Source organism: Variovorax sp. OK212 (assembly GCF_900112425.1).
GTDB lineage: Bacteria > Pseudomonadota > Gammaproteobacteria > Burkholderiales > Burkholderiaceae_C > Variovorax.
On sequence record NZ_FOLP01000021.1, the window covers coordinates 1 to 54,569 of the forward strand.

Consider the following 54,569-nt stretch of genomic DNA (forward strand, 5'->3'; position numbering starts at 1 on the left):
ACGGCCGCGAAGGTGTAGGCGTCGAGCACGCCTTCGACGATCTCCTCGCCGCTGCGCTGCGCCGTCTTCAGCACCGCGGGCGTGAGCCGCACGCGGGCCCGCGCCAGCCGCAGGTCGGCCAGGTTCGACAGGATGCGCAGGCGCACCGTGCCGCCGGTGAGTTTTTCGACCAGCGGCGAGACCGACTCGGCCATGGTGTTGACGGTGTTCGCGCCCATGGCGTCGCGCACGTCCACGATCAGGTGCATCACGATCATCGGGCCGCGCGGCGTGTCGGGGAACACGTGCACCTCGACGTCGCGGCAGCCGCCACCCAGGCCGATCAGCACCTTGTCGCGGCTGTTGGCCACTTCCAGGATCTGGTCGCGCGCGCGCAGCAGCGCTTGGCGCGCGCCGTACGGGTCGGTCACGCCGAGCACCTGCACCTGGGCCCGCATGATCGGGCCGGTGCTGGAGGCATCGAAGCCGCCGCCCTCGCGCGCCAGCTTGGCCATGAAGGAGGCGGCGGCCACCACCGACGGCTCTTCCACCACCATCGGCACGAGGTACTCGCGCCCGTTCACCAGGAAGTTGCCGGCCACGCCCAGCGGCAGCTCGAAGGTGCCGATGACGTTCTCGACCATGCCGTTGGCGCGCTCCACGCTCAGTGCGCCGGGCGCGGCGAGCAGCGCCACCTCGTCGGCGGTGAGCGAGGCGGCGCGCGCGATGTGTTCGAAGCGCTGGGCGGGTGTCAGCGCGCGGAAGTTGGGAATGCGGGAGTCGGCGACCATCGTTGCGTGTCTCTTCAGGAGGGTTCGGGGGCGGGAGGATCCGGGAGCAGGCAATTTAGGCCAGCTGTACCGCTGGCGGAAGGCACAGTTTGGCGGGACAGTGCGGACAGTCACCCGCATCGGGCGGGTGCTGTGTCACAGTCGAAACCCATGACGACCATCGCCGATTCGCTCGCCAGCACCCTCGAACGACAGATCGCCAGCGGCGCCTACAAGGCCGGCGACAAGCTGCCCTCGCTGCGCGAACTGGCCCAGCTGCACAACTACGCGAAGAACACCGTGGTGGCCGCCTTCGAGCTGCTGGTCTCGCGCGGGCTGGTCGAACCGCGGCGCGGCTCGGGCTACTTCGTGCTGGCGCAACACAAGGCCGCGAAGCCGGCCGAGGAAGACGCCGGCAGCCTCGGCCGCGCGATGGACATCGTGTGGCTCATGCGCGAGCAGCTCAAGACGCAGCCCGACGCGGTTGCGGTGGGCGACGGCTTTCCGCCGGTCGAATGGCTGGCCGACGTGCGGCTGGACAAGTACCACCCCAAGGTGGTCCGTACGGGGCTCGGCGCGCTGTTCCGCTACGGCAGCCGCTTCGGCTATGCGCCGCTGCGCGACCACCTGGTGCGCAAGCTGGCCGACTTCGGCATCGGCGCCGAGCCGCGGCAGATCGTGCTCACGCACGGCGCCAACGAGGCGATGGACATCGTCATCCGCTACTTCGTGCCGCCCGGCGGCAAGGTGCTGGTGGACGACCCGGGCTACTACCCGCTGTTCGGCAAGCTCAAGCTCGCGGGCGCGCAGATGCTGGCTGTGCCGCGGCTGGCCGACGGGCCCGACCTCGAGGCGCTGGAGCGCCTTCTCGTGGCCGAGCGCCCGCGCCTGTTCTTCACGCAGTCGATCGCGCACAACCCCACGGGCTCCGACATCTCGCCGGCCAAGGCCTTCCGTGTGCTGCAGCTCGCGCAGAAGCACGACCTGCTGATCGTCGAGAACGACCCGCTGGCCGACTTCAAGCCCACCTCATTGCCGCGCCTGGCCGCGCTCGACCAGCTGGAGCGCACCATCTACATCGGCAGCTTCTCCAAGTCGTTCTCGGCGGCGCTGCGCGTGGGCTTCATCGCCTGCGGCGCCGACCTGGCGAGCGACCTGGCCGACCTGAAGGCGCTGATCCACGTGAGCAGCTCGGAGTACTGCGAGCGCACGGTGGACGTCATCCTGAGCGAGGGCCACTACCAGCGGCACCTGAACCGCCTGCAGACGCGGCTGGGCGAAGCCACGCGCAACGCGATCAAGCTGTTCGAGTCGGTCGACGCCGAGGTGTTCGCGCGCACGCCGCAGTCGCTCTACGTGTGGGCGGCGCTGCCCGGCGTGGCCGATTCGCTGGCCTTCGCCAAGGAGCTGCTGCCGCGCAAGATCGTGATGGCGCCGGGGCGCATCTTCAACGCCGATTCGACGCAGGTCTCGCGCTGGTCGCGCTTCAACGTCGGCGCCATGGCCGACCCGCGTTTCGCGAAGGCGTTGCGCCTAGCGCTGCGCAAGCGCGTCAGCGACTGACCGTGAAGTCGCCGTGGCGTCCTGCGCCCGCGGCAAAGCGCGCCGCGCCGCGTTCGCCTTCGGCAAACACGATCGGCACGCCGTGCACGCCTTCGTTGCGCAGCGCCTCGGCCAGCGGCAGGTCCCACTGGGCGTAGGCCGACGCGCGGTCGGCCCGCATGCACTGCTGCGGAAACGCGGCGATCTCGCGCGCCAGCTGCTGCGCGGCCGCGAGCGCGCCACCGGGCGGCGTGGTGCGGTTCACCAGGCCCATGGCCAGTGCTTCCGCCGCGCCCACCGGCCGGCCCGTGAGGATCATGTCGAGCGCGCGCGCCATGCCGACGATGCGCGGCAGGCGCACCGTGCCGCCGTCGATCAGGGGCACGCCCCAGCGGCGGCAGAACACGCCGAGCACCGCGTCGTCGTCGGCCACGCGCAGGTCGGCCAGCAGCGCCAGCTCGAGCCCGCCGGCCACCGCATGGCCGGCGATGGCGGCAATCAGCGGCTTCGACAGCGCCATGCGCGTCGGCCCCATCGGCGCGTCGGCGCCGCCTTCGGGGTCGAGCGCGTTGCGCTGCGCGGGGTCGCTCACGGCGGCCAGGTCGGCGCCCGCGCAGAAGTGGCCGCCCGCGCCGGTGAGCACCGCCACGCGCAGCGCGTCGTCGGCCTCGAAGCGCTCGAAGGCTTCGCGCAGCGCGGCGGCCATCGGGCCATTGACGGCATTGCGTTTCTCCGCGCGGTTCAGCGTGATCGTGCAGACGGTGTCTTCGGCTTCGTAGTTCACGTGCTGCATGGTCATGCCTCCGGGGTTCTGGGTTCTGGGTTCTGGGTTCTGGGTTCTGGGTTCAGCGTTCGGTGTTCAGGGCCGCACCACCTGCGCGTCGGCGGGCGTGCGTGCGTGCAGCCGCGCCACTTCGGCCGCGCGCCGCGTGAGCACCGCGCGCTGGTTGATGTAGCCCTTGTCGGTGATCTCGCCCGCGTCGAGGTTCGGCGGCTCGGCCAGCACCAGCGCGCAGGCCGGGCACTGCGAGGAGCCCGCGCCTTCGTCGCGCAGCGCGCGCAGCACGCCGGCAATGCGCTCGCCCATGGCCTCGGGCGACAGCGCCGCCGCCTGCGGGCTGGGGAACACCAGCATGCCGATCTCGTCGCGGTCGTGGCCCGTGAGCACCACGTCCTGCGCATGCGGCGCCAGCAGCGACACCAGCTTCACGCGCAGCGTGCCCACCGACACCCAGGTGCCGGTGGAGAGCTTGAAATCTTCCGCCACGCGGCCGTTGAAGATCACGCCGTGCGCCGGCTCGCCCGGGTTCGCGAGGAAGCCCGCGTCGCCGATGCGGTAGTAGCCCTCTTCGTCGAAGGCCGCGGCCGTTTCGCGCGGCGCATCGCGGTAGCCCGGGAACACCGAGACGCCCTTCACGCGCATCTCCAGCTTCTCGCCGTTGGGCACGAACTTCAGCTCCAGCCCCGGCAGCGGCGCGCCGATGCAGCCGGCGCCGTCGAGCTTCCAGTGCGCGGAGGTGATGGCGGGCGAGGTCTCGGTCGCGCCCCACGAGGTGGTGAGCCACAGCGGGCGCGTGGGCCGCACGCGTTGGGCCACCGCTTCGAGCCGCTGCCACGTGGAGGGCGCCAGCGCCGCCGCCGCGTAGAAGGCCAGCCGCAGCCGCGAGAACACTTCGGCGGCCAGCGCGTCGTCGGCTTCCAGGAAGGGCAGCAGCATGTCGAAACCGCGCGGCACGTTGAACAGCAGCGTGGGCTTCACCTCGCGCAGGTTGCGCACCGTCTTCTCGATCAGGCCCGGCGCGGGCCGGCCCTCGTCGATGTACAGCGCGCCACCATGGCACAGCACCATGTGCAGGTTGTGGTTGGCGCCGAAGGTGTGGCTCCACGGCAGCCAGTCGACCAGCACCGGCTTCTCCTGCGCGAGGAAGCGCCAGGTCTGCGCCATCATCTGCTGGTTGGCGCACAGCATGCGGTGCGTGTTGATCACCACCTTGGGCTTGCCGGTGGAGCCCGAGGTCAGCAGGTACTTGGCGTGCGTGTCGGGCAGCACGCCGGCGAAGGCCTGCATGACGGCGGGTGTTTCCTCGGTGGCGAGCAGGCGGTCGAATGGCACCGCGCCCGGGTGCGCGTCGGCGTTGCGGCTGAACACCGCGACGGCTTGCACGCCGCAGCCCGCGAGCGAGGCGCCGTACACCTTGGCGTCCGACGCGTAGACCAGGCCCGGCTGCAGCGCCTGCAGCATGCCGTGCAGGCGCGACGGGTCCTTGGCCATGCGCGAGTAGGCGCTCGACAGCGAGCACGCGGTGCGGCCGATGTGCATGGTGGCCAGCATCAGCACCGCATGGTCGATGGCGTTGTCCGAGAGGATCACCACCGGCCGGCCCGCGGGCAGGTTCATGTCCAGCAGCGCCTGCGCCACCGCGCCGACCGCCCGGCGCAGCGCGCGGTAGTCGAGCTTGCGCCAGCCTTCGCCGGTCTCGTCGCGTTCGGCAAAAGCCAGCGCGTCGGGCGTTTCATGGGCCCAGCGCTCCAGCCATTCGCCGATGCAGCGGGCATAGGGCTTCAGCGCCATCGGCGAGCGCAGCGCGAAGGAGCCGTCGTCGAAGTCGATGCGCACCGTGCGGGGCGGGGCGATCAGGCTTTCATCGAGGAGGAAGTCGGTCATGTTTATGTTCCGTTTTTGTTCGGGGCGCGTGCACGGGACACCGGGTACTCCCCTCCGAGAATGTCCCCCGTCGGCGTGATCGCACCCCGAACAGGACACCCGATTCCCCACAGCCCTTTCAGTCGAGCTTGCCGCTATCGGCCTTCGCGCGAATCAGGTTTAACAGCAGGGTGTCGCGGGCGGCTTCGAGGTCGGCTGTGCGGCGTTGACCCAGCTCATCGTCGACGCCTTCCTTCACCTTCTGCTTGAGTTCAGCCGTCATCAGCGGCGCGCCCAGGTCCTTCCACCAGTCTTCTATCGGCCCGCCCAGGTGCGCGAGCACATGCTCGATGCCGCCCGCGCCACCCGACAGGTGCAGGTTCATGAAAGGCCCCATCACCGCCCAGCGCAGGCCGGGGCCGTGCGCGATGGCGGTGTCGATGTCTGCCACGCTCGCCACGCCTTCGTTCACCAGGTGAAAGGCCTCGCGCCACAGGGCCGCCTGCAGCCGGTTCGCGATGTGTCCCTTGACCTCGCGCTTCACATGGATCGGCCGTTTGCCGATGGCCGCGTAGAACGCCATGGCGCGCTCGATGGCGTCGGCCGAGGTCTGCTCGCCGCCGATCACTTCCACCAGCGGAATCAGGTGCGGCGGGTTGAACGGATGCCCCAGCACCACGCGCTGCGGGTGCGCGCAGCCCGACTGCACGCCGCTGATGGCCAGGCCCGACGAGCTCGACGCAAGAATGGTGTCCGGCGGCGCCGCCGCGTCCATGCGGCGGAACAGGTCGATCTTGAAGTCCATGCGCTCGGGGCCGTTCTCCTGCACGAAGTCGGCCACCGACACGGCGTCTTCCAGGCTGTCGTGAAAGCGCAGCCGGTCGAGCGAGGCGCCCTCGGCCAGCCCGAAGCGCTCCAGCGTCGGCCAGTGCTGCGCCACCGCGGCGCGCAGGCGTTCTTGCGCGCCGGGAGAAGGGTCGGTCGCGTTCACGTCCAGCCCATGCGCCAGGAAGTACGCGACCCAGCTCGCGCCGATCACGCCGGTGCCGACCACCGCCACGCGTTTCACGTTCGAAGAAGATGCACTGCTCATGCCGATTTCCACCGCGCGCAGCGGCTCTCCGCCTTGGTTGTCCATGCGGCCTCGCCGCGGATCGGCTCGACCACCTTGTAGTAGTCCCACGGCTCCTTCGACTCGGCCGGGGTCTTCACCTGCATCAGGTGCATGTCGTGCACCATCAGTCCGTCGTCGCGCAGCCAGCCGCCCTTGACGAACATGTCATTGAACTTGGTCTTGCGCAATTGCGCCATCACCTTGTCGGCGTCGTCGCTGCCCGCGGCCTTCACGGCCTGCAGGTACTGCAGCGCGGCCGAGTAGTCGCCGGCGTGGAAGGAGGAGGGCATGCGCTTGTGCTTGTCGAAGAAGCGGCGCGCCCACTCGCGCGACTCGGGGCTCTGGTTCCAGTACCAGCTGTCGGTGAGGTACATGCCCTGCGAGTTCTTCAGGCCCAGCGCATGCACGTCGTTGATGGTGATGATCATGCCGGCCAGCTTCATGTTCTTGCTGATGCCGAACTCCGCCGCCGACTTGATGGCGTTCACCGTGTCGCCGCCCGCGTTGGCCAGCGCCAGCACCTGCGCCTTGGAGCTTTGCGCCTGCAGCATGAACGACGAGAAATCGCTCGCGCCCAGCGGGTGCTTCACCGAGCCCGCCACCGTGCCGCCGTTGGCCTGCACGGTCTTGGTGGCGTCGTTCTGCAGCGCCGCGCCGAAGGCGTAGTCGGCCGCCACGAAGTACCAGCTCTTGCCGCCGGCCTTGACCACCGCGCTTGCCGTGCCGCGCGCCATGGCCACCGTGTCGTAGGCGTAGTGCACCGTGTAGGGCGAGCAGTACTCGTTGGTGAGGCTCGAGGCGCCCGAGCCCACCACGAAGTACGGCTTCTTCTTGTCGGCCGCCACGCCCGCCATGGCAATGGCCGCGCCGGAGTTGACGCCGCCGATCAGCATGTCGACCTTCTGCACGTCGAACCACTCGCGCGCCTTGGCGGCGGCGATGTCGGGCTTGTTCTGGTGGTCGGCCGTGACCAGCTCGATCTTCTTGCCGTTGATGGCGCCGCCCATGTCGGCGATGGCCATGCGGATGGCCTCGGCGCCGGCCGGGCCGTCGTAGTCGCGGTACAGGCCCGACATGTCGCTGATGAAGCCGATGCGGATCACGTCGTCGGACACCTGGGCCGAGGCGCCCTGGGCGAATGCGGTAAAGGCGGCACCCGATGCGAGGGCCAGGGCGGTGCGGGAAATGGTCATGGGGTTTGTCTGCGTTCGCTATGGTTCTTGTGTGGTTCTTGTGTCGTTCAGCCCAGCGCGAACTCGGGCCGCGGACCGCCCACGCGCGGCAGGCCCATGATCTGGCGCGCCTCGGCCGGCGTGGCCACTTCCATGTCGAGCTCGCGGATCACCCGCACGATGCGCTCGGTGAGCTGCACGTTGGTGGCCAGCTCGCCGTGGCGGAAGTACAGGTTGTCTTCCAGCCCCACGCGCGCATGGCCGCCCAGCAGCAGCGCCGCCACGTTGGCCTCGAGCTGCGACATGCCGATGCCGCTCACGCCGAAGATCGCGCCCTTGGGCAGCGTGTCGACCATCATCTGCAGGTTGCGCGGCGAATAGGGCATCGCGTTCTGGAAGTTGCGGTGCACGTTCATCACCAGGTTGATGAACCAAGGCTCGTCGTCGTGGCCTTCCTCGATCAGCGTGGTCGTGTCCTGCAGGATGTGCGTGGGACTGAACACCTCCCACTCGGGCTTGATCCCGCGCGCCTTCATGCCGGCGGCCAGTTCGCGCCCGCGGGTGATGGGCGTGTCCATCAGGATCTGCCTGCCCTCGAAGCTCAGGTTGAGCGTGGTGGCGTCCAGCGTGCACATCTCGGCGCCGGCGTCCATGCCCTTGATGCGCTCTTCCCACGCGATTTCCCAGCGGTCGCCGGCCAGCGGCTTGACCATGTCGCCGTGCACGCCGCCGCCGGTGGAGTTGTTGATGACGATGTCGCTGCCGCCCGCGCGGATGCGGCTGTTGATGTCGCGGTACACCTCGGCGTTGCAGGTGGCGCCGTCGTCCGCGCGCCGCGCGTGGATGGCCACCACGCTGGCGCCGGCGTTCCAGCAGCGCAGCGTGTCGGCGGCGATCTCGGCGGGCTGGGTGGGGAGGTGGGGGTTCTGCGACTTGTGCGCCATGCCGCCGGTGGGGGCGATGGTCACGATCACTTTGCGCTTCGACATGGTCGGGGGCTCCTGGTGGCTGGCTGGCTGGCTGGATGTTTGCCCGTGGGGGCGCACCATTATTTTTTGGGGCGCTGTCGCACTCAGTCATCGCGACGACATTTGGGGGCAGGGTTTACCTGCGCCAGAAGCTAAAGTTGCCCCTGCCTTTTCACTCTCGCGAAGTTGCGCAAAGGAGCACGCATGAAGTTATTGCCTCTCGTCCTGGTGGCCGCCGCCGCACTCACCTCCAACTGGGCCGCCGCGCAGCCCGGCCCCAGCGCCAGCTGCGCCGCCAAGCGCGACGCCATCGGGCGCGACATCGACGCGGCCAAGGCCGGCGGCCAGACCCAGCGCGTGCGCGGCCTGGAGCGGGCGCTGGCCGAAGTGCGCCGCAACTGCAGCGACGCCAGGCTGGCCGCCGAGCACCGCCAGCGCGTGCGCAGCCAGGAGCGCAAGGTGGCCGACCGCGAGCGCGAACTGCGCGACGCCCGGCGCAAGGGCGATGCCGACAAGGTCGCGCGGCGCGAGGACAAGCTGCGCGAAGCGCAGGCCGAGCTGCAGCGCGTCAAGGACCTGCCGTAATTCCTCCCTTGCCACGCGCGCCCGCCAGTTCATGCCCACGACCAAGCCACCCCTTCAACACGCCTCGCTGACCGTTGCGCAGTTGCTGCAGGGCTCGGCCTGGTTCCCGCTGCTCGACGTGGCGGCGGGCGAGCGCGTGCTCGACGAGATGCGCGAGGTCGAGGTGCCCGCCGGCGCCGCGCTGTGCCGGCGCGGCGACACGCCCGCGCACTGGTACGGCACGCTGGAGGGCTTGCTGAAATGGTCAATCACCTCCAGCGACGGGCGCGCGGTGACGCTGGGCGGGCTGTCGGTGGGCAGCTGGTTCGGCGAGGGCACGCTGCTGCGCGCGCTGCCGCGCTCGGCGGACATCATCGCGCTGCGCACGAGCCGCGTGGCGCAGCTGCCGCTGGAGACCTTCGAGTGGCTGCACCGCACGCAGCGCGGCTTCGACCACTTCCTGCTGCAGCAGATCAACGAGCGGCTGCACTGGTTCATGGGCAGCTACGCGGCGCACCGGCTGCTCGATGCCGACAGCCAGGTGGCGCGTGCGCTGGCGGGGCTGTTCCACCCGTGGCTGCATCCGGGCAGCGAGCCGCACCTGCAGACCTCGCAGGAGGAGATTGCGAACCTGTCGGGCGTGTCGCGCCAGCGGTGCAACGCGGCGCTGAACCGGTTGAAGGAGGCGGGGTTCCTGCGCATCGAGTACGGGGGGATCACCGTGATCGACCTGGAGGGGCTGCGCAGGTTCATCAGCGAGTGACTTGCGCCCTTCGGTCCGAGTCAGCGCGGCGACGCGGACTTGCTCCCTCTCCCCTTGGGGAGAGGGCGGGGGGTGAGGGCAGCGGCTTTCACTCCACCGCCGCGCCTCATCGAAGGCCCCCCTCACCCTGACCCTCTCCCGCAAGCGGGAGAGGGGACCACACGGGTCAGCGCGTGTGGTGCGACACCGCCCGCTCATACACCGGCGTATCGATCCCTTCCATGCGCGCCTTCAATTGCAGCGCCAGGAACTGCGAGTAGTGCCGCGACTGGTGCAGGTTGCCGCCGTGGATCCACAGGTTGTCGACCTGCGTGGGCTTCCACATGTTGCGCAGCTCGCCTTCCCACGGCCCCGGGTCCTTCGGCGTGTCGGAGCCCAGGCCCCAGCACTTGCCGACCTTGTCGGCGATCTCGGGCGAGATCAGGTCGGCGAGCCAGCCGTTCATCGAGCCGTAGCCCGTGGCGTACACCAGCAGGTCGGCCGGCAGCTCGGTGCCGTCGGTCAGCGTCACCGAGCGTTCGTTCACCCGCTCGATGTTCACGCCGCTCTTCAGGTGGATGCTGCCGTTGGCCACCAGCTCGGAGGCGCCCACGTCGATGTAGTAGCCCGAGCCGCGCCGCAGGTACTTCATGAAAAGCCCCGAGCCGTCCACCCCGAAGTCCAGCAGGAAGCCCGCCTTCTCCAGCCGCGCGTACAGGTCGGCGTCGCGCTTCTTCATCTCGTCGTACACCGGGATGTGGAAGGTGTGCATCACCTTGTAGGGCACCGACGCGAAGATCAGGTCGGCCTTGTGGTGGTCGATGCCGCCCTTCACCGCCTGCTCGGAGTAGAGCCCGCCCAGCGCCAGCTCCATCAGCGACTGCGAGGGCGCGATGTGGGTGGACGAGCGCTGCACCATGGTCACGTCCGCGCCGTGCTCCCACAGCGCCGCGCAGATGTCGTGCGCCGAGTTGTTCGAGCCCAGCACCACGCACTTCTTGCCTGCGTAGGCCTCGGGCCCGGGGTGCTGGCTGGAGTGGTGCTGGTCGCCCTTGAAGTTCTCCGCGCCCGCCACCTTCGGCACGTTCGGATAGCCCGACACGCCCAGCGCGAACACCAGCTGCCTCGGCCGCAGCACCACCGTCTGGCCTTCACGCTCGACCGTCACTTCCCAGCGCTGCGTGGCCTCGTCGAAGCGCGCGTTCTTCGCGTTCGTGGAACTCCAGTAGTTGAGCTCCATGATCTTCGTGTACATCTCCAGCCAGTCGCCGATCTTGTCCTTGGGTGCGAACACCGGCCAGTCGTCGGGGAAGGGCATGTAGGGCAGGTGGTCGTACCAGACCGGGTCGTGCAGGCACAGCGACTTGTAGCGCTTGCGCCAGGAATCGCCGGCCTTCGCATTGCGCTCCACGATGATGGTCGGCACGCCCAGCCGCCGCAGCCGCGCGCCCAGCGCAATGCCGCCCTGGCCGCCGCCGATGACCACCACCTCGGGCTGCTCTGTGTAGCCCAGCGCGGCTTGCTCGTCGAGGCGCTTCTCGAGCCAGTTCTTGCGGCCCTTGTGCACGCCGTGCTCCGCGCCCTTGGCGCGGTTGTCACCGGTCTTTTCCTCGAAGCCCTTCAGCTCGGTCATGGTGGTGAGCAGCGTCCAGGCCTTGCCATTGCGAAGGCGCAGGTGCCCGCGCCCGCGCGCCACGCGCGTCTCGAACGTGAACCACGCATCGACCACGCCGTCGGCCTCGGTCGCATCGCCTTCCACCGCGAAGGCCGTGGGCTGCGTGTCGGCCAGCCGCGCCTTCAGCATCGCGCGGATGGCCTCGGGGCCTTCCTGCGTGCGGATGTTCCAGGTGAACGCGACAAGGTCGCGCCAGAAGCCGTCGGGCTCGAACAGCGAGACGGCCGCGTCGATGTCGCTGCGCGCCAGCGCGGCGGCAAAGTCGGCGAGCCATTGGGCGGCGGCCCGGGTCGGGCCGGTGGTCGGGTCTGTCATTGAATGTCTCCGTAGCGTCGTTGATGAATGCGCGGCGAGGCGCGGCGTTCATTGCGCAGCTTTCGTGCCGTGGAGGGCGGCACGGGAAATCAATGACTTGGGCGGGGTTTTGTCGCAGCTTCCGGGGTTGTCGCATGTCGCATGCGACGGCGCCGAGACAACTGTCGCAGCGCGCTAGTCGCCGACCAGCGTCTGCCCCTCGCGCCAGAAGCCGTGCAGCCTCTTCCACCACCTTGCGCTCTCGGGCAGCAGGAACCGCTCGAACTGTTCTGGCAACGTGTCCTTGCGGTGCATGTTTGTGTTCTGCATGTCTTCGAGCAGGCCGACCGTGGCGGCTTCCTGTACGTACGAATCGCCTTCGATGTGCAGCCTTTCCACGACGGCGAACACGCGGCGAAGGGCGGCTTCGTCGCCCGGGGCGAGCAGGTCGCAGAGGTGCCGCGCGAAGCTGCCGAGCACGATGTAGTACGAAGGCTGCGAGTCGTCCGCGCAGTCGGCCTCGAACTCTTTCCAACTGCCTGCGAAGCCGGGGCTGGCTTCGACCAGCAGCGGGAGCATTTGTGATGCGTCGATCATCGGAGTGTTGTCTGCATTTCTTTCGGGGCGCTCATGATGACATCCGCCGCGGCGGCGCGATGCCGTGGCGCTTCATGTGGCGGTACACCGTGGCACGGCTCACGCCGAGTTCGTCGGCCGCGCGCGCCACGTGCCAGCGGTGGCGCTTGAGCAGGTCGATCAGGCCGGCGGCACTGGTGTCGTCGCCAACGTCGAACGGCACATCGGAAACGCGGGTCGAAGCAATGTGGCTTGCCCGCACCGGCAACTGAAGATCTTCCGCCCCCACCGCGCCATCGGTGCACAACGCCAGCGCCAGCCGCAGCACATTGCGCAGCTCCCGCAGGTTGCCCGGCCAGTCGTGCGCCAGCAGTTGCTGCATCGCCTCGGCCGACAGCCGCGCCGCCGACCCCATTGCCGCGGCTTCCTCGTTGAACATGCCTTCGATCAGGTAGCGCCTGTCGCTGCGCGCGCGCAATGGCGGCAGCTTCAGCACCGCGCCGCACAGCCGGTAGTACAGGTCTTCGCGAAAGTGCCCGGCTGCCACCAGCTCCGGCAGGTGCCGGTGCGTGGCCGCCACCACCGCGATGTCGACCCGCTGCGGCGACTCCGCCCCCAGCGGCAGCACCTCGCCTTCGGACAGCACGCGCAGCAGCCGCGTCTGCAGCGCCATCGGCATGTCTCCGATCTCGTCGAGGAACAGCGTGCCGCGGTCGGCCTGCGCGATCAGGCCCTTCATGCCCTTGGCGCGCCCGCCCGTGAAGCTGCCGGGCGTGTAGCCGAACAGCTCGCTCTCGATCAGCGAATCGGGAATGGCCGCGCAGTTCACCGCCACGAAGGGCATCGCGGCGCGGCTGCTGGCGCCGTGCAGCGCGCGCGCCAGCACTTCCTTGCCACTGCCGGTCTCGCCCTCGACCAGCACGTGGATGCCGCGGTCGACCAGGCGGCGCGCCTGCGCGAGCAGCTTCTGCATGGCCGGGTCGTCGCCGGCGATGCGCTCCAGCGGCGGCAGGCGGTCGGAAGGGCGTGCGCTTGCGGGCGCCGGTGAGGGTGCCGAAGCACGCCGCACGCGCGGCGCCAGCAGCGACGCGTGGTACTCGCCGCCACCGGGCAGCAGCACCGTGTGCGCAAAAGGCATCGCCGCCGCGCCGCCGCTGCCGATGCGCCAGACCGCATCCATCGGCATGTGCAGCAGCTCCGACACCGCGCCGCTCAGCGCCCGTCCGGCAAAGGCCAGCCTTGCGCCGCCGTTGGAACCCACCAGCGTGCCGCCGTCGTCGAAGGCCAGCATCACCTCGCCCGCCACGTCGACCAGGCCGTAGGCACTGCCCAGCCGCAGGATCCAGTGGCCGCGGAAGTTGCGCAGGAAATCGGCGTCCTCGATCATCCGCGCGTACATCGACACAAGGTGCCGCACGAGGTGCTGGCTCTCCTTGGCCTCGGGCGAGCGCAGCGCAGACACGTCGAGGATGGCCGTGAGCCTGCCGCTGTGGTCGAACAGCGGCGCGGTGGTGCAGGTCAGCGCGATGTGCGTGGCGTCGAAATGCTCGGTCTGGTGGCAGGTCATGGGCTGGCGCTCGACCAGGCAGGTGCCCACGCCGCAGGTGCCGGCATGCGCTTCGTTCCAGTCGGCGCCCAGGTACAGGCCCGCCTTGCGCAACTGGTCGTCCCATGCGGGGTTGCCGATGTAGTCGACCGTGATGCCCTCGGCATCGGTCAGCAGCACCATGTAGCCCAGGTCGGCCACGCGGCGGTAGATGTCTTCCATGCCCGCGCGCGCCGCGAGCAGGAAGTGCTCGAGCTGCTGCTGGTGCGCGCGCACCTCCTGCGCGGGCAGGATGCGCGCGGGGCTCGGCTTCGACGGGTCGAGCCCGTGGTCGCGCACGCAGCGCGCCCACGACTTGTGGACCAGGCTCTGCGCCGGATCGGCCAGCGCCGCGCCGGTGGCGATCGAATAGACGTTGTCGATGTGACGCGATTGCAGGGAAGTCATGCGCAACCTCGCGGAGTGACAGAGTGACAGAGTGACAGAGTGACAGAGTGATGGTGGGGCGCGGCCATCATTCGGCTGTCGCACTGTCGCAGGACAGAGGTGAAACCCGGTGGTCAAGGCCTTCGGTTACGCTTCCTGACGAATACTTTTCCAGCTACGAAGGGGGTTGCGCATGTCAGAGATCCTGCTCGAGGGCTACACCGTCGACGAAGTTCTTCAACTGCCGAATGAAGAGTTCCAGGCCCTCGTCCTGAGAGACGAGCCGCTGGTGTTCAAGGCGGGCAGTGCCGACATGCTCGGCCGGTTCAAGGTCGATGGCGATGCGCTGGTCATGGAGCTTGCCCACATCGACGGCGGCGGCGAAGGCGCATTGCCGAGCGTGGCGTCGCTGGCCAGCCGCTATGCCAGGCGCCAAGGCCTGGCCTTCGTCGAATGGCGAGTTCATGCGGTGCATTGCGCCAACCCGAATCTCAAGCTCCGGCGTGTCCTGGAACGACGCGGCTTCGTCGTGCGCAACGTTCCGGGAACGGGGGAGTGCTATTGGTTGCGAGCGCCGGCTGATGCGGCGTCGCAAGCGACGCATTGAACCGGCGGTCCCTATGGCATCGCCGGAATCCATTCACCGACTCCTCACCGTGGCCGCGAGGTTGCTCGACAGTGCCGCCTCCGAGATGCGGGACGCCCAGCTCGAACCCGTTCGCGAGAACATCCATCAGGTCGGCGAGATCCTTGCCGCGATTTTCGAGATCGAACAAAAGATCCACATGCTTCGACCGGAGCTGAAACCGGCCTACCTGAGCGAGCCTTCACCGTATCCGGAGTCCAACAAGCGGCTCACCCGCTTCATGTTCGAGGCGTGCCAGCTCGAAGATGTTGGCGAGCTCGCGCAAGCCGTCGAGAAGTACGAGGCGTACCTGCTGCTCGAAGACTCTGCACATCACCGCGAGATCGCCGAAGGCGAAATTCGAAGGCTCTTGAAAAGAGACGACGACTGATCTTCCGTCGTGCCGGGCGTCGGCCCTCAAACGCCCAGCAGCTCCTCCAGCGCCTGCGGCTGCGCCAGCAGATCCGCCGACGCCCCGTGCCGCACGATCTGCCCCTTCTCCATCACCACCGCCAGATCGGTGTGCGCCAGCACCTTGCGGTAGTCGCGGTCGACGATCAGCGTGGCGATGCCGGTGGCGCGGATTTCGCCGATCACGCGCCAGATCTCCGCCACGATCAGCGGCGCGAGGCCTTCGGTGGCTTCGTCCAAGATGAGCAGGCGCGGGTTGGTCATGAGCGCGCGGCCGATCGACAGCATCTGCTGCTCGCCGCCCGAAAGCTGCTGGCCGCCGTGCGACAGCCGCTCCGACAGGCGCGGGAAGGTGGCCATCACGCGGTCGAAGGTCCAGGCGCGGCGGCCGTCGATGCCGGCGCGTTCGCTCATCACGAGGTTCTCGCGCACCGACAGGTTCGGGAAGATGCCACGGCCCTCGGGCACGTAGCCGATGCCCAGGCGCGCCATCTTCTCGGGCGGCAGGCCGGTGACGGTGCGGCCGTCGACCTGCACTTCACCCGAAGCCGGGCGCACGTAGCCCATGACGGTGCGGATCAGCGTGGTCTTGCCCATGCCGTTGCGCCCGAGCAGGCCGACCGAGGTGGCCGCCGGAATGCCGGCGTGCACCCCGCGCAGGATGTGGCTGTTGCCGTAACAGGTGTTGAGGTCGCGAACGATCAGCATCAGTGTTGTTCCTCGCCCAGATAGGCCGTGCGCACTTCGGGGTTCTCGCGGATCTCCCGCGGGTTGCCCGTGGCGATCACGGTGCCGTTGACCATCACGGTGATTCGGTCGGCAATGCGGAACACGGCGTCCATGTCGTGCTCCACCAGCAGGATGGCGTGCGTGGCCTTCAGCCGCGCGAGCAGGGTGAGCATGCGGTCGGTTTCCTCGGCACCCATGCCGGCGAGCGGCTCGTCGAGCAGCAGCACGCGCGGGTTGGTGGCCAGGCACATGGCCACTTCGAGCTGGCGTTGCGCGCCGTGGCTCATGGTGCCGGCAATGCGCCTGGCCTCGTGCGCGAGGCCGGCCGCTTCGAGCGCGGCGTCGGCCGACGCGGTGCTGGTGGCGCAGGCCTGCGACGACTGCCAGAACGCCCAGGGCCTGGGCGTGGCGGCCTGCGCGGCGAGGCGGCAGTTCTCGTGCACCGTGAACTCCGGGAAGATGGTCGTGCGCTGGTAGCTGCGGCCCACGCCGTCGCGCGCGCGCTTCGACTGCGCGCGGCCGGTGATGTCGACGCCGTCGAGCGCGATGCGGCCTTCGGAGGCCTCGATCTCGCCCGAGAGCATGTTGATGAGCGTCGACTTGCCGGCGCCGTTGGTGCCGATGACGGCATGCACTTCGCCCACGTGCAGGTCGAGCGTGACGGCGTTGACGGCGGTGAGGCCGCCGAAGCGGCGCGTGAGCTTGTCGACGGAGAGGAGTGCGGTCATGGTGTGGCTCCTTCCCCTTCCGGGGGAAGGTGGGGATGGGGGCAAGCGGCCTTTGTCGCCGCGCGGCGTTGGAGGCCGCGCGCCCCCACCCCGGCCCTCCCCCGGGAGGGGAGGTAGAAAGTCAGAAGACCGACGCAGGTCATGCGGCCTCCTTCGGCGACAGCCGCTTCACCAGGCCGATCAGGCCCTTCGGCAGCAGCGCCACGAACAAGATGATGGTCAGGCCCAGCGTCAATTGCCAGTGGTCCGCCAGCGGCCCCATCACGGCATGCGTGGAGAAGATTTCCTTCAGCAGGGTGAAGGCGATGGCGCCGATCACCGCGCCGCGCAGGTGGCCCATGCCGCCGAGGATCACCATCAGCAGCACCTCGCCCGAGTTGTGCCAGGCCATCAGCTCGGGGTTGACCACGCCGTCGCGCGAGGCCAGCAGGAAGCCCGCGAGTCCGGCCAGCGCACCGGCCAGCACGAAGGCCGCGAGCTTGTAGCCGTACACGGAGAAGCCCGCCGCGCGCATGCGCTGCTCGTTCACGCGAATGCCGGCCAGCGCCGCGCCGAAACGCGAGCGGCGCACCAGCGCCAGCAGGGCGTAGGTGAACACCAGCGACGCCAGCACCACGTAGAACAGCACGGTGCGGTTCTCCAGGTCGAGCGCGCCGATGGCGGGGCGCACGTACATGTAGATGCCGTCGCTGCCGCCGCCGACCTTGGTGTCGTGGAACACGAAGAAGGCCATCTGCGCGAAGGCCAGCGTCACCATGATGAAGTACACGCCGCGCGTGCGCAGGCTCAGGGCGCCCACGAACAGCGCGTACAACGCCGCGGCGCCCATGGCCAGCGGCAGCAGCAGCGCGAAGTTGCCGCCGTCGCTGCCCGAGGCCAGCACGGTCACGTAGGCACCGATGCCGTAGAACGCCGCATGGCCCAGGCTCACCAGGCCGGTCATGCCGACCAGCAGTTCCAGGCTCAGCGCGAAGATCGACAGGATCATGATCTTCACGACGAAGTCCGACGCGTAGTTGCCCATCAACGGGCCGGCCACGCCGATGGCGATGGCGCACACCACGGGCACCAGGAAGGCACTCTTCTTCATGCCTGTCATGGCCTTCTCCCCATCAGCCCTTCAGGCTTCCAGATGAGCACGATGGCCATCAGCAGGTAGATGCCGATGCCGCTCAGGTCGGCGAAGAACACCTTGCCGAAGGTGTCGACGAAGCCCACCAGCAGCGAGGCCACCAGCGCGCCGGTGATCGAGCCGATGCCGCCGATCACCACCAGCACGAAGCAGATGATGAGCACGCTGGCGCCCATGTTGGGGTACACGGAGGACATGGGCGCGGCGATCATGCCGGCCAGTGCCGCCAGCGCCACGCCGGCCGCGAACACGATGCGGTAGAGCCGCTTCACGTCGATGCCCAGGCCGCGCACCATGTCGCGGTTGCTCGCGCCGGCGCGGATCATCATGCCCAGGCGCGTGCGGTTGACCACCCAGTACAGCGCCACGGCCAGCACGATGCAGGCGGCCGAGGCGAACAGGCGATACCACGGGTAGCTCATGACGTTGCCCAGCGCGAAGCTGCCGTCGAGCCAGGCGGGCACCTTCACGCCGTGCACGTCGTTGCCCACCAGGATGGAGCGCAGCTCCTCGAACACCAGGATGAGCCCGTAGGTCATCAGCACCTGCTGCAGGTGGTCGCGCTGGTAGAGGTAGCTGAAGAAGGCCCACTCCAGCAGGTAGCCGAAGATGGCGGCGAGCACCACGCCGGCCACCAGCATCAAGAGGAACTGGTCGCCGAACAGCGGCGCCAGCGCGAACGCCATGTACGCGCCGATCATGTAGAAGCTGCCGTGCGCGAGGTTGATGACGCCCATGATCCCGAAGATCAGCGTCAGCCCCGAGGCCACGAGGAAGAGCAGGAGTCCGTACTGAACGGAGTTCAGGCACTGGACGAGGAAGGTTCCGAAATCCACCGTGTGAGATCCCAGTTGAATGTGGTTGCCGCAAGGCGGCTCGCGGCCCGTGAACTCGGTCAGGGCCGCGAGGAAACGAGAGAGTCGATCGAAAAAGCAGGGCAGGCCTTGCGGCCCTGCTGCTTACATGCGGCAGCCGCGTGCCGGGTCGGCCAGGCCCTTGATGGCGGTGTTCACCAGCTTGTTCTCCTTGCCGTCGACCTTGCGCAGGTAGATGTCCTGCACCGGGTTGTGCGACTTGCTCACCGTGAAGGTGCCGCGCGGGCTGTCGATCTTCGCCTTCTCGACCGCGGCCGCGAAGTCGGCCTTCTTCGAGATGTCGCCCTTGGTGGCGTTCAGGCCCACGCCCAGCATCTGCGCGGCGTCGTAGCCTTGCACCGCATACACGTCGGGCTGCAGCTTGAACGCCTTGGCATAGGCGGTGCGGAAGGCGGTGTCGCGCGGCGTGTTCAGGCCGTCGGCGTAGTGCAGCGTGGTCAGCATGCCTTGCGCGGACTCGCCCTGTGCGTCGAGCGTGCCGTCGGTCAGGAAGCCGGGGCCGTACAGCGGAATGGTCTTGTTCAGGCCGGCGGCCTGGTAGTCCTTGACGAACTTGACCGCGCCGCCGCCCGCGAAGAAGGCGTACACCGCATCGGGCTTGGCCGCCGCGATCTCGGTCAGCAGCGCCTGGAACTCCACGTTGGGGAAGGGCAGCGTGAGTTGCTTGTCGACCTTGCCGCCGTTCTTCTCGAAGCCTTCCTTGAAGCCGTTGACCGACTCGTCGCCGGCCGCGTACTTCCAGGTGATGGTCATCGCCTTCTTCTTGCCTTCCTTCTTGGCCGCGACTTCGCCCATGGCGTAGGCCGGCTGCCAGTTGCTGAACGAGCTGCGGAAGATGTTGGGCGCGCACATCGGGCCGGTCACGGCGTCGGCGCCGGCGTTGGGCACGATCAGCACGGTGCCGCTTTCCTTCGCGGCCTTGGCCATGGCCATGGCCACGCCGGAGTGCACGGTGCCCACGATCACGTCGACGTTGTCGCGCTTGATGAGCTTGTTGACGTTGTCGGTGGCCTTGGCGGGGTCGGACTCGTCGTCGACCTTGAAGTATTCGATCTCGCGGCCGGCGAGCTTGCCGCCCTGTTCGTCCACGTAGAGCTTGAAGCCGTTCTCGATGGCCACGCCCAGCGCGGTGTAGGTGCCGCTGTAGGGCAGCATGAGGCCGACCTTGAGCTTGCCCGTGCCCTGGGCGCCGGCGGCGGAGGCCAGCGCGGCGAAGGCGATGGCGGTGAGGGCCAGGCGTGCGGTGCGAATGGTCATGGAATCTGTCTCCTGTTTTTGGTGATGAAAGAAGTGGCCGCGACGATGACACGATCCGGCTGATCGCGATGCGGGGAATGCCCGCATTCCGGGATTTCGAGCAGCTCGCAGCCGCCGACGCGCGCGGCGATGCCGCGGATCTGCGCGAGCGTGCCGTACTCGTCGTCGATGCCCTGCACCGCGAGCACGGGGCAGCGGAGGGTGTCGAGTTCCTGCTCGATGTTCCATTGCCGGAAGGGCGGGTGCAGCCAGATGCGGTTCCAGCCCCAGAAGGCGGAGTCGGCGCTGTCGTGGTAGCGGCCCAGCTTCTTCGGCAGGTCGGTGCCCAGGTAGGCGGTGCGCGCCTTCTCGATGTTCTCCACCGTCACGTCTTCCACGAAGATGTGCGGCGCGAGCACGACGAGGCCTTCGACCTTGTCGGGGAAGCGCGAGGCGTACAGCAGCGAGATCGAGCCGCCGTCGCTGTGGCCGAAGAGCCAGGGCTTCTCATCGCCGAGTTGCAGCGCGGCGAAGAGCGCGGGCAGCACCTCGTGCGCCTGGCGGTGCATGAAGTCGACGTCCCAGATCTCGTCGTCGGCGCGCGGGGTGGAGCGGCCATAGCCGGGGCGCGAGAACACCAGGCCGCGCGCGTGGGCGGCGTCGCACAGCTGCGCGGGAAAGTCCTTCCACATGGCGACGGAGCCGAGGCCTTCGTGGAGGAAGACGATGAGCGGGGCGCCGGTGCGCTCGGGAGCGATCCACTGGCACTCGATGCGCACGGGGCGGCCGTGCCAGTCGATGGTGGCGAAGTCGGGCGTGTTCATGGCGTTGCCTCTGGCTGTTGCTCCTTCCCCTTCCGGGGGAAGGTTGGGATGGGGGCAAGCGGCGTCGGCAAAGGCAATGCGTATGCAAAGGCCGCGCGCCCCCACCCCAGCCCTCCTCCGGGAGGGGAGGGAGCAAGGCAAGACCGGGCGCGCGTCATGCCTGCTTTTCCTTCTCACGCAACCGGAACCGCTGGATCTTCCCCGTCGCCGTCTTCGGCAGCTCGCTCACGAACTCCAGGAAGCGCGGGTACTTGTACGGCGCGAGGCGTTCCTTCACGAAGGCCTTCAGCTCTTCCTCGGTGGCCGCGCCGCCGTCCTTCAGCACCACGAAGGCCTTGGTCTTGGTCAGCCCCTCGGCGTCTTCCTTGCCGATGACGGCGGCCTCGAGCACGGCGGGGTGCTGCATCAGCGTCGACTCGACCTCGAACGGCGACACGTAGATGCCGCTGACCTTCAGCATGTCGTCGCTGCGGCCCGCATAGGTGTAGTAGCCGTCGGCGTCGCGCGTGTACTTGTCGCCGCTCTTGGTCCAGCCGCCCTGGAAGGTGTCGCGCGACTTCTCGCGGTTGGTCCAGTACATGAGCGCCGAGCTCGGCCCGCGGATGTAGAGGTCGCCCACTTCGCCGTCGCCCACGGGGCGGCCGTCCTCGCCGCGCAGCTCGATCTCGTAGCCGTCCACCGGCTTGCCGGTGGTGCCGTAGCGCACGTCGCCGGGGCGGTTGGAGATGAACACGTGCAGCATCTCGGTCGAGCCGATGCCGTCGATGATGTCGCAGCCGTAGTGCGACTTGAAGCGCTGCGCGATCTCGCCCGGCAGCGCCTCGCCGGCCGACGAGCACATGCGCAGCGCCACGGCTTCGCGCGCGGGCAGCCTGGGCGATGCGAGCATGCCGGCGAAGCCCGTGGGCGCGCCGAAGAACACGGTGGGCTGGTGCTCCACCCAGCGGCGGAAGGTGGCGTCGGGCGTGGGCCGCTCGGCCATCAGCACCACGGTGGCGCCCACCGACAGCGGGAAGGTCAGCGCGTTGCCCAGGCCGTACGCAAAGTAGAGCTTGGCGGCCGAGAAGCAGATGTCGGCTTCCGTGAGGCCGAGCACCGGCTTGCCGAACAGCTCGGCCGTCCACCACAGGTTGCCCTGCGTGTGCACCGTGCCCTTGGGCTTGCCGGTGGAGCCCGACGAGTAGAGCCAGAAGCCGGGGTCGTCCGATGCGGTGGTCACCGGCGCGGCCAGGGGCGCGGCGGCGGCCAGCGCGGCCTCGAATTCCTTCGCGCCCTCGGGCAACGGCAGCGCGCCCGTGGGCTGCGACACGATCAGCGTCTGCACCTCGTGGCCGCCGCGCGCCATCGCCTCCTGCAGCACCGGCAGCAAGGCCCCCGACACCAGCGCGGCCTGCGCGCGGCTGTGGTCGAGCATGTAGGCGTAGTCGTCGGGCGTGAGCAGCGTGTTGACGGCCACCGGCACGATGCCCGCATACAGGCAGCCCAGGAAGCTCACGGGCCAGTCGTGGCTGTCGAGCATGAGCAGCAGCACGCGCTCCTCGCGCCGGATGCCCGCTGCCTTCAGCGCGGCGGCCAGGCGGCGCGCGCGGTCTTCGAGCTGGCCGTAGCTCAGCGTGCCGCGGTCGTCGATGTAGGCGGTGCGCTCGGCGCGGCCGCGGTTGAGGGCGAACAGGTGCTCGGCGAAGTTGAATCGTGTGGGCAGGGTCATGTCTTGTCTCCTTCGGCCGGGTGTTTGTTCTAGAGGCCGAGCGCGGCGAGCACGCCGGGGCTCGCCTGCACCGCGCTGCGGCGGTGATAGAAGTCGAGCGCGCGCAGCCCGCCGAGCTCGGCTCCGCCGCCCGCGCGGCCGGGGCCGCCGTGCAGCGACATCGGCATCACGTTGCCGTGGCCGGTGTGGGCCTGCGCCACCTCGGGGGTGACGACGTGCACGCGGCCGTGGCTCGGGGCGACCGACAAAGCGACCTGCGCCAGCGCGGCGTCGTCGCTGCCGTACAGCGAGGTGACGAGCGAGCCCTGGCCGCGGTGCGCCAGCGCCATGCCGTGCGCCAGGTCGCGGTACGGCAGCAGCGTGGCCACGGGGCCGAACACTTCCACGTCGTGCACGCGCTGTGCCGCGTCGGCGTCGCGCGCGCCCAGCAGCACGGGGCCGATGCAGGCGGCCACCTTCGGGTCGGCATCGACCAGGGGCTTGTTGCGGCTGTCGTGCAGCACGGTGGTCTGCGAAGCCAGTGCGTCGAGGCCGTCGCGCACCGCATCGAGCTGCGCGCGGCTCACCAGCGAGCCCATGCGCACGCTCTCGTTGCGCGGGTTGCCCACGCTCACGCCGGCGAGCTTGGCGCCGATGGCTTCGGCCGCGGCGTCGTACACCTCGGCCGGCACCAGGATGCGGCGAATGGCGGTGCACTTCTGGCCCGACTTGACCGTCATCTCGCGCACCACTTCGCGCACGAGCAGGTTGAAGGCGTCGCTGCCGGGCGCGGCACCGGGCAGCAGCAGGGCGCTGTTCAGGCTGTCGGCCTCGATGTTCACGCGCACCGAGCGCTCGGCCACGGCGGGGTGCGAGCGGATGATGGCGGCCGTTTCGGCCGAGCCGGTGAACGAGGCCACGTCGAAGGGCTGCAGCGCGTCCATCAGGCCGGCCGAACTGCCGCAGACGACGGACAGCGCACCGGCGGGCAGCACGCCCGCGTCGACCACGTCACGCACCATGCGCTGCGTGAGCCAGGCGGTGGCCGTGGCGGGCTTCACGATCACGGGCACGCCGGACAGCAGCGCGGGCGCCGCCTTTTCCCACAGGCCCCACGAAGGGAAGTTGAAGGCGTTGATGAACAGCGCCACGCCGTGCGTGGGCACCTGCAGGTGCTGCGACTGGAACACCGGCTCCTTGCCGAGCTTCACGGCCTCGCCGTCGCGCAGCGCGCGCACGTCGCCGAGCGTGTCGCCCCACTTGGCGTACTGGCCCACGGTGAAGATCGCGCCGTCGATGTCGACGGCCGAGTCGTTCTTCACGGTGCCGGAGTTGGCGGTGGCGATCTCGTAGTACGCGTCGCGGTTGGCCTGCAGCACTTTCACGATGGCGCCGAGCAGCCCCGCGCGCTGGCGGTAGGTGAGGGCGCGCAGTGCGTTGCCGCCCTGTTCGCGGGCGAAGGCAAAGGCTTCGGGCAGGTCGAGGCCGGTGGCGTCGACACGCGCGAGTTCGGTGCCCAGCACCGGGTCGAACAGGGGCGTGCCGGCGCCCGATCCGGCCTGCCAGCGGCCGGCGACGTAGTTGGGGAGGAGTTCGGTCATCAGGAGAACTTGATCTGCCCTTCGGGCAGCAGGTAGAGAACGAGCGCGCGGCCTTGGGCCACGGTCGGGCGGTGTGCGGTGCCCGGGCCGTAGACGCACCAGCCCGCGGGCCGTCCGTCGAAGGTGGCGGGGTGGTCGTCCAGCGGCATGATCAGGTCGATCTCGCCGTGGGGGTGAGTGTGGTGCGGGCCGGCGATGTCCTGCATGTCGACCACGTCGACCGAGAAGCGGTGCAGGGCGTCCTCGGCCTTGAAGACGCGGCCGTACCTGATGCCGCCGCCCTCGCGCTCGCACAACCAGCCTTCGGCGACGCCGCCGATGCAGGCCTGGCGCAGCTGCTCGAAGCTGGCGCTGCCCGCGCCGTGGGTGGCGTTGAGCCACTGGTCGAGCGCGCTGTCGAGCGGCTTGCCGTCGATCTGGGCGGTCAGGCCGGCGATCAACTGGTGAAATGCTGCCTTGCCGGTGGCTGGGTTGCTGCTGTCGGACATCGTGGGGCCTCGAACTTTGGAACTACCTTGCGTGAATGCTGCGTGTGCAGTATCTTGCTTGTGGCCGAACAATAAGCATCGAGACAATGAGTGTCAAGCAATATAGTGCATATATGGTGTTTACCCTGAGCGCGCACAATCCCGGCGAAGAACGAGGAATGGCATGAACGAGCATGTAGACGCGGCGCTGGCCACCGCGCCGGAAGGCGCCGGCAATGGCGCCCAAGCCAACGCCACGGCAGGGGAGGCGAAGAACCCGCTGCTGGCGGCGTTGGGCGACCGCGTGCGCAACCTGCGCGCGCAGCGCGGCCTCACGCGCAAGGCGGTGGCCATCGCGGCCGACGTGTCGGAGCGCCACCTGGCCAACCTCGAGTACGGCATCGGCAACGCGTCGATCCTGGTGCTGCAGCAGGTGGCCGGCGCGCTGCACTGCTCGCTGGCCGAGCTGGTGGGCGACGTGACGACCAGCTCGCCCGAGTGGCTGCTGATCCGCGAGCTGCTCGAGCACCGCAGCGAAGCCGACCTGCGCCGCGTGCGCGTGGCGCTCGGCGAGCTGCTGGGCACGGCCTCGGTCGACCCGGCGCGGCACCGGCGCATTGCGCTGGTGGGGCTGCGCGGCGCGGGCAAGTCGACGCTGGGGCAGATGCTGGCCGAAGACCTGGAGATTCCGTTCATCGAGCTGAGCCGCGAGATCGAGAAGCTCGCGGGCTGCAGCGTGCGCGAGATCCACGACCTGTACGGCACCAACGCCTACCGCCGCTACGAGCGCCGGGCGCTGGAAGAAGCGGTGCAGATCTACAGCGAGGTGGTCATTGCCACGCCCGGCGGCATCGTGTCCGACCCGGCCACCTTCAACGAGCTGCTGGCGCACTGCACCACCGTGTGGCTGCAGGCCGCGCCCGAGGAGCACATGGGCCGCGTGGCCGCGCAGGGCGACACCCGCCCGATGGCGGCCAGCAAGGAAGCGATGGAAGACCTGCGCCGCATCCTGAACGGCCGCGCCGCCTTCTATTCGAAGGCCGACCTGTCGGTGGACACCAGCGGGCGCACCCTGTCGCAGAGCTTCCAGGCGCTGCGCGGCGTGGCACGCCAGTCCATGGGACTGGTCTAAAACCCTGAAATCTGAAAAAAAGCACAACAGGCATTGACTTGCCTGTTCGCATGCAGCATGATGCATGTCATCGGAGCAAGAAAGTGCATTATCTTTCCTGTTCACGGTTTCCGAACACAGCCCCCACAGGAGACTCCGCATGACCGACACCACCACGCTCCAGGCGCCCCCGCGCGTCGACTACCGCACAGCACCCGGCCAATACCGCCACTGGTCCCTGAGCTTCGACGGCGCCATTGCCCGCCTCGTGCTCGACATCGCGGAAGACGGCGGCATTCGCCCCGGCTACAAGCTCAAGCTCAACAGCTACGACCTGGGCGTGGACATCGAACTGAACGACGCGCTCAACCGCGTGCGCTTCGAGCACCCCGAAGTGCGCAGCGTGATCGTCACCAGCGGCAAGGACCGCATCTTCTGTTCGGGCGCCAACATCTTCATGCTCGGCGTCTCCAGCCACGCCTGGAAAGTGAACTTCTGCAAGTTCACCAACGAGACCCGCAACGGCATCGAAGACACCTCCAAGCATTCGGGCCTGAAGTTCCTCGCGGCCGTGAACGGCGCCTGCGCCGGCGGCGGCTACGAGCTGGCCCTGGCCTGCGACGAGATCCTGCTGGTGGACGACCGCTCCTCGGCCGTGTCGCTGCCGGAAGTACCGCTGCTCGGCGTGCTGCCCGGCACCGGCGGCCTGACGCGCGTGACCGACAAGCGCCGCGTGCGCCATGACCTCGCCGACATCTTCTGCACCAGCGTGGAAGGCGTGCGCGGCCAGCGCGCGGTCGACTGGCGCCTGGTGGATGCCGTGGCCAAGCCCGCGCAGTTCCCCGCCGCTGTGCAGGAGCGTGCCTCGCAACTGGCCGCCGGCAGCGACCGCCCGGCCAACGGCAAGGGCGTGGCGCTGACCCGCCTGGAGCGCACCGACAGCGCCGACGGCATTGCCTACGGCCACGTGAACGTGCAGATCGACCGCAGCAAGCGCACCGCCACCATCACCATCAAGGCCCCCACCGGCACGCAGCCGGCCGACGTGGCCGCCATCGAAGCCGCGGGCGCCGCCTGGTGGCCGCTGGCGATGTGCCGCGAACTCGACGACGCCATCCTCAACCTGCGCACCAACGAACTCGACACGGGCACCTGGCTGCTCAAGACCGAAGGCGACGCCGCCGCCGTGCTGGCGTCGGACGCCGTGATGTTCGCCAACAAGGACCACTGGCTGGTGCGCGAGACCATCGGCGCGCTGCGCCGCACGCTGGCGCGCCTCGACGTGTCCTCGCGCAGCCTGTTCGCGCTGGTGGAAGCCGGCTCGTGCTTTGCCGGCACGCTGGCCGAACTGGCCTTTGCCGCCGACCGCACCTACATGCTGGCGCTGCCCGACGATGCCGACCGCGCACCCAGGCTCACGCTGGGCGATGCCAACTTCGGCTACTTCCCGATGGTGAACGACCAGAGCCGCCTGCAACGCCGCTTCTACGAAGAAGCCGCGCCGCTGGAAGCCGCGCGCGCGGCCGCCGGCAACGCACTCGACGCCGACCAGGCCGTGAAGCTGGGTCTGGTGACCGCCGCGCCCGACGACATCGACTGGAACGACGAGATCCGCATCGCCATCGAGGAGCGTGCCGCCATGTCGCCCGACGCCCTCACCGGCCTGGAAGCCAACCTGCGCTTCGCGAGCAAGGAGAACATGAACACCCGCATCTTCGGCCGGCTCACCGCCTGGCAGAACTGGATCTTCAACCGCCCCAACGCCGTCGGCGAAAAGGGTGCGCTCAAGGTCTATGGCACCGGCGAGAAGGCCGGCTTCGATCTGAACCGCGTCTGAAGACAACCGCAGTCCGAACAACCCAAGGAACAACGATGAGCACGATCAACTACGGCGAGAAGATCCCCAACAACGTCAACCTCGGCGAAGACCGCACGCTGCAGCGCGCGCTCGAAGGCTGGCAGCCCAACTTCATCAACTGGTGGGACGACGTGGGCCCCGAAGGCTCCACCAACCACGACGTGTACCTGCGCACGGCCGTGAGCGTCGACCCGCAAGGCTGGGCCCAGTTCGGCCACGTGAAGATGCGCGACTACCGCTGGGGCATCTTCCTGAACCCGGGCGATGCCAACCGCGAAATTCATTTCGGCGACCACAAGGGCGAGAAGGCCTGGCAGGACGTGCCCGGCGAACACCGCGCTAACCTGCGCCGCATCATCGTGACGCAGGGCGACACCGAGCCCGCCTCGGTCGAGCAGCAGCGCCACCTGGGCCTGACCGCGCCCAGCATGTACGACCTGCGCAACCTGTTCCAGATCAACGTCGAAGAAGGCCGCCACCTGTGGGCCATGGTCTACCTGCTGCAGAAGCACTTCGGCCGCGACGGCCGCGAAGAAGCCGACGCGCTGCTGCAGCGCACCTCGGGCGACGCGAACAACCCGCGCATCCTGGGTGCCTTCAACGAGAAGACGCCCGACTGGCTGGCGTTCTTCATGTTCACGTACTTCACCGACCGCGACGGCAAGTTCCAGCTGGCCGCGCTGGCCGAGAGCGCGTTCGATCCGCTCGCGCGCACCACCAAGTTCATGCTGACCGAAGAGGCGCACCACATGTTCGTGGGCGAGAGCGGCGTGTCGCGCGTCATCGCCCGCACCGCGCAGGTGATGAACGAGCTGAAGACCGACGACGCGCAGAAGATCCGCGCGGCCGGCTGCATCGACCTGGGCACCATCCAGCGCTACCTGAACTTCCACTACAGCGTGACCATCGACCTGTTTGGCGCCGACCAGTCGAGCAACGCCGCCATCTTCTACAGCTCGGGCCTGAAGGGCCGCTACGAAGAAGGCAAGCGCGACGACGACCACGTGCTCAAGGGCCAGACCTACAAGGTGCTGGAAGTGCGCGACGGCCAGCTCGTCGAGAAGGACGTGCCGATGCTCAACGCGCTGAACGAAGTGCTGCGCGACGACTTCATCAAGGACTCGGTGGCCGGCGTGGGCCGCTGGAACAAGGTGCTGGAAAAGGCCGGCATCCCGACGCGCCTGACCGTGCCGCACAAGGCCTTCAACCGCCAGATCGGCGCGCTCGCCGGCATCAAGATGTCGCCGGACGGCCGCGTGGTGAACGAGATCGAATGGGCCGCCAAGCGCGACGAATGGCTGCCGAGTTCCGAAGACTTCGCTTTCGTGGCATCGTTGATGGGCCGCGTGGTGGAGCCGGGCAAGTTCGCCGGCTGGATTTCGCCGCCGGTGATGGGCATCAATCGCCAGCCGGTGGACTTCGAGTACGTGCGCTTCGGCTGATTGGTATTTGGGCATTGCTCCTTCCCCCTCCGGGGGAAGGCTGGGATGGGGGCAAGCGGCGTGACCACGACAAGCGCCGCATGCCCCCACCCAACCCTCCCCGAAAGGGGAGGGCTTCAGGAGAGAACGAAATGGACATGGCCGTTGAAGCCGGAGTCATCAAGCAGCACCTGATCGACCCCGAGATCTGCATCCGCTGCAACACCTGCGAGGCCATCTGCCCCGTGAACGCGATCACGCACGACGACAACAACTACGTCGTGCGCGCGGACACCTGCAACGGCTGCATGGCCTGCATCTCGCCGTGCCCCACGGGCTCGATCGACAACTGGCGCACGATGCCGCTGGTGCGCGCGTATTCCATCGAGGAACAGCTCACCTGGGAATCGCTGCCGGAAGAACTCTCGCCCGAGGAGCTCGAGGCCGCCGGCGTGTCCGCCAGCGCCGCCGATGCGGCCGAGGCACCCGCGCAAACCCAGGCCCAGGCCGCCGCCGAGGCGAGCGAGCCGGTCTTCAATTCCGCGCAGTACGGCGCCAGCGTGCCGCCCTGGTCGGCCGCCCACGCGTACACGAATCTGTTTCCGCCGAAGACCCCGACCACGGCCACCGTGGTGGGCAACTTCAACTGCACCGAGGCGGGTTTCGACAGCGAGACCCACCACATCGTGCTCGACTTCGGCGTGGTGCCGTTCCCGGTGCTGGAAGGCCAGTCGATCGGCATCGTGCCGCCGGGCGTGGACGCCATCGGCAAGCGCCACCATGCGCGCCAGTACTCGGTGGCCAGCCCGCGCAACGGCGAGCGGCCCGGCTACAACAACGTGTCGCTGACCGTGAAGCGCGTGACCGAAGACCACGAGGGCGACCCGGTGCGCGGCGTGTGCTCCAACTTCGTGTGCGACCTGAAGGTGGGCGACACGGTGCAGGTGGTGGGCCCCTTCGGCTCGTCGTTCCTGATGCCGAACCACCCCAAGTCGAACATCGTGATGATCTGCACCGGCACCGGCAGCGCCCCCATGCGCGCCATGACCGAGTGGCGCCGCCGGCTGCGCAAGAGCGGCAAGTTCGAAGGCGGCAAGCTGATGCTGTTCTTCGGCGCGCGCACGCAGCAGGAGCTGCCGTACTTCGGGCCGCTGCAGTCGCTGCCCAAGGACTTCATCGACATCAACCTCGCCTTCTCGCGCACGCCGGGCCAACCCAGGCGCTACGTGCAGGACATGATGCGCGAGCGCGCCGCCGACCTGGCCGCGCTGCTGAAGGACGGCAGCAGCCACTTCTACGTGTGCGGCCTGAAGAGCATGGAAGAGGGCGTGGTGCTGGCACTGCGCGACGTGGCCAAGGACGCGGGGCTCGACTGGGACACCGTCGGCGCCGCCCTGAAGCGCGAAGGCCGCCTGCACCTCGAAACGTACTAAGCTGCGGCGGATGCAGTTCGCCGACTTCCATGCGGGCCAGGTCATCGAGGCCGGGCCCTACGTGCTCACCGAGGCTGAACTCGTGCAATTCGCGCGGGCCTACGACCCGCAGTGGTTCCATACCGACGCGCAGGCCGCGGCGCAAAGCCCGTTCGGCGGGCTCATCGCCAGTGGGTGGCACACGTGTTCCATCGCGATGCGGCTGGTGGTCGATGCGGTGCTGGCCGGCTCCGAATCGTTCGCGTCGCCGGGGCTCGAACACGTGCGCTGGCCGAACCCGGTGCGGCCCGGCGATGCGCTGCGGCTGGTGGCCGACGTGATCGAGGTGCGCCGCTCCGAGAAGCGGCCCACGCTGGGCATCCTGCGCTGGCGCTGGCAGCTGTTCAACCAGCGCGAACTGCCGGTGCTCGACGTGGAAGTCACCAGCCTGTTCAAGCTCAAGCCGGCCTGCTGAGCTTGCCGCGCCAATGAAAAAAGGCCCGCAACGCGCAAGCGCTGCGGGCCTTTTCACGGGTGACGGGTGCCTGCTTACTTCTTCAGGTCGACCGCACCCGAGCCCTGCGCCTTGCCGTTGGCCTTCACGCCCGCGGCTGGTGCCTTCACCGCGCTGCCGGCCGAGCCGACCGCGCCGGTGGCGCCGTTGAGCGTGCCACCCACGGTGTTGGTCACGCCACCCACGGCATTGGTGGCACCGCCGACAGCGCCCGTGGCACCGCCCAGCACGCCGCCGACCGCATTGCCCGCGCCGCTGGTGGCACCGCCGGCTGCACTTCCTGTATTCGCATTGGCCCCGGCATTTGCGCCGGTCGCCGCACCCGCATTGCCGCGTGTGCCTGCGCCCGATGCGTTCACGTCGGCATTGACCCCGACGCCGACCCCGACGCCTTGCGCCTGGGCTGCTCCGCCGATGGCCAGCAGGCCTGCGAGCACGGCGCCGATGAGGATGCGGTTGTGTTGTTGTTGCTTCATGGGTGACTGTTCCTTTCGTAGCATGGTCACGATTCAAGGACCGACCGGGGTTCGATCGGTCCGGGTGCAACCATGGCCGGGCCGTCATCTGTCGCCATGTGCGCCACTGTCGCCCGCGCGTGTGGGACTCGGCTGTCGGCGAAACCGGGCGCTCGGACGTTAGGGGCGCGCATCCGCTTCGGCGGAAAAAGGCAGCAGATGGGTGCTGAAGAACACCGTTGTCTTGCGGTTCACTTCCGACATGACACCCGCGCGGTCGAAGCCCGGCGGGTCGTTGAGCATGTCGCCGATCAGCCCCGTGAGGCCTGGCGGCGGCGGCGACAGCAGCGCGCCGTGGCCGCCGGCCGGCATGTCGGCGACGCGTTCGCAGCGCGGCAGGCAGGCCGCCAGCACCCGGTCGCTGTGGAAGCGCGGCACCAGCCAGCGGTCTTGCTGCGCGGTGATGAGCCCGAGCGGCACGCGCGGCGCGGCCAGCGAGGCCATGTCGAAATCGGCCGACGAGGGCACGCCCGCCACGATGGCGGTAATGCGCGGGTCGGTGTGCGTGCGCCAGGCGGCGTCGTCGAAGCGGTGGCGAATGACGAGCAGCGCCGCCCATTTCTTGAGCCCGTCGAAGGGCCCGCCGGTCAGCCGCGTGATGAGCCCGACGCAGGACTGGAAATCGGCCACCAGGTTCGCCTCGCAATGCTGCTTGAAGCCGGCCGGCGACCAGCGCCCGCCCGCGAGGCTCAGCGCCGTGTGGCCGCCCGCCGACATGCCGTACATGCCGACCTTGTCGAGTTGCAGCAGCGGCGCGAAGCGCGCGTCGCGGGCCACCGCATCGATGGCGCGCGACACCTCGGCCGGGCGCATGGCCCAGCTGTCGGGGCCGGGGTTGCCGTCGTCCTTGTAGTTGTCGGCCTTGTGCTCTGGCATGGCCACGGTGAAGCCCGCGTCGACCAGGCTGCGCGCCAGGTCCGCATGCACCCACGGCGCACCGCCCGAACCGTGCGAGACCACGACCAGCCGGCCGTTGCCGCGCACCGGCGCACCCTGCACCGCCACGTCGAGCGTGAAACGGGCGCGCTGTGTGGGCCGGGCCGGGTCGCTGGACGCATAGAACACCGTGACCGGGCCGTCGCCCGGCGCGGCGGGAATTTCCGCCAGCCCCATAGCTGTCACGGCGGCCGTTGCAGCGTGCACCCAGCCGGACCACAGCGCCAGCAGGCAGATGATGAAATACAGACGTCTTGGCATCGGACTCCTTGTCATCGAGGGCCCATGCCCCCGGCGACTGGGACGATGCCGCGCGGTGCCGGCCGCGTCTGGCCGAAACCCGCCATCGCGGCTTTCGGCCAGCAATTTCAGGATTCGGCCAGCTTCTCTTTGCGGAATTCGGTGGGCGTGAGGCCCGTGGCGGCCTTGAAGGCGCGGTTGAACGGGCCGATCGACTGGAAGCCGGCGGTCAGCGCAACGGTCAGCACCGGCAGCTCGCGCTTCGACGGATCGGCCAGCGCCGCCATCGCCTCGGCCAGCCGGAAGCCGTTGACGAAGGCGTTGAAGTTGCGGTGGCCCAGGCGCTGGTTGATGACGCGGCGCAGCCGGTATTCGGGCACGCACAGCCGGGCGGCGAGGCTGGCGATGCTGAGGTCTTCGCTGCGGTAGACGCGCTCGACGGCCATGGCGTGCCGGAGGGATTCGGTGAGGCGGTCTTCGGCGGGGGCAGGGGCGGGGGCTTGCTCGGATTCCGGGCGCGGCGCGGGTTCGGGTTCGGGTTCGGGTTTGGGCTGGGGCTGGGGCTGGGGCTCGGGTGCGGGCTGCGGTGCTTCGGCGGGAGCCGGTGCGGCGGTGCTTTCTTCTTCCAGCTTTTCTTCTTCCAGTGGCGCGTCTGCCGCCACCACCGCCACCACCGCCATCGCCGGCATCGCTGGCATCGCGACCGGCGCCTGGGCGGCCGGAAACAGCTCCGACCCCGCCAGCCGCAGCATCCGCCAGGCCACCACCGCGACGATCAGCAGCAGCATCGCCGCGTCCGCCGTCGCCGACAGGTCCGACAGCTGCCCGTGCGGCGACGCCAGCCGAACGAGCAGCATGCCCACGCTGTAGCCGACGCCCGTCACCACGATGAACACGCGCAGCCGGCGCCGCCCCTCGACCAGGTCCGCGCGCCACTGCGACGCCGCCGCCATCGCGGCCAGCACCGCAAACACCAGCGGCACCGCGCGCTGCACGCCCAGCGTCACCGGCGCCAGCACCGAGGCGCTGCCCGCGACCACCGCGCAGTTGAGCGCCGCCACCACTGCCACCGCCACCCAGGCGGCGACATGCAGCGGCCGCAACATGAAGTCGTCGTCGAACAAGGCCTGCACGAACACCCAGAAAAGCACCGCATTGCCGACGGACACCGCGACGAACGGCGCCTGCCACCCGCGCGGCACGAGCGCCTCGAACAGCGGCGTCGCGCCGATGACCTGCACGCACAGGCCGAGCGCGAGCAGCGCACCCGCGCGCGCCGCCGCCAGGCGAGGGCGGTCGCGCCCGAGCACCAGCGCCAGCACGAGCAGCAAGGCCAGCAGCACGCCGCGCAGGGCGGCGTCGAGCAGGGTGGTCGGGGTGGGCGTCATGGCGGGACCGATTCTCTCGCCTGTGCCGTGACAAGCGGCGCGGAATTCGCAAGCCCTAAAGACCCTTCGGCGTGCCATGGAAAACTCATGCAACTAATAATGTTGCATGAAACGAGACAGCAAGCTTTCAGGCGTCCTCCACGTGCTGCTGCACATGGCCGAGATGGACGGCCCCGTCACCTCCGAGTCGCTCGCGGCCGCGATGCATACCAACCCGGTCGTCGTGCGCCGCGTCATGGCGGGCCTGCGGCAAGCGGGGTTCGTCACATCGGCCAAGGGCCATGGCGGCGGCTGGGTGCTGTCGTGCTCGCTGGCGGCGGTGACGCTGGGCGACATCCACAACGCCGTCGGCGCGCCCGCGCTGCTGGCCATGGGCAACCGCACCGAGAGCCCGGGCTGCATCGTCGAGCAGGCCGTGAACGCCGCGCTCGACGGCGTGTGCGAGGAGGCCCAGGCGTTGCTGCTGCGGCGTTTCAACAGCATCACGCTGGCCGATCTATCCAAAGACTTTCATCGCCGCATGACGGGCGGCGGTTTCACCTTGAAGGACATTGAACATGCGCTATGACGCTTTGGTCGTGGGCGGCAGCTTTGCCGGCCTTTCCGCTGCCATGCAGCTCGCCCGCGCGCGAAGGAAGGTGTGCGTGGTCGACGCGGGCGCGCCGCGCAACCGCTTCGCCGCCGCCTCGCACGGCTTCTTCGGGCAGGACGGCATGCCGCCGCTGAAGATGATTGCCGACGCGCGCGACAAGCTGCTCGCGTACCCGTCGGTCGAGTTCATCGAGGCCAGCGTGTCGGCGGTGAAGGCCGACGGCGGCGACGGGTTCACGGTCTCTCTCGGCAACGGCGAACAGCTGTCGGCGAGCAAGCTGCTCCTGGCCTTCGGCGTGCAGGACGGCCTGCCCGACATTGCGGGCATCGGCGAGCGCTGGGGCAAGAGCGTGCTGCACTGCCCGTACTGCCACGGCTACGAGTTCGGCGATCGCCCGTTGGGCGTGCTGTTCCACAGCGGGCATCCGCCGGACCACGCCATGTTGATCGCCGAGTGGGGCCCGACCACGCTGTTCCTGAACGGCGCCGAAGGCCCCGATGCCGAGGCGCGCGCCCGGCTGCAGGCGCGCGGCGTGGCTGTCGAGCCGGGGCGCATCGCCGGCTTGGAGGGGCAGGGTACGGACCTGGCCGGCGTGCGCATCGACGACGGCAGGCTTGTGCCGATCGAGGCACTGTTCGTGGCGCCGCACACGCGCCCAGCCAGCCCGCTGGGCGAGCAGCTCGGCTGCGCCTTCGACGACGGCCCGAGCGGCAAGCTGCTGCGCGTCGACGCCATGAAGATGACCACGGTGCCCGGCGTCTACGCGGCGGGTGATCTGGCGATGGCGTTCTCGAACGCCACGCTGGCCTCGGCGGACGGGCTGATGGCCGGCGTGTCGATGCACCGGTCGCTGGTGTTCGGCGTGTGATGAAAACTTTTTTTCCCGAATTCTGAAAAAGGGGAAAAATGCACCCTATAATCTGAGGCTCCGCGGGAGTAGCTCAGTTGGTAGAGCGCAACCTTGCCAAGGTTGAGGTCGAGAGTTCGAGACTCTTCTCCCGCTCCAGATAGTACGAAAAGGCCACCTCACAAGGGTGGCCTTTTTCGTTGGCGCTTCGGATGGCTTCAGCGGTCCGAGTGCTTCAGCAGGTAGCGGTTCGAGATCGCCTTGAACGACAGCCCGCCGTCCAGCCGCTTGAACACCACCCCCTCGCGTGAGGTCGCCGGGTTCAGCGACGGCCCTTCGGCGTACGCCAGCACCTCGTCCATCGACGCGCGGAAGCGTTCGAGCGTGGTCACTTCCAGCAGCGGCACGGTGCGCACCGTCGCGCCCAGCACGCGCAGCGCATCGACGACGGCGTTGCGCTCGTCCCTCCCGCAGTGGCTGCCGCGGTCGATGTCGAACACATCGAACACGTGGAACTGCTGCCCGCGCAGCTTCTCCGGGTTGCCCTGGATGCCCTCGCCGACGATCTCGCCCTGCAGCGCCACGTTGCGGCCCAGCGTCGCCAGCGCTTCCAGCAGGCGGTCTTCCCGCGCCACGCGCCACAGGCTGTTGCCCGGAGTTTCGCGCAGCTGCCAGTTGCGTCCGCACACGCCTGACGTGCCCGCGTTACCCGCGTTGTGGAACACGGTCATGCTCGATCCGTCGAGCTTCACCGTGACTTCGAACGCGAGTCCGTCGCTCGCGGCGAACACCGCCGGCAGGTTCTGGATGCGCTCCTGGTCGGTCTTGGCGATGAAGTCCGGAAACGCGCCTTCCACCTCGCCTGACAGGCAGGCCGGGATCACCGGCTCCCATTTGCCGATGCCGAACAGCTCAGCCCAGTCGTGCTGGCGCAGCGCCGGGTCGGCCAGCGCGAGCGCATCGATCTCGGTGAATTGCGACAGCGGCAGGATCAGCCCCTGCGAGATCTGCCCGCGCAGCTTCATCGTGCGAAGCCGCACGCCGCGCTGTTCGTTCCAGGTGATCGCGGACTTCTCGAGGAAGCCGAAGCGCGGATCGTCCAGCGGCAGGAACGCGTCGATCTCGAAGAAGACGCAGCGGTCGCCGGCGGCGAACTCTCCCTTCTTGATGACGACGCTCCAGCCTTCGACGATGGCGCATTCGATCGCGTCGGCCCCGGCGATGGGGCGGACGGCGTCGACGTTGCGGACGGTGGCCAGTTTGCGCATGGTTTGTTTTCTCCCTGTGATGAATGCGTGGATGCGTTGACGGTGACGAAAAGAAAAAAGGCCCGGAACCATTCGGTGTCCGGGCCTCTTTTGAAAGAGTGCGGGAGCGCTGCGCGCTATGCGCTGCCTCCGCCCGGTGCGGCGTGACGGGCCGTGTGCTGCTGCAGGCCGTTGGCATGGTCCATGCCGCATGCGACCTCGCCGCCCTCTGTAGGGAGGGCGATGCAGGGGAGGGCGATGACCGATGCGGGATTCACGATGAGGCGTCCGGTGGAGGTGCGGGTTTGTTTGCAGGCGCTCGAATGCGCGAAGGAAGCGGACTGTAAATAGTGTTTACGCCGTCGTCAACCCCTGGCCGGCAACACCGTGCCGCGGCTCTCGCCGAAGCCGATGCGCGCGTGCCCCGGTTTTTCGCACAAGCCGCGCAGCAGCACCGCGTCGCCGTCTTCCAGGAAGCCGCGCTGTTCGCCGTTGGCCAGCGTCACCGGGCTTTGCGCCGCGCGCGCCAGCTCGATGATGGCGCCGGCCTCGCCGGGGCCGGGCCCCGAGATCGTGCCGCTGCCGAACAGGTCGCCGGGGTTCAGGCTGCAGCCGCCCACCGTGTGGTGCGTCACCATCTGCGCGACGCTCCAGTACTGGTGCCTGAAGCTGGTGGACGACAGGCGCGACGGGCCCGTCTTCTCCTTGCGTGCCCTCTCGCTCTCGAGCCAGACCTCGAGCCGGATGTCGAGCGCGCCGCTCTCGCGGTTGCCCGCGTCCTCCAGGTAGGCCAGCGGCTGGGGCTCGTTGGCCGGCCGGGTCCAGGCCTGGCGGTAGGGCGCGAGCGCTTCCATCGTCACGATCCACGGCGAGATCGTGGTCGCGAAGTTCTTCGCCTGGAAGGGCCCGAGCGGCGCCATTTCCCAGAACTGGATGTCGCGCGCCGACCAGTCGTTGAGCAGGCAGATGCCGAAGATGTGATCGCCCGCGCGCTCCAGCGGAATCTGCTCGCCCTGCGCATTGCCGGTGCCGATCCACACGCCCAGCTCCAGCTCGTAGTCGAGCCGCGCGCAGGCCTGGTAGGTGGGCGCCTTCGCGCCGGGGGCCATGGCCTGGCCCATCGGCCGGTGAAAGCGCTGGCCGCTCACGCCGATGGTCGACACCCGCCCGTGGTACGCGGTCGGAATCCAGCGGAAGTTGGGCGTCACGTCGCCGTCGGGGTTCATCAGGCGGCTGATGTTCAGCGCGTGGTCGATCGAGGTGTAGAAGTCGGTGTAGTCGCCGATGCGCGCGGGCACGGCGTATTCGACCTCGGCCTGCGGCACCAGGCATTCGCGCACCGCCTGCACGGTGGCCACGGGGGCGTCGTTCTTCAGCAGGTCGAACAGCGCGTGGCGCAGCGCCTTCCATGCGCCGGCGCCGAGGGCGAAGAAGTCGTTCAATGCCGGCAGCGCCGCGGCCCGCGCCGCATCGAGCGCCGGGCCGTCCAGTTGCTGGCGCGTGGCCAGCGCCGCCAGGTCGAGCACCTGGTCGCCGATGGCCACGCCGCCGCGAAATGCCTCGCCGCCGCCCACGCGGCGGAACACCGCATGCGGCAGGTTCTGGACCGGAAAGTCGCTGCCCGCCGCGTTCGCCGATTCGACCCAGCTGCGTGCGTGAACGTCGTGCGTGTGGTTGAGGGTGATGCTCATGCGCCGGTCCTCACACGGAGGCCATCAATGCGTCGTCGAAGATCGCGACGGCGCGCGTCCACCCCGCCGACGCGCCGCGGATCTTGTGCGGAAAGCAGCTGATGAAGAAGCCCGTGGGCGGCAGCACCTCGAGGTTGTGCAGCTTCTCGATGTGGCAGTAGCCGATGTCGCGCCCGGCCTTGTGGCCTTCCCAGATGAGCGAGGCGTCCTGCGTCTCGCCGTACTTCTTCGCGGTGTGCACGAAGGGCGCGTCCCAGCTCCAGGCGTCGGTGCCCGTGAGGCGCACGCCGCGCTCCAGCAGGTACATCGTCGCTTCGTAGCCCATGCCCGCGCCGGCCGACACGTAGTCGGGGTTGCCGTAGCGCGAGCCGGCGCGCGTGTTGATCACCACGATCTCCAGCGGGCTCAGCGTGTGGCCGATGCGCTTGAGCTCGGCTTCGACGTCATCGGCCGTCACCACGTAGCCGTCGGCGAAGTGGCGAAAGTCGAGCTTCACGCCGGGCTGGAAGCACCATTCGAGCGGCACGTCGTGGATGGCGATGGCGGGCTTCTTCTCGCCCAGCGCCTTGTCCATGGTCGAGTGGAAGTGGTAGGGCGCGTCCAGGTGCGTGCCGTTGTGCGTCGACAGCTGCACCAGCTCCACCGCCCAGCCTTCGCCGTCGGGCAGGTCTTCTTTCTTCAGGCCCGGAAAGAAGGGCTCGATCTGCTCGTAGGTCTGCTCGTGCGTGAAGTACTGGATCTTCGGCGCGAAGGCCGGCGGGTCGGACATCACGTCGTTCTCCAGGAAGATCGACAGGTCGACGAATTGGCGTGGCATGGTGAGGCTCCTTGTGGGGTGTTCGTGTTGGAAGGGGAGGATTCGAGGCATGGGGCGATCAGGGCTGTTGCCAGCGCAGCAGCCGCTTCTCTGCAAAGGCCAGCAGCGCGTTGCTCACGAAGCCGATGAGCCCGAGCAGCACGATGCCGGCGAACAGGTCGCTGGCGCGGAAGGCGCGCGCGGCCAGCAGGATGGCCTGGCCCAGGCCGCTTTGCGAGGCGATCATTTCGCCCACCACCGCCACGATGAGCGCGATGGTCAGCGCGAGCCGCATGCCGGCCAGGATGTCGGGCATGGCGTTGGGCAGGCCCATCTTCCAGATGTACGCCGCGCGCGACATCTGCAGGCAGCGCGCCACTTCCGCCAGCCGCGGCTCCACGGCCGCGAAGCCGTGCACCGTGGCCAGCAGCACCGGCCACATCGCGCCGAAGGCCACCACGAACAGCACCATGCCGGGGTTCAGCCCGAAGATCGAGATGGCCAGCGGCAGCAGCGCCGAAGCGGGCAGCGGGCGAATGAACTCCAGCGTCGGCTGCACCCACGCGCGCACCGAAGGCGACACGCCGATGGCCGCGCCCAGCAGCACGCCGAACAGCGACGCCAGCAGCCAGCCCTCGACCATGCGCCCGACCGTGGCCTGCGTGAAGGCGAGCAGCTCGCCGTTGCCGGTGTTGGCGCTGCCGCCGGAAAGGTTGAGGCCTTCGAGCAGGCTCGCGAAGGTGGCCTGCGGCGTCGGCAGGAACACGCGGCTCACCCAGCCCGCGTTGCTCGCCACCCACCACAGCGCGACGAGCGCCAGCAGCACGCCCAGCGAGCCGAGCCGGTTCAGGCCCGCGCGTTCGTTGCCGCCGTTCATGGCTGCACCCCCATGCGCCGCGCCACCACGCGTTGCAGCAGCAGCATGCCCGCGTTGACCGCAAAGCCCACCACGCCGATCCACCCGAGCCACGCGAGCATCAGCGCGGGGTCGAAGCTCTGCTGCGCGATCATCATCGCGTAGCCCATGCCGTTCGGGTTGGCCGCGATCTCCACCGTCACGGCCACCACCAGCGCCACCGCCACGCCCAGCCGCAGCGCGACGAACAGGCGCGGCACGATGGCCGGCAGCACGATCTTGAAGGCCCGCTCGTGCGCCGACAGGCCCAGCACGCGGCTCACCTCGAGCAGCCGGGGCTCGATCTGCTGCACCGCCGACTGCACCAGCACCAGCAACGGCCAGAAGGTGGCGAAGGCGACGATGGCCAGCTCCATGCGCACGCCGAAGCCGAAGCCCAGCATCGCGAGCGGAATCAGCGCCACCGAAGGCACCGGGCGCAGCACCTCGATCGACATCGAGCCCAGCTGCGCCGCGCGGCGCGAGAGCCCGAGCACCAGCCCCAGCGCGATGCCGAGCACCGCGCCCAGCAGCAGCCCGAGCGCGGCCGTGCCCAGCGTGAAGCCGGTGGCCTGCCACAGCGAGCCGTCCATGGCCGCGCCCACGAAGGCCTTGGCCGCCGCGCTCGGTGGCGCCAGCGAGTCGCTGCCCAGGGCCGATGCGCGGCGCGCGTACCACTCGAACACGCCGACCAGCAGCACGGGAAGCACCCACGGGCGCACCCAGCGAAAGAGGCGGCTCTCAGTCATGGCCCTGCTCGATGAAAGCGAACAGCTCACGCCGCAACTGCAGGTACTCCGGATGCTCCTTGGTCGTGAGCTGGTCGCGCGGGCGCGGGATCTTCACGTCGATCATCCGCGCGAGGCTGGGCCGCCCCGGGCCGGGGTTGGCCTGCAGCGCGATCACGCGGTCGCCGAGGTAGATGGCCTCCTCGAGGTCGTGCGTGACGAACAGCACCGTGAGCCCGTCGTCGCGCACCAGCCGCGCCAGTTCGTCCTGCAGGCTCTGCCGCGTGAGCGCGTCCAGCGCGCCGAAGGGCTCGTCCATCATCATCAGCTCGGGCCGCTGCGCGAGGCAACGCGCAATCTGCGCGCGCTGCTGCATGCCGCCCGACAGCTGCACCGGAAACTTGTGCGCATGCTTCGCCAGCCCGACCTTGCCGAGCACGTCGGCGATGCGCGGCGCGCGCTCGCCGGCAGGCACGCCGGCCGCTTCGAGCGCGAGGCTCACATTGCCTTCCACCGTGCGCCACGGCAGCAGCGCGCGGCCGTAGTCCTGGAACACGAAGGCGACTTCGCGCGACGGCGCGCTCATCTTCACGCCGTTGCGCCTCACCTCGCCCGCGCTGGCCGCGACCAGGCCGCTGGCCGCGCGCAGCAGCGTGGTCTTGCCGCAGCCGCTGGGCCCGACGATGCAGACGAACTCGCCGCGCGCCACGTCGAACGAAGTGGGCGACAGGATCTCGCGCCCGCCCAGGCGGATGGTCACGCCGTCGAAGCGCAGGAAAGGGGTGGCTTGCATCGTGGGGCTGGCGGGCGGATGGAAGGCGCCGGCAGCAAGCGCGGCGCGCGCAGTGATGGGGGCGGGGGCGGGGACTGCGATCACTTCACCACCAGCTTCGCCACGTCGATGTTGGTCTTGAGCATGTCCTGCTCCTTCATCAGCCCGGTCCAGTAGGCGAGCTGTTTCTCGGTCACCACGGGGCCGGGCGGCGAGACCTGCACCTTGGCCAGCACCTCGGGCGGCAGCTTGATGTACTTGCCGATGGCCGCGCGCACCCTGGCGTCGTTCCTGGCCTGCTGCATGAACGCGCCCGACTCCACCAGCGCCTCGCGGAACGCGCGCGCCGCCGCCGGGTTCTTCGCCACCCATTCGCGCTTGGCCGCGTGCACGATGGTCTGGTTGTTCTCGGGCAGGAAGGTCGAGTAGTACGAGGCCACGTAGCCCGCGCCGCTCTCGGTGATGCGGCTCATGAACGGGTCGGCCGACACCACCGCGTCGACCGAGCCGCCGCGCAGCAGGTCGGCGTGCTGCGGGAACGCCGCCTCGACGAAGTTCACCTTGCGGTAGTCCACGCCGCTGTCCTTCAGCCAGGCGCGAAAGGTCACGTGCAGGAAGGCGCCCAGGCCCGGCACGCCGATCTTCTTGCCCACGCAGTCCTGCGGGCCCTTGATGCCCGAGCCCGCGCGCGCCACCAGGCCGAAGCCGGTGATGGTCTTCGAGGTGAGCCCGCCGCCGGCCACCAGCACCAGGTCGAGCCCGCCGTCCACCGCCTGCAGGAACACCGAGGGCGTGGGCCCGCCGATCTGCAGCGAGTCGGATTGCAGCGCCGCCGGAATCGTCGAGTTCAGCGGAATGAACTTGAGCTCGACGTCGAGGTTGCGCTTCTTGAAGTAGCCCTCTTCGGCCGCCACGAACACCGAGGCGAAGTCGGTCACGGCCGTGTAGCCGAACACGATCTTCGGGTTGGCTTGGGCGAAGGAGGGCAGCGCGGCGCCGGCCGACGCGGCGGCCAATGCCGACAGCAGGGTGCGCCGTTTCATCGTGGGGGTGTTCGTCATGTCTTTTGTCTCCGGGGGGTGGTTCTTGTGCGGGGGGGCTTTTCGGTCGTGGCGGTCGTGGCGGCCGTTGCGGTCCTTGCCGCTTTCACCGTCTTCGGCCGGGGCAGCGCCGCGCGCAGCCCGCCGACGATGAAGTTCACCAGCATCGGCGCCACGGCCGGGTCGGCGCGCGTGTTCTCGCCGCGCGACAGGCGCTCGATGCGGCTGTCGTTCAGGTGGTGCAGCAGCGAGCCCAGCGCGAACTGGTAGCCCCAGGCCGCCTGGCTGCGCGTGGCGTGCGGCAGGGCGACGTGCAATGCGTCGATGTAGGCCTCGGCCAGCGGGTCGAAGTACGAGCGCAGCACGCGGTCGGCTTCTTCGGTGGCGTGGTACAGCTCGCGCGCCACCAGCAGCGCGTAGTACTCGCCCTCGGCGCTCGCGCGCAGCGCCAGCACGGGCGCGGTGAAGGCGTCGATGATGCGCGGCAGCGTGCGCGGGTCGTCGGCGTCGTTGTCCACCGCGGCCAGGCCCGCGAGCCGCTCCTCGATGGTGTGGCCCCAGTGCTCGAAGATCGCGTGGAACAGCTCGTGCTTCGCGCCGTAGTAGTAGCCCACCAGCGCGAGCGGCACGCCGGCCTCCTCGGCGATCTGGCGGATCGTCACCGCGTGGTAGCCGTGCTGCGCAAAAAGCTTCTCGGCCGCCAGCAGGATGGCGAGCTTGCGGTCGGGGCGTGAAGTCTCTGGGGCGACTGCGGCCGGGGCGGGCGCCGCGGCGCGCGAGCCGCTGCGCCGGACGGGAGGTGTGCGGGTGCTCATCGGGGCGTATTGAACGCTTGTACAAAAACATTGAACACGCGTACAAACCCTGAGGTCAACCCTCATTGAGCACGGTCGTTCACGGCGCTACGCTCGAGCCATGCCCGTTCCGAACCTTGCTCCCGACACCCCTCCCAACATTCCCCAGATCCGCCTCTACCAGGACTGGCTGCGCGAGACGCGCGGCCTTTCGTTCGACGGCTACGACGCCCTGTGGCGCTGGTCCGTCACCGAGCTCGACGCCTTCTGGCAGAGCATCTGGGACTACGCCCGCATCGAATCGCCCACGCCGCACACCGCGGTGCTCGCCGAGCGGCGCATGCCCGGCGCGCGCTGGTTCCCCGGCGCCCAGGTCAACTACGCGCGCGAGGTGCTGCGCCACGTCGACGCGGCGCATGCGGCCGGCATGCCCGCCATGGTGAGCGACAACGAGCGCGGCGAGGTGCGCGAGATGTCGTGGCCCGAGATGCGCCGCCAGGTGGCCTCGGTGGCGCTCACGCTCAAGTCGCTCGGCGTGCAGCGCGGTGACCGCGTGGCGGCCTACATGCCCAACGTGCCCGAGACCATGGTGGCGTTTCTCGCGTGTTCCAGCATCGGCGCCGTGTGGAGCGTGTGCGCGCCCGACATGGGCACCGCCGCCGTGGCCGACCGCTTCCGCCAGATCGAGCCCAAGGTGCTGATCGCGGTGGACGGCGTGCACTACGGCGGCAAGCCGCTGGACCGCAGCGCCGTGCTGCAGGAGCTGCGCGGCCAGTTGCCCAGCGTGCAGAAGCTGATGCTGGTGAAGTCGCCCTACGCCGCCAGCCACGTGCCGCACGACGTCGAATGGGTGCACGCCACCGACCGCTACGACGACAAGGTCGCGGCCTTCGAGCCCGAGTGGCTGCCCTTCGACCACCCGATCTGGATCGTCTACTCGAGCGGCACCACCGGCCTGCCCAAGCCCATCGTGCACGGGCAGGGCGGCATCATCCTCACCATGCATGCCTGCGGCCTGCACAACGACGTGGGCGCGAGCTACGGCGCCAACAACTTCGGCGAGCGCTACCACTGGTACAGCTCCACCGGCTGGGTCATGTGGAACTCGCAGCTCTCGGGCATGGCCTTCGGCGCCACCATCTGCATCTACGACGGCAACCCGGCGGGCAGCAAGGACAAGCCCGACTGGGGCGTGCTGTGGCGCTTCGTGGCGCGCCACAAGGTCAGCTTCTTCGGCGCGGGCGCGGCCTACTTCACCAACTGCATGAAGTCCGGGCTGGTGGCCCGCGATTGCGGCGACCTGTCGCGCGTGCGCGCGCTCGGCAGCACCGGTTCGCCGCTGCCCGAAGAGGTGCAGCGCTGGGGCTCGCAGCAGATCCTGGGCGCGGGTTCCAAGGAGGTGTGGTGGTGCAACATCTCCGGCGGCACCGACTTCTGCGGCGCCTTCGTCGGCGGCAACCGCGACCTGCCCGAAGTGCCGGGCCAGATGCAGTGCCGCGAGCTCGGCCACGCGGTCGAGGCCTGGAACGAGAGCGGCCGGAGCGTCATCGGCGAAGTGGGCGAGCTGGTGTGCACGCAACCCATTCCGTCGATGCCGCTGTACCTGTGGGGCGACGAAGGCAACGCGCGCTACCTGTCGAGCTACTTCGACACCTACCCCGGCGTGTGGCGCCACGGCGACTGGATCAAGATCGGCGCGGACGGCGGCTGCATCATCTACGGCCGCAGCGACGCCACCATCAACCGCCAGGGCCTGCGCATGGGCACCAGCGAGATCTACAGCGCGGTCGAGGGCCTGCCCGAGGTGCTCGACTCGATGGTGGTCGACCTCGAGTACCTGGGCCGCGACAGCTACATGCCGCTGTTCGTGGTGCTGCGTCCCGGCGTGGCGCTCGACGACGCGATGCGCACGCGGCTGAACAACGCCATCAAGACCTCGCTGTCGCCGCGCTTCGTGCCCAACGACATCTTCCAGGTGGCCGAGATCCCGCGCACGCTGTCGGGCAAGAAGCAGGAGCTGCCGATCAAGAAGCTGCTGCTGGGCCAGCCGATCGAGAAGGTGGTCAACCGCGAGGCCATGGCCAACCCGGGAAGCCTTGACTGGTACGTGGCTTTTGCAGCCCGGCGCGCGGCCACCGCCTCCGCATAATGGGGCGGATGAAAAGACGCACCAGCCTCCTCATGTTTTCCGCCGCGGCAGGCGCCTCGTTGCTGAGTGCCTGCGCAATGCCTTCATCGCCATCTTCCGCAACCGGCGGTTCGGCCGCGCCGCTGCGCGTGAGCGGCAGCGTCACCTACCGCGAGCGCATGGCGCTCGACCCCGCGGCCGAAGTGCTGGTGCAACTGCTCGACGTGTCGCGCATGGACGCCGCCTCGACCGTGCTGGCCGAGCAGCGCATCAAGGCCAACGGCAAGCAGCCGCCCTTTGCCTATGAACTGAAGGTCGATGCCGCGCGCATCGACCCGCGCATGCGCTATGCCGTGTCCGCGCGCATCTCGCGCGGCGAGCAGCTGCTGTTCATCAACGACACGCAGCATTCGGTGCTCACGCAGGGCGCCGGCAGCACCGCCGACCTGGTGCTGGTGCGCGTGACCCAGGCCCCGCGCTGAAGAAGGCTCAGGCGGTCAGCAGCTCGTAGAGCACCATGCGCGTCTGCCGGCCGCGCAGCTCCACCAGTTCCTCGATGCGCCGCGTGTACAGCCGGCCCTGCAGGCCGGCATAGGTCACCTCCGACATCAGCATCTGCGTGCCCAGCTGCTTGTTGATGCCCTCGATGCGGCTCGCCACGTTGATGACGTCGCCGAACGCCGTGTAAGACAGCCGGTCGTTCGAGCCCAGCACCCCCGCGATCACCGTGCCCGTGTGGATGCCGATGCGCGTGCGGAACGCGGGCAGCCCTTCGTCCTGCCACTTGCGGTTGAGCTCGCTCATTTCCACGTGCAGTTCGAGCGCGGCCAGGCAGGCCCGGTACTCCGCGTCGGGCAGGTCGGCGGGCGCGCCCCACAGCACCATGATGCCGTCGCCGATGAACTTGTCGACCACGCCGCCGTGCCGCGCGAACACGCCCGTGGCCAGGTTGAAGTACTCGGTCAGCATGCCCACCAGCACGTCGGTGTCCAGCGACTCCGAGATCGAGGTGAAGCCCTCCACGTCGGTGAACATCACGGTGATGCGCCGCGGCGAGCCGTTGGGCGCAATCGCATGGCCCTGGTCGATGAGCTGGTTGATCACGTCCACCGGCACGAACTTGCTGAACGCCTTCAGGCTGCGCGCCGAGTCGTCCAGCGCCTGGTCGAGATGCTGGATCTCGAGCACGCGGCTGGGTTCGCGCGGCAGGTTGTCCAGCTCCAGCAGGCCGATGCGCCGCGCGATGTGCGAGAGGTTCTCCACCGGCGAGGTGACCAGCTTCGACAGCTTGAGCGACATGAACAGCGAGATCGCCAGGAAGGCCAGCGCCACCAGCAGCCCCCACAGCACGGCGCGGCGCAGGTCGCCCAGCAGCGCGTCCTCGGGCACCCAGCTCACCAGGTGCCAGCCGGTGGCCGGAATGAGCGAGGCCTGTACCAGGTAGCGGCGCCCATCGAAGGTGAACGCGAAATCGGTGTCGTTGCCGCTGCCCGCCGTGCCGTCGGCCACCATGTGCGCATGCAGCGCGCCCAGCACGCCGTTGGGCGGGGTCAGCGTGTGCAGCGCGCCGGACTGGTCGCTGCGCGCGAGCACGCGGAAGTCGGCGCTCAGCAGGGCGCTGTCGCCGTCGCCGCCGCTGTTGAACTGCCGCACGAACTCCGACAGCCGCCCCAGCGACACGTCGCCCGCCGCCACCAGCGCCTGCGCGCTGCTGTCCGCGTAGCGGCGCTTGCTGGGCAGCGCGTAGGTCACGCCCAGCTCCTGCGCCGCGGCGAACACGTAGGGCTGCGTCCAGATCGGGCCCTGCGCCTTGCGCGCCTGCAGGTACCAGCTGCGCTGCGTCGGGTCGTAGCTGCTGCGGTAGGACTCGATGCGCTGCGTGGCGTAGCGCTGCTGCACGTCGGCCTCGGCGTCCAGCGGCAGCTTGTACTGCCAGGTCTCGGTGGTGAAGTCTTTCGCGCGCTCGATGTGGCGCATGGCCGGCACCGGGTAGCGCAGGGCCATCAGCATCTGGCCCTTCTCGTTGCTCACGTAGATGCTGTCGAGTTCGGGCGACTGCTGCAGCAGCGTCCACAGCAGCTCGGCCGTGCGCTCCGACTGGTCGCCCTCGGGCCGCAGGCTCGGGGCCGTGCCCACCGCGTTGATGACCGACTCGGCCTTCTGCAGGAAGGCCAGCACCTTGTCCTCGGTGCGGTCGTGGTTGGCCTTGTGCGCGGACACGCCGATGCGCGACACCAGCCGCTGCGAGCCCCAGTAGCCCAGCGACACCAGCAGCAGCGACTGGGCCAGCGCCACGGCGCTCACGATGGTGCCCACGTCCACCCGGAACCGGCGCGAGCGCCCGGGGGGAGGTGCCGCGGCCGTGGGGGCGGCGGATTCGATAGGCGGCGTCTGCGCCGCAGCCGGATCTCCGGACGGGTTCTTGTTCATACAGCTCCCTGACAACCACTCGAGCGCGCCCGCTGCGCCGAGGCTGCAGACCGGCCCCGGGGGACTCACGGCCCCGATCTTTGATGTCGGGGATCCTGGTGGGTGGCCGGAAGCGGCGTGATTTTCGCTCGACTTCGGTTTTTGGGGGATGCGGCGGCGCAACGCGCCTGCCGCAGGGGCTGTACGAGGCCTTCTTGCCTCTTCTCTTGCCGCAGCCTATTGCGCGTCGTGGAAGATCAGGCCCAGCGTGTGCCGGTGCCCCGACCGCACGCGGCTCACGCCGTGGCGCATCGTCACGCGGTAGGTGCCGCGCGTGCCCGTCACGGGCCGCTGGTTGACCGCGAAGATCACCGCCTCGCCCTGCGCGAGCGACACCACCTCGGCGCGCGACTGCATGCGCGGGCGCTGCTCGGTCAGCACGAATTCGCCGCCCGTGAAGTCGCGGCCCGGCTCGCTCAGCAGCACCGTGAGCTGCAGCGGAAACTGCAGCTCGCCGTACAGGTCCTGGTGCAGGCAGTTGTAGTCGCCCTCGCCGTAGCGCAGCAGCAGCGGGGTCGGGCGCAGTTGGCCCGCGGCATGGCAGCGCGCCAGGTAGGCCGCGTGGTCCGGCGGGTGGTCGGCCGGCTGGCCCATGGCCGCGGCCCAGGCATTGGCCAGCGGCGCCAGGCGCGCGTACAGCGCGCTGCGCCAGGCCGCGAGCTTCTTCGGCAGCGGGTTCGCAAAGTACTGGTACTCGCCCTGGCCGAAGCCGTGGCGCTGCATCACGACGCGGCTGCGGAAGCGGTGGCCCTCGTCGTACATGGCGACGAGCGCGGCGCATTCCTCGGGCGTGAAGACCGGGCCAGCGACGGCGCAGCCGCGCAGGGCGAGGTCGTCTTCGATGCGGGGCCAGTCGAGGGCGTCGACCTGGGAGGCGGGACATGTCATGGACACAGTGTCCGGTTTTCGAGGCCGGGAAACTCGCCGTTTCCGGACACATCTTTCAATGCCCGCGAGGTAGATTCCGTGCATGAGCACACCGAACATTCCCAACGACCCGGCCACCGGCGACTGGCAACTCCCCTGGGAGGGCGGCTGCCGCTGCGGCCAGGTGCGCCTGCGCATCAGCGCGCCGCCGCTGCTGGCCATGGCCTGCCACTGCACCGGCTGCCAGCGCATGACGGCCAGCGCCTTCTCGCTGTCGCTCGCCATTCCCACGCCGGGCTTCGAGGTGACGGCCGGCGAGCCGGTCATCGGCGGCCTGCACGGCGACTCGCACCATTGCTTCTGCCCGCACTGCAAGAGCTGGCTGTTCACCCGCACCGAAGGCCTGGACTACTTCGTCAACATCCGCGCCGGCGCGCTCGACCACCATGAGTGGTTCGTGCCCTTCGTCGAGACCTGGACCGACGAGAAGCTGCCCTGGGCCTCGACGCCCGCGAAGCACAGCTTCGGCGCCTTGCCCGCGATGGATGCGTTCCCGGCGCTGATCGAGGCGTATGCGAAAGAGGGCGCCCGGCCCGCCAAGCGCTGAAACCTTGCCCGCAGCCGCAGCCGTTCGCGCGGCTGGCGTTCAGCCCGCCTGGCTCAACCCTGCTGCGCCTGCGCCTGTGCCTGCGCCTGCGCAAGCAGCCAGTCGCTGAAGAACTTCAACAGCGGCCGCTGGTCGGCCCGCTCCGGTGTCACCAGGTAGTAGTTGCGCTCGCCCGACAGCGGCCGTGCGCAGGCCACCACCAGCTCGCCGCGCGCCAGTTCGTCGGCCACCAGCATGGTCGGCATCAACGCCACGCCGAGCCCGTGCGAGGCCGCCGCCGCGAGGATGGAGAACAGCTCGTAGCGCGGGCCGCCGCGCGCGTTGGGCGCGTCGATCTGCTGCGCGTCGAACCACTGGCGCCAGCCGTCGGGGCGCGTGCTCTGCTGCAGCAGCGGCATCTTCGCGATGACGGCGGGCGTCACGGCCTTGCCGCGCGCAAGCAGGGCGGGGCTGCACACCGGCACCACGTCCTCGTGCATCAGCAGCAGCGCGTGCGTGCCGGCCCAGTTCTCGACCTGCGCGGGCGTGCCGGCGTACAGCGCCGCGTCGAACTCGGCGTCGGCGAACAGAAAGGGCCGCGTGCGCGTCTCGATGTGCACCACCACGTCGGGCTGCAGCGCCGCGAAGCCCTTCAGGCGCGGCATCAGCCAGCGCGTGGCGAAGGTGGGCACGGCCGCCAGCGAGAGCGAGCCGCCTTCGCCCTGGTGCGCCATGGCGTCGAGCGCGTCGCGCTCCATCGCCTGCAGCCGCATGGCCGTCTGCCGCGCATAGGCCGCGCCGCTGGCGGTGAGCGCCACGCCGTGGCGCGTGCGGCGGAACAATGCCACGCCCAGGAAGGCCTCGAGCGTGCCGATCTGGCGCGACACCGCGCTCTGCGTGAGGGCGAGTTCCTGCGCGGCGCGCGTGTAGCTCTCGTGGCGCGCGGCGGCGTCGAAGCACACGAGGGTCTGCAGCGGCGGGATCTTGCGGCGCATGTATGCCTGGAAAGTAGGAATGGAGCGGGGCGCTTCTCAATGAAGATGTGGCCCGAACATCTTGCAAGACATTCTATAAACGCATATCTGGGTGCGCAATCCTCGTTTGCGTCATGGTGCCTGCGTGGCTAGGATCGACCGATTCCCCTCTTTTTTCTCTTTTCCCCTCTTCCGGAGACAGCACATGGCCGCCAAAGCGCAATTCCACTGGGACGATCCCCTTCTTCTCGACCAGCAACTGACCGACGAAGAACGCATGATCCGCGACGCGGCCAACGCCTACTGCCAGGAGCGCCTGGCGCCCCGCGTCATCGAGGGCTTCCGCACCGGTGAAACCGACCCCGCCATCTTTCGCGAAATGGGCGCGCTCGGCCTGCTGGGCCCGACGATTCCCGAGCAGTACGGCGGCCCCGGCCTGAACTACGTGGCCTACGGCCTGATCGCGCGCGAAGTCGAACGCGTCGACTCGGGCTACCGCTCGATGGCCAGCGTGCAGAGCTCGCTGGTGATGGTGCCGATCTTCGAATTCGGCACCGAAGGCCAGAAGCAGAAGTTCCTGCCCAAGCTCGCCACCGGCGAATGGATCGGCTGCTTCGGCCTGACCGAACCCGACCACGGCTCCGACCCCGGCAGCATGGCCACGCGCGCCAAGAAGGTGCCGGGCGGCTACTCGCTCAGCGGCTCGAAGATGTGGATCAGCAACTCCCCCATCGCCGACGTGTTCGTGGTGTGGGCCAAGGAAGTCAGCGAAAGCGGCACCGTGGGCCCGATCCGCGGCTTCGTGCTCGAAAAGGGCATGAAGGGCCTGAGCGCCCCCGCCATCCACGGCAAGGTCGGCCTGCGCGCCAGCATCACCGGTGAAATCGTGATGGACGGCGTGTTCTGCCCCGAGGAAAACGCCTTCCCCGAAGTGCAAGGCCTGAAGGGCCCGTTCACCTGCCTGAACAGCGCCCGCTACGGCATCTCGTGGGGCGCCCTGGGTGCCGCCGAAGACTGCTGGCACCGCGCCCGCCAGTACACGCTGGACCGCAAGCAGTTCGGCCGCCCGCTCGCGGCCAACCAGCTGATCCAGAAGAAGCTGGCCGACATGCAGACCGAGATCACGCTGGGCCTGCAAGGCAGCCTGCGCCTGGGCCGCATGAAGGACGAAGGCACGGCCGCGGTGGAAATCACCTCGATCATGAAGCGCAACAACTGCGGCAAGTCGCTGGACATCGCCCGCATGGCGCGCGACATGATGGGCGGCAACGGCATCAGCGACGAGTTCGGCGTGGCACGCCACCTGGTGAACCTGGAAGTCGTGAACACCTACGAAGGCACGCACGACATCCACGCGCTCATCCTGGGCCGCGCCATCACCGGCATCGCAGCTTTCGCCAACTAAGAACGCATGACAACGAAGCCCGCAGCACTCGACGGCATCAAGGTCCTCGATCTGTCCCGCGTGCTCGCGGGCCCGTGGTGCACGCAGATCCTGGCGGACCTGGGCGCCGACGTCGTCAAGATCGAACGCCCCGGCGTCGGCGACGACACGCGCACCTGGGGCCCGCCCTTCATCAAGGACGCGGACGGCAACGACAGCGACCAGGCCAGCTACTTCACCGCCTGCAACCGCAACAAGCGCTCGGTCACCATCGACATGGCCACGCCCGACGGGCAGGCGCTGCTCAAGCAGATGGCGGCGCAGGCCGACATCGTGGTGGAGAACTTCAAGACCGGCGGCCTGAAGCAGTACGGCCTCGACCAGGAAAGCCTGCGCGCGGCCAACCCGCGCCTCATCTACTGCAGCGTGACCGGCTTCGGCCACGACGGCCCCTACGCCGAGCGCGCGGGCTACGACCTGATGATCCAGGCCATGACCGGCATGATGAGCATCACCGGCCGTCCCGACGACGTGCCCGGCGGCGGCCCGCTGCGCGTGGGCGTGGCGCTCACCGACCTGTTCACCGGCGTCTACGCCAGCACCGCCATCCTCGCGGCGCTGCAGGTGCGCGACCGCACCGGCGAAGGCCAGCACATCGACATGGCGCTGCTCGACGTGGGCATGGCCATCCTCGCGAACCAGGCCAGCGCCTTCCTCAACACCGGCAAGGCGCCCGGCCGCCAGGGCAACACGCACCCGAGCCTGGCGCCGTACCAGGACTTCCCGACGCAGGACGGCTCGATGCTGCTGGCCGTCGGCAACAACGGCCAGTTCGCGCGCTTCTGCGAAGCGGCCGGCCACTCCGAGTGGGCGAGCGACGCACGCTTTGCCACCAACACGCTGCGCGTGAAGCACCGCCTGGTGCTGATCCCGATGATGGAAGAGCTCACGCGCACCCGCACCACGGCCGCGTGGGTCACGCTGCTTGAAGACAAGGCCGTGCCCTGCGGCCCGATCAACGACATCGCGCAGGCCTTCGACGACGCGCAGGTCCAGGCGCGCGGCCTGAAGGTCACGATGCCGCGCGACGCGGGCGACGGCATTGCCAGCATCACCGGCGTGGCGAGCCCGCTGCGCCTGTCGGCCACGCCGCCGGTGCTGCGCCATGCGCCACCGGCACTCGGCCAGCACACGCAGGAAGTGCTGGCGGAAATGGGCATCGACGCCGCCCGCTTCGATGCCCTGCGCTCGGCCGGCGTGGTCTGACGCCGCTGCCATGACAAGGCCGGCATGACGAGCCCGATGCGCCCACCGTTCGCGGTGCTGCGCATCGACCACGTCGTGCTGCGCGTGAAGGACATGGCGCGCGCCGTCGCGTTCTATGCCGACGTGCTCGGCTGCACCGTCGAGAAGCGCCGCGACGACCTGGGCCTGGTGCACCTGCGCGCCGGCGCCAGCCTCATCGACCTCGTCACGCCCGACGGCCCGCTGGGCCGCCAGGGCGGTGCGCTGCCCGGCGCCGAGGGCCGCAACGTCGACCATCTCTGCCTGCGCGTCGAGCCCTTCGACGAGGCGGGCATCCGCGCGCTGATGGCGCGCCACGGCGTGGCCCTTCACGGCGGCGTGCAGAACAACTTCGGCGCCGAGGGCAACGGCCCGTCGATCTACCTGAGCGACCCCGACGGCAACACCGTCGAGCTCAAGGGCCCGGCCGCCTAGCTGCGGCCCGGCCGGTCGGCTGCCCCCTGCGCGGCCGCCTTTCCCCGTCTTTCATTTCCGATTTGTACGCCACTGTGTCCGGCCGGCGCGGCGTACACACGCGCATGCAAATCTGCCGGTGGCTCGACACATCGCGGATACAGCCCGCCGATGTAATTCATGCATCGCCACCGACGACACACACACAGAGGAGGCGATGGTGTTCAACCGACCCCTTCACCCTTCATCTTCGAAAGACATTGCCATGAAAACCACCAAGCTCCTGATCGCCGCCGCCGCTCTTTCCGCTTTCGCCATGGGCGCCAGCGCGGAGAACTACCAGGGCGTGCTGCAATTCCAGTCGTCCGCCAGCCGCACCGCCGTGCAGGCCGCGGGTGTGGCCGCCGCCCACGTTGCAGACCCGTACGCCGACGGTGCCACCGCGGGCGTGCCCGCCGTCGTGGCCGGCCTGAGCGACCGTGCCCAGGCCCGTGCCGGCGCCATCGCCGCGGCCCGCGCCGGCAACATCTACGCAGACGGTGCAGGCGCCGGCCCCAACGAGCGCTTCGCCAGCACGCTGGACCGCGCCGCGGTGCGCGCCCAGGCCGTTGCCACGGCCCACGGCATCGATCGCCTGGCGCTCTGAGCCCGGCCCGCGCGACACCACTTTCACCACGACCCCCTCTCATCCAAGGAAGCACCATGACCGACAAGCAAGTCCTCTACACCGGCAAGACCCACACCACCGGCGGCCGCCAGGGCGCATCGCGCAGCAGCGACGGCAACCTCGACATCCAGCTGTCGCCTCCCGGCGGCAACGGCACGGGCACCAACCCCGAGCAGCTGTTCGCGGCCGGCTGGTCGGCCTGCTTCATCGGCGCCATGGGCAAGGCCGCGGGCGGCCTGAAGGTCAAGCTGCCGGCCGACCTGGCGGTGGATGCCGAGGTCGACCTGGTGCTGCAGGAAGGCCAGTACCTGCTGCAGGCGCGCCTGAACGTGAGCCTGCCGGGCCTGGACCGCGAGACCGCGCGCGCCGTGGTCGACATCGCGCACCAGACCTGCCCGTACTCCAAGCTCACGCGCGGCAACATCGACGTCGAGCTGAACCTGGTCTGAGCCTCCTGTCGGCACGCGCGTTCGCCCCTGCCTGCCTGTTTGCCTGTTTTCAACGGGCGGGCTCGCGCATAGACTCCGCCTTCTCTGCAACCCAGGCCGGCTTCGCCGCCGGAACGCGACGTATGAGCAGCAGCAAGGTCTTCTTCGACGTGGGCATCTCGCTCGACGGCTACATGGCGGGCCCGAACGCCAGCCCCGGCAACCCGATGGGCGACGGCGCGCG

At 69.1% G+C, this 54,569-nt stretch carries 52 protein-coding genes, 1 tRNA gene and 1 pseudogene (1 of these 54 running past the window's edge); 22 read left to right on the forward strand and 32 right to left on the reverse strand.

The features are described from left to right. Positions 1-770, reverse strand: a pseudogene (locus BM004_RS33755) (3-hydroxy-3-methylglutaryl-CoA reductase); the annotation flags it as partial. A gap of 150 nt (positions 771-920) precedes the next feature. Between BM004_RS33755 and BM004_RS33760 the strand changes: the two are divergent. After that, positions 921-2,312, forward strand: a complete 1,392-nt coding sequence (locus BM004_RS33760) for an aminotransferase-like domain-containing protein (protein ID WP_093134485.1) — start codon at positions 921-923, stop codon at positions 2,310-2,312. On the opposite strand, the gene BM004_RS33765 is transcribed toward BM004_RS33760, so the two are convergent. From BM004_RS33765 to BM004_RS33785, 5 genes are all read right to left on the reverse strand, one after another. Further along, positions 2,302-3,084 (reverse strand): crotonase/enoyl-CoA hydratase family protein, encoded by a 783-nt coding sequence (locus BM004_RS33765; RefSeq protein ID WP_093134719.1) that lies wholly within the window; start codon positions 3,082-3,084, stop codon positions 2,302-2,304. The genes BM004_RS33760 and BM004_RS33765 overlap by 11 nt on opposite strands. A gap of 66 nt (positions 3,085-3,150) precedes the next feature. Next, positions 3,151-4,956, reverse strand: a complete 1,806-nt coding sequence (locus BM004_RS33770; RefSeq protein ID WP_177206696.1) for a feruloyl-CoA synthase — start codon at positions 4,954-4,956, stop codon at positions 3,151-3,153. Positions 4,957-5,074: 118 nt separating this feature from the next. After that, positions 5,075-6,028 (reverse strand): 3-hydroxyacyl-CoA dehydrogenase NAD-binding domain-containing protein, encoded by a 954-nt coding sequence (locus BM004_RS33775; protein WP_093220223.1) that lies wholly within the window; start codon positions 6,026-6,028, stop codon positions 5,075-5,077. Next, positions 6,025-7,242, reverse strand: coding sequence for an ABC transporter substrate-binding protein (locus BM004_RS33780; protein ID WP_093220064.1), 1,218 nt, complete (start codon positions 7,240-7,242; stop codon positions 6,025-6,027). The genes BM004_RS33775 and BM004_RS33780 overlap by 4 nt, the downstream gene beginning before the upstream one ends. Before the next feature lie 47 nt (positions 7,243-7,289). Beyond that, positions 7,290-8,210, reverse strand: coding sequence for a beta-keto acid cleavage family enzyme (locus BM004_RS33785; protein WP_093134491.1), 921 nt, complete (start codon positions 8,208-8,210; stop codon positions 7,290-7,292). 183 nt (positions 8,211-8,393) lie between these two features. Here BM004_RS33785 and BM004_RS33790 point away from each other — a divergent pair, with 183 nt between their 5' ends. Together BM004_RS33790 and BM004_RS33795 are read left to right on the forward strand one after the other, a co-directional pair. Further along, complete coding sequence (locus BM004_RS33790; RefSeq protein ID WP_093220067.1) at positions 8,394-8,774, forward strand: DUF1090 domain-containing protein; 381 nt, start codon at positions 8,394-8,396, stop codon at positions 8,772-8,774. Positions 8,775-8,805: 31 nt separating this feature from the next. Further along, complete coding sequence (locus BM004_RS33795) at positions 8,806-9,516, forward strand: Crp/Fnr family transcriptional regulator (protein WP_093134496.1); 711 nt, start codon at positions 8,806-8,808, stop codon at positions 9,514-9,516. A gap of 166 nt (positions 9,517-9,682) precedes the next feature. Here the strand turns inward: BM004_RS33795 and BM004_RS33800 are convergent, their stop codons facing one another. The 3 genes from BM004_RS33800 to BM004_RS33810 all read right to left on the reverse strand — a co-directional run bounded on the left by BM004_RS33800 (position 9,683) and on the right by BM004_RS33810 (position 14,033). Beyond that, the gene (locus tag BM004_RS33800) at positions 9,683-11,485 is read right to left on the reverse strand and encodes an NAD(P)/FAD-dependent oxidoreductase (RefSeq protein WP_093220070.1); all 1,803 of its coding nucleotides are present in this window, start codon (positions 11,483-11,485) and stop codon (positions 9,683-9,685) included. A gap of 174 nt (positions 11,486-11,659) precedes the next feature. Continuing rightward, entirely contained in the window at positions 11,660-12,061 is a 402-nt protein-coding gene (locus tag BM004_RS33805) for a DUF7674 family protein (protein ID WP_093220072.1), read from the reverse strand. Between the two features lie 31 nt (positions 12,062-12,092). Next, entirely contained in the window at positions 12,093-14,033 is a 1,941-nt protein-coding gene (locus BM004_RS33810; RefSeq protein ID WP_093220075.1) for a sigma-54-dependent Fis family transcriptional regulator, read from the reverse strand. Positions 14,034-14,205: 172 nt separating this feature from the next. Here BM004_RS33810 and BM004_RS33815 point away from each other — a divergent pair, with 172 nt between their 5' ends. Together BM004_RS33815 and BM004_RS33820 are read left to right on the forward strand one after the other, a co-directional pair. Further along, positions 14,206-14,619 (forward strand): hypothetical protein, encoded by a 414-nt coding sequence (locus tag BM004_RS33815; protein WP_093220077.1) that lies wholly within the window; start codon positions 14,206-14,208, stop codon positions 14,617-14,619. A 13-nt stretch (positions 14,620-14,632) separates the two neighbouring features. Beyond that, positions 14,633-15,028 carry a hypothetical protein gene (locus BM004_RS33820; RefSeq protein ID WP_093334572.1) on the forward strand — a complete coding sequence of 132 codons (396 nt, stop codon included), beginning with the start codon at positions 14,633-14,635 and terminating at the stop codon, positions 15,026-15,028. A 26-nt stretch (positions 15,029-15,054) separates the two neighbouring features. Here the strand turns inward: BM004_RS33820 and BM004_RS33825 are convergent, their stop codons facing one another. The 9 genes from BM004_RS33825 to BM004_RS33865 all read right to left on the reverse strand — a co-directional run bounded on the left by BM004_RS33825 (position 15,055) and on the right by BM004_RS33865 (position 24,348). Further along, on the reverse strand, positions 15,055-15,756 hold the full coding sequence (locus tag BM004_RS33825; protein WP_093220082.1) for an ABC transporter ATP-binding protein: 702 nt from the start codon (positions 15,754-15,756) through the stop codon (positions 15,055-15,057). Further along, positions 15,756-16,505 (reverse strand): ABC transporter ATP-binding protein, encoded by a 750-nt coding sequence (locus BM004_RS33830; protein WP_093220084.1) that lies wholly within the window; start codon positions 16,503-16,505, stop codon positions 15,756-15,758. The genes BM004_RS33825 and BM004_RS33830 overlap by 1 nt, the downstream gene beginning before the upstream one ends. A 139-nt stretch (positions 16,506-16,644) precedes the next feature. Then, a complete protein-coding gene (locus tag BM004_RS33835; protein WP_093134512.1) occupies positions 16,645-17,604 on the reverse strand; it encodes a branched-chain amino acid ABC transporter permease in 960 nt (319 codons plus the stop codon). Continuing rightward, on the reverse strand, positions 17,601-18,473 hold the full coding sequence (locus BM004_RS33840) for a branched-chain amino acid ABC transporter permease (protein ID WP_021004792.1): 873 nt from the start codon (positions 18,471-18,473) through the stop codon (positions 17,601-17,603). Before BM004_RS33840 ends, BM004_RS33835 begins: the two co-directional genes overlap by 4 nt. A 123-nt stretch (positions 18,474-18,596) precedes the next feature. Next, positions 18,597-19,769: an ABC transporter substrate-binding protein gene (locus BM004_RS33845; RefSeq protein ID WP_093134514.1), complete on the reverse strand. Its 1,173-nt coding sequence runs from the start codon at positions 19,767-19,769 to the stop codon at positions 18,597-18,599. Then, positions 19,766-20,572: an alpha/beta fold hydrolase gene (locus BM004_RS33850; RefSeq protein ID WP_093220087.1), complete on the reverse strand. Its 807-nt coding sequence runs from the start codon at positions 20,570-20,572 to the stop codon at positions 19,766-19,768. The genes BM004_RS33845 and BM004_RS33850 overlap by 4 nt, the downstream gene beginning before the upstream one ends. A 154-nt stretch (positions 20,573-20,726) precedes the next feature. Further along, complete coding sequence (locus tag BM004_RS33855; RefSeq protein WP_093220089.1) at positions 20,727-22,280, reverse strand: benzoate-CoA ligase family protein; 1,554 nt, start codon at positions 22,278-22,280, stop codon at positions 20,727-20,729. Between the two features lie 29 nt (positions 22,281-22,309). Beyond that, positions 22,310-23,860: a 3,4-dehydroadipyl-CoA semialdehyde dehydrogenase gene (locus tag BM004_RS33860; RefSeq protein WP_093220092.1), complete on the reverse strand. Its 1,551-nt coding sequence runs from the start codon at positions 23,858-23,860 to the stop codon at positions 22,310-22,312. Beyond that, positions 23,860-24,348: a 4-hydroxylaminobenzoate lyase gene (locus BM004_RS33865; protein WP_093134525.1), complete on the reverse strand. Its 489-nt coding sequence runs from the start codon at positions 24,346-24,348 to the stop codon at positions 23,860-23,862. Before BM004_RS33865 ends, BM004_RS33860 begins: the two co-directional genes overlap by 1 nt. A gap of 163 nt (positions 24,349-24,511) precedes the next feature. Here BM004_RS33865 and BM004_RS33870 point away from each other — a divergent pair, with 163 nt between their 5' ends. The 5 genes from BM004_RS33870 to BM004_RS33890 all read left to right on the forward strand — a co-directional run bounded on the left by BM004_RS33870 (position 24,512) and on the right by BM004_RS33890 (position 30,604). Beyond that, complete coding sequence (locus BM004_RS33870; protein ID WP_093220095.1) at positions 24,512-25,459, forward strand: helix-turn-helix transcriptional regulator; 948 nt, start codon at positions 24,512-24,514, stop codon at positions 25,457-25,459. A 139-nt stretch (positions 25,460-25,598) separates the two neighbouring features. Continuing rightward, positions 25,599-27,275 carry a 2,3-epoxybenzoyl-CoA dihydrolase gene (gene boxC, locus BM004_RS33875; RefSeq protein ID WP_093220098.1) on the forward strand — a complete coding sequence of 559 codons (1,677 nt, stop codon included), beginning with the start codon at positions 25,599-25,601 and terminating at the stop codon, positions 27,273-27,275. A gap of 35 nt (positions 27,276-27,310) precedes the next feature. Further along, the gene (gene boxB / locus BM004_RS33880) at positions 27,311-28,738 is read left to right on the forward strand and encodes a benzoyl-CoA 2,3-epoxidase subunit BoxB (RefSeq protein WP_093134532.1); all 1,428 of its coding nucleotides are present in this window, start codon (positions 27,311-27,313) and stop codon (positions 28,736-28,738) included. Between the two features lie 131 nt (positions 28,739-28,869). Continuing rightward, positions 28,870-30,150, forward strand: a complete 1,281-nt coding sequence (gene boxA, locus BM004_RS33885) for a benzoyl-CoA 2,3-epoxidase subunit BoxA (RefSeq protein WP_093220100.1) — start codon at positions 28,870-28,872, stop codon at positions 30,148-30,150. Between the two features lie 10 nt (positions 30,151-30,160). Beyond that, complete coding sequence (locus BM004_RS33890; protein ID WP_093134538.1) at positions 30,161-30,604, forward strand: MaoC family dehydratase; 444 nt, start codon at positions 30,161-30,163, stop codon at positions 30,602-30,604. 74 nt (positions 30,605-30,678) lie between these two features. On the opposite strand, the gene BM004_RS33895 is transcribed toward BM004_RS33890, so the two are convergent. The 3 genes from BM004_RS33895 to BM004_RS33905 all read right to left on the reverse strand — a co-directional run bounded on the left by BM004_RS33895 (position 30,679) and on the right by BM004_RS33905 (position 33,722). After that, the gene (locus BM004_RS33895; RefSeq protein ID WP_093220103.1) at positions 30,679-31,119 is read right to left on the reverse strand and encodes an adhesin; all 441 of its coding nucleotides are present in this window, start codon (positions 31,117-31,119) and stop codon (positions 30,679-30,681) included. 159 nt (positions 31,120-31,278) lie between these two features. Further along, on the reverse strand, positions 31,279-32,355 hold the full coding sequence (locus tag BM004_RS33900; protein ID WP_371271179.1) for an alpha/beta hydrolase family protein: 1,077 nt from the start codon (positions 32,353-32,355) through the stop codon (positions 31,279-31,281). Positions 32,356-32,462: 107 nt separating this feature from the next. Then, positions 32,463-33,722, reverse strand: a complete 1,260-nt coding sequence (locus BM004_RS33905) for a helix-turn-helix domain-containing protein (RefSeq protein WP_093220106.1) — start codon at positions 33,720-33,722, stop codon at positions 32,463-32,465. Positions 33,723-33,828: 106 nt separating this feature from the next. Between BM004_RS33905 and BM004_RS33910 the strand changes: the two genes are divergently transcribed. The 3 genes from BM004_RS33910 (at position 33,829) to BM004_RS33920 (ending at position 35,320) form a co-directional block, all read left to right on the forward strand. Beyond that, on the forward strand, positions 33,829-34,290 hold the full coding sequence (locus BM004_RS33910; protein WP_093220108.1) for an RrF2 family transcriptional regulator: 462 nt from the start codon (positions 33,829-33,831) through the stop codon (positions 34,288-34,290). Continuing rightward, on the forward strand, positions 34,280-35,182 hold the full coding sequence (locus BM004_RS33915; RefSeq protein ID WP_093220111.1) for an NAD(P)/FAD-dependent oxidoreductase: 903 nt from the start codon (positions 34,280-34,282) through the stop codon (positions 35,180-35,182). The genes BM004_RS33910 and BM004_RS33915 overlap by 11 nt, the downstream gene beginning before the upstream one ends. Before the next feature lie 62 nt (positions 35,183-35,244). Then, positions 35,245-35,320: transfer RNA gene (locus BM004_RS33920), tRNA-Gly, on the forward strand. A 59-nt stretch (positions 35,321-35,379) separates the two neighbouring features. On the opposite strand, the gene BM004_RS33925 is transcribed toward BM004_RS33920, so the two are convergent. The 8 genes from BM004_RS33925 to BM004_RS33960 all read right to left on the reverse strand — a co-directional run bounded on the left by BM004_RS33925 (position 35,380) and on the right by BM004_RS33960 (position 43,145). Next, complete coding sequence (locus BM004_RS33925) at positions 35,380-36,429, reverse strand: RNA ligase (ATP) (protein ID WP_177206697.1); 1,050 nt, start codon at positions 36,427-36,429, stop codon at positions 35,380-35,382. A 344-nt stretch (positions 36,430-36,773) separates the two neighbouring features. Continuing rightward, positions 36,774-38,099 (reverse strand): fumarylacetoacetase, encoded by a 1,326-nt coding sequence (gene fahA / locus BM004_RS33930; protein WP_093220118.1) that lies wholly within the window; start codon positions 38,097-38,099, stop codon positions 36,774-36,776. Positions 38,100-38,109: 10 nt separating this feature from the next. Beyond that, positions 38,110-38,916, reverse strand: a complete 807-nt coding sequence (locus tag BM004_RS33935; RefSeq protein ID WP_093134557.1) for a cyclase family protein — start codon at positions 38,914-38,916, stop codon at positions 38,110-38,112. A 58-nt stretch (positions 38,917-38,974) separates the two neighbouring features. Beyond that, positions 38,975-39,772 (reverse strand): ABC transporter permease, encoded by a 798-nt coding sequence (locus BM004_RS33940; protein ID WP_093220120.1) that lies wholly within the window; start codon positions 39,770-39,772, stop codon positions 38,975-38,977. Further along, entirely contained in the window at positions 39,769-40,539 is a 771-nt protein-coding gene (locus tag BM004_RS33945) for an ABC transporter permease (protein WP_093220123.1), read from the reverse strand. The genes BM004_RS33940 and BM004_RS33945 overlap by 4 nt, the downstream gene beginning before the upstream one ends. Continuing rightward, positions 40,532-41,311, reverse strand: coding sequence for an ABC transporter ATP-binding protein (locus BM004_RS33950; RefSeq protein ID WP_177206699.1), 780 nt, complete (start codon positions 41,309-41,311; stop codon positions 40,532-40,534). Before BM004_RS33950 ends, BM004_RS33945 begins: the two co-directional genes overlap by 8 nt. Before the next feature lie 80 nt (positions 41,312-41,391). After that, positions 41,392-42,351, reverse strand: coding sequence for an ABC transporter substrate-binding protein (locus BM004_RS33955; protein ID WP_256220172.1), 960 nt, complete (start codon positions 42,349-42,351; stop codon positions 41,392-41,394). Next, positions 42,348-43,145 carry a TetR/AcrR family transcriptional regulator gene (locus BM004_RS33960; RefSeq protein WP_093220125.1) on the reverse strand — a complete coding sequence of 266 codons (798 nt, stop codon included), beginning with the start codon at positions 43,143-43,145 and terminating at the stop codon, positions 42,348-42,350. Before BM004_RS33960 ends, BM004_RS33955 begins: the two co-directional genes overlap by 4 nt. Before the next feature lie 100 nt (positions 43,146-43,245). Between BM004_RS33960 and BM004_RS33965 the strand changes: the two genes are divergently transcribed. Next, positions 43,246-45,273, forward strand: coding sequence for an acetoacetate--CoA ligase (locus BM004_RS33965; protein ID WP_093220128.1), 2,028 nt, complete (start codon positions 43,246-43,248; stop codon positions 45,271-45,273). A 77-nt stretch (positions 45,274-45,350) separates the two neighbouring features. Then, positions 45,351-45,734 carry a YbaY family lipoprotein gene (locus BM004_RS33970; protein WP_256220173.1) on the forward strand — a complete coding sequence of 128 codons (384 nt, stop codon included), beginning with the start codon at positions 45,351-45,353 and terminating at the stop codon, positions 45,732-45,734. 7 nt (positions 45,735-45,741) lie between these two features. Here the strand turns inward: BM004_RS33970 and BM004_RS33975 are convergent, their stop codons facing one another. Continuing rightward, complete coding sequence (locus tag BM004_RS33975; RefSeq protein WP_093220134.1) at positions 45,742-47,682, reverse strand: adenylate/guanylate cyclase domain-containing protein; 1,941 nt, start codon at positions 47,680-47,682, stop codon at positions 45,742-45,744. Between the two features lie 216 nt (positions 47,683-47,898). Further along, positions 47,899-48,609 carry a 2OG-Fe(II) oxygenase gene (locus BM004_RS33980; protein WP_093220137.1) on the reverse strand — a complete coding sequence of 237 codons (711 nt, stop codon included), beginning with the start codon at positions 48,607-48,609 and terminating at the stop codon, positions 47,899-47,901. Positions 48,610-48,691: 82 nt separating this feature from the next. Here BM004_RS33980 and BM004_RS33985 point away from each other — a divergent pair, with 82 nt between their 5' ends. Continuing rightward, a complete protein-coding gene (locus BM004_RS33985) occupies positions 48,692-49,195 on the forward strand; it encodes a GFA family protein (RefSeq protein ID WP_093220139.1) in 504 nt (167 codons plus the stop codon). 53 nt (positions 49,196-49,248) lie between these two features. Here BM004_RS33985 and BM004_RS33990 read toward each other — a convergent pair whose 3' ends face one another. Then, a complete protein-coding gene (locus tag BM004_RS33990; RefSeq protein ID WP_093220142.1) occupies positions 49,249-50,169 on the reverse strand; it encodes a LysR substrate-binding domain-containing protein in 921 nt (306 codons plus the stop codon). Positions 50,170-50,353: 184 nt separating this feature from the next. On the opposite strand from BM004_RS33990, the gene BM004_RS33995 reads away from it, so the two are divergent. The 6 genes from BM004_RS33995 to BM004_RS34020 all read left to right on the forward strand — a co-directional run. Further along, positions 50,354-51,553, forward strand: a complete 1,200-nt coding sequence (locus BM004_RS33995; protein WP_093134585.1) for an acyl-CoA dehydrogenase — start codon at positions 50,354-50,356, stop codon at positions 51,551-51,553. A gap of 6 nt (positions 51,554-51,559) precedes the next feature. Continuing rightward, entirely contained in the window at positions 51,560-52,798 is a 1,239-nt protein-coding gene (locus tag BM004_RS34000; protein WP_093220145.1) for a CaiB/BaiF CoA transferase family protein, read from the forward strand. Between the two features lie 24 nt (positions 52,799-52,822). Next, positions 52,823-53,251, forward strand: a complete 429-nt coding sequence (locus BM004_RS34005; RefSeq protein WP_093220148.1) for a VOC family protein — start codon at positions 52,823-52,825, stop codon at positions 53,249-53,251. A 244-nt stretch (positions 53,252-53,495) separates the two neighbouring features. Continuing rightward, positions 53,496-53,876, forward strand: coding sequence for a helicase SNF2 (locus BM004_RS34010; RefSeq protein ID WP_256220174.1), 381 nt, complete (start codon positions 53,496-53,498; stop codon positions 53,874-53,876). Positions 53,877-53,932: 56 nt separating this feature from the next. Beyond that, positions 53,933-54,346: an organic hydroperoxide resistance protein gene (locus tag BM004_RS34015; RefSeq protein WP_093220153.1), complete on the forward strand. Its 414-nt coding sequence runs from the start codon at positions 53,933-53,935 to the stop codon at positions 54,344-54,346. A 122-nt stretch (positions 54,347-54,468) separates the two neighbouring features. Then, positions 54,469-54,569, forward strand: partial view of a dihydrofolate reductase family protein gene (locus tag BM004_RS34020; RefSeq protein ID WP_093134597.1) — the beginning only. Its footprint extends 523 nt past the window's final position; 101 of the gene's 624 nt are visible here — the first part of the coding sequence; its start codon is at positions 54,469-54,471; its stop codon lies beyond the right edge, outside the window.

Excerpts from the sequence above, each read along its gene's own strand:
- BM004_RS33760 (WP_093134485.1), top strand. The coding sequence starts at position 921 with ATGACGACCATCGCCGATTCGCTCGCCAGCACCCTCGAACGACAGATC.
- BM004_RS33765 (WP_093134719.1), bottom strand. The coding sequence starts at position 3,084 with ATGCAGCACGTGAACTACGAAGCCGAAGACACCGTCTGCACGATCACG.
- BM004_RS33770 (WP_177206696.1), bottom strand. The coding sequence starts at position 4,956 with ATGACCGACTTCCTCCTCGATGAAAGCCTGATCGCCCCGCCCCGCACG.
- BM004_RS33775 (WP_093220223.1), bottom strand. The coding sequence starts at position 6,028 with ATGAGCAGTGCATCTTCTTCGAACGTGAAACGCGTGGCGGTGGTCGGC.
- BM004_RS33780 (WP_093220064.1), bottom strand. The coding sequence starts at position 7,242 with ATGACCATTTCCCGCACCGCCCTGGCCCTCGCATCGGGTGCCGCCTTT.
- BM004_RS33785 (WP_093134491.1), bottom strand. The coding sequence starts at position 8,210 with ATGTCGAAGCGCAAAGTGATCGTGACCATCGCCCCCACCGGCGGCATG.
- BM004_RS33790 (WP_093220067.1), top strand. The coding sequence starts at position 8,394 with ATGAAGTTATTGCCTCTCGTCCTGGTGGCCGCCGCCGCACTCACCTCC.
- BM004_RS33795 (WP_093134496.1), top strand. The coding sequence starts at position 8,806 with ATGCCCACGACCAAGCCACCCCTTCAACACGCCTCGCTGACCGTTGCG.
- BM004_RS33800 (WP_093220070.1), bottom strand. The coding sequence starts at position 11,485 with ATGACAGACCCGACCACCGGCCCGACCCGGGCCGCCGCCCAATGGCTC.
- BM004_RS33805 (WP_093220072.1), bottom strand. The coding sequence starts at position 12,061 with ATGATCGACGCATCACAAATGCTCCCGCTGCTGGTCGAAGCCAGCCCC.
- BM004_RS33810 (WP_093220075.1), bottom strand. The coding sequence starts at position 14,033 with ATGACTTCCCTGCAATCGCGTCACATCGACAACGTCTATTCGATCGCC.
- BM004_RS33815 (WP_093220077.1), top strand. The coding sequence starts at position 14,206 with ATGTCAGAGATCCTGCTCGAGGGCTACACCGTCGACGAAGTTCTTCAA.
- BM004_RS33820 (WP_093334572.1), top strand. The coding sequence starts at position 14,633 with ATGGCATCGCCGGAATCCATTCACCGACTCCTCACCGTGGCCGCGAGG.
- BM004_RS33825 (WP_093220082.1), bottom strand. The coding sequence starts at position 15,756 with ATGCTGATCGTTCGCGACCTCAACACCTGTTACGGCAACAGCCACATC.
- BM004_RS33830 (WP_093220084.1), bottom strand. The coding sequence starts at position 16,505 with ATGACCGCACTCCTCTCCGTCGACAAGCTCACGCGCCGCTTCGGCGGC.
- BM004_RS33835 (WP_093134512.1), bottom strand. The coding sequence starts at position 17,604 with ATGACAGGCATGAAGAAGAGTGCCTTCCTGGTGCCCGTGGTGTGCGCC.
- BM004_RS33845 (WP_093134514.1), bottom strand. The coding sequence starts at position 19,769 with ATGACCATTCGCACCGCACGCCTGGCCCTCACCGCCATCGCCTTCGCC.
- BM004_RS33850 (WP_093220087.1), bottom strand. The coding sequence starts at position 20,572 with ATGAACACGCCCGACTTCGCCACCATCGACTGGCACGGCCGCCCCGTG.
- BM004_RS33855 (WP_093220089.1), bottom strand. The coding sequence starts at position 22,280 with ATGACCCTGCCCACACGATTCAACTTCGCCGAGCACCTGTTCGCCCTC.
- BM004_RS33860 (WP_093220092.1), bottom strand. The coding sequence starts at position 23,860 with ATGACCGAACTCCTCCCCAACTACGTCGCCGGCCGCTGGCAGGCCGGA.
- BM004_RS33865 (WP_093134525.1), bottom strand. The coding sequence starts at position 24,348 with ATGTCCGACAGCAGCAACCCAGCCACCGGCAAGGCAGCATTTCACCAG.
- BM004_RS33870 (WP_093220095.1), top strand. The coding sequence starts at position 24,512 with ATGAACGAGCATGTAGACGCGGCGCTGGCCACCGCGCCGGAAGGCGCC.
- boxC (WP_093220098.1), top strand. The coding sequence starts at position 25,599 with ATGACCGACACCACCACGCTCCAGGCGCCCCCGCGCGTCGACTACCGC.
- boxB (WP_093134532.1), top strand. The coding sequence starts at position 27,311 with ATGAGCACGATCAACTACGGCGAGAAGATCCCCAACAACGTCAACCTC.
- boxA (WP_093220100.1), top strand. The coding sequence starts at position 28,870 with ATGGACATGGCCGTTGAAGCCGGAGTCATCAAGCAGCACCTGATCGAC.
- BM004_RS33890 (WP_093134538.1), top strand. The coding sequence starts at position 30,161 with ATGCAGTTCGCCGACTTCCATGCGGGCCAGGTCATCGAGGCCGGGCCC.
- BM004_RS33895 (WP_093220103.1), bottom strand. The coding sequence starts at position 31,119 with ATGAAGCAACAACAACACAACCGCATCCTCATCGGCGCCGTGCTCGCA.
- BM004_RS33900 (WP_371271179.1), bottom strand. The coding sequence starts at position 32,355 with ATGCCAAGACGTCTGTATTTCATCATCTGCCTGCTGGCGCTGTGGTCC.
- BM004_RS33905 (WP_093220106.1), bottom strand. The coding sequence starts at position 33,722 with ATGACGCCCACCCCGACCACCCTGCTCGACGCCGCCCTGCGCGGCGTG.
- BM004_RS33910 (WP_093220108.1), top strand. The coding sequence starts at position 33,829 with ATGAAACGAGACAGCAAGCTTTCAGGCGTCCTCCACGTGCTGCTGCAC.
- BM004_RS33915 (WP_093220111.1), top strand. The coding sequence starts at position 34,280 with ATGCGCTATGACGCTTTGGTCGTGGGCGGCAGCTTTGCCGGCCTTTCC.
- BM004_RS33925 (WP_177206697.1), bottom strand. The coding sequence starts at position 36,429 with ATGCGCAAACTGGCCACCGTCCGCAACGTCGACGCCGTCCGCCCCATC.
- fahA (WP_093220118.1), bottom strand. The coding sequence starts at position 38,099 with ATGAGCATCACCCTCAACCACACGCACGACGTTCACGCACGCAGCTGG.
- BM004_RS33935 (WP_093134557.1), bottom strand. The coding sequence starts at position 38,916 with ATGCCACGCCAATTCGTCGACCTGTCGATCTTCCTGGAGAACGACGTG.
- BM004_RS33940 (WP_093220120.1), bottom strand. The coding sequence starts at position 39,772 with ATGAACGGCGGCAACGAACGCGCGGGCCTGAACCGGCTCGGCTCGCTG.
- BM004_RS33945 (WP_093220123.1), bottom strand. The coding sequence starts at position 40,539 with ATGACTGAGAGCCGCCTCTTTCGCTGGGTGCGCCCGTGGGTGCTTCCC.
- BM004_RS33950 (WP_177206699.1), bottom strand. The coding sequence starts at position 41,311 with ATGCAAGCCACCCCTTTCCTGCGCTTCGACGGCGTGACCATCCGCCTG.
- BM004_RS33955 (WP_256220172.1), bottom strand. The coding sequence starts at position 42,351 with ATGACGAACACCCCCACGATGAAACGGCGCACCCTGCTGTCGGCATTG.
- BM004_RS33960 (WP_093220125.1), bottom strand. The coding sequence starts at position 43,145 with ATGAGCACCCGCACACCTCCCGTCCGGCGCAGCGGCTCGCGCGCCGCG.
- BM004_RS33965 (WP_093220128.1), top strand. The coding sequence starts at position 43,246 with ATGCCCGTTCCGAACCTTGCTCCCGACACCCCTCCCAACATTCCCCAG.
- BM004_RS33970 (WP_256220173.1), top strand. The coding sequence starts at position 45,351 with ATGCCTTCATCGCCATCTTCCGCAACCGGCGGTTCGGCCGCGCCGCTG.
- BM004_RS33975 (WP_093220134.1), bottom strand. The coding sequence starts at position 47,682 with ATGAACAAGAACCCGTCCGGAGATCCGGCTGCGGCGCAGACGCCGCCT.
- BM004_RS33980 (WP_093220137.1), bottom strand. The coding sequence starts at position 48,609 with ATGACATGTCCCGCCTCCCAGGTCGACGCCCTCGACTGGCCCCGCATC.
- BM004_RS33985 (WP_093220139.1), top strand. The coding sequence starts at position 48,692 with ATGAGCACACCGAACATTCCCAACGACCCGGCCACCGGCGACTGGCAA.
- BM004_RS33990 (WP_093220142.1), bottom strand. The coding sequence starts at position 50,169 with ATGCGCCGCAAGATCCCGCCGCTGCAGACCCTCGTGTGCTTCGACGCC.
- BM004_RS33995 (WP_093134585.1), top strand. The coding sequence starts at position 50,354 with ATGGCCGCCAAAGCGCAATTCCACTGGGACGATCCCCTTCTTCTCGAC.
- BM004_RS34000 (WP_093220145.1), top strand. The coding sequence starts at position 51,560 with ATGACAACGAAGCCCGCAGCACTCGACGGCATCAAGGTCCTCGATCTG.
- BM004_RS34005 (WP_093220148.1), top strand. The coding sequence starts at position 52,823 with ATGACGAGCCCGATGCGCCCACCGTTCGCGGTGCTGCGCATCGACCAC.
- BM004_RS34010 (WP_256220174.1), top strand. The coding sequence starts at position 53,496 with ATGAAAACCACCAAGCTCCTGATCGCCGCCGCCGCTCTTTCCGCTTTC.
- BM004_RS34015 (WP_093220153.1), top strand. The coding sequence starts at position 53,933 with ATGACCGACAAGCAAGTCCTCTACACCGGCAAGACCCACACCACCGGC.